The organism is Pseudomonas sp. FeS53a (assembly GCF_000931385.1).
Lineage (GTDB): Bacteria > Pseudomonadota > Gammaproteobacteria > Pseudomonadales > Pseudomonadaceae > Metapseudomonas > Metapseudomonas otitidis.
In genome coordinates, this window is sequence record NZ_JYFT01000041.1 from 1 (window position 1) to 56,880 (window position 56,880).

General features: G+C 67.2%; 49 protein-coding genes (1 of these 49 only partly in view). 15 read left to right on the forward strand and 34 right to left on the reverse strand.

The features are described from left to right. Positions 1 to 59 precede the first annotated feature (59 nt). On the reverse strand, positions 60 to 599 hold the full coding sequence (locus SZ55_RS11895; RefSeq protein WP_044405855.1) for a YaeQ family protein: 540 nt from the start codon (positions 597 to 599) through the stop codon (positions 60 to 62). 200 nt (positions 600 to 799) lie between these two features. Between SZ55_RS11895 and SZ55_RS11900 the strand changes: the two genes are divergently transcribed. Further along, complete coding sequence (locus SZ55_RS11900; RefSeq protein WP_044405857.1) at positions 800 to 2,530, forward strand: hypothetical protein; 1,731 nt, start codon at positions 800 to 802, stop codon at positions 2,528 to 2,530. A gap of 28 nt (positions 2,531 to 2,558) precedes the next feature. On the opposite strand, the gene SZ55_RS11905 is transcribed toward SZ55_RS11900, so the two are convergent. From SZ55_RS11905 to bacA, 8 genes are all read right to left on the reverse strand, one after another. Further along, a complete protein-coding gene (locus SZ55_RS11905) occupies positions 2,559 to 3,737 on the reverse strand; it encodes a GGDEF domain-containing protein (protein WP_044405859.1) in 1,179 nt (392 codons plus the stop codon). 133 nt (positions 3,738 to 3,870) lie between these two features. Then, positions 3,871 to 4,560: a phospholipase D-like domain-containing protein gene (locus tag SZ55_RS11910; protein ID WP_044405861.1), complete on the reverse strand. Its 690-nt coding sequence runs from the start codon at positions 4,558 to 4,560 to the stop codon at positions 3,871 to 3,873. Between the two features lie 13 nt (positions 4,561 to 4,573). Further along, positions 4,574 to 9,817: a DNA repair ATPase gene (locus SZ55_RS11915; RefSeq protein WP_044405863.1), complete on the reverse strand. Its 5,244-nt coding sequence runs from the start codon at positions 9,815 to 9,817 to the stop codon at positions 4,574 to 4,576. Positions 9,818 to 9,900: 83 nt separating this feature from the next. Beyond that, positions 9,901 to 10,140 (reverse strand): hypothetical protein, encoded by a 240-nt coding sequence (locus SZ55_RS11920; RefSeq protein ID WP_044405865.1) that lies wholly within the window; start codon positions 10,138 to 10,140, stop codon positions 9,901 to 9,903. Positions 10,141 to 10,242: 102 nt separating this feature from the next. Next, positions 10,243 to 12,291, reverse strand: coding sequence for a flotillin family protein (locus SZ55_RS11925; RefSeq protein ID WP_044405867.1), 2,049 nt, complete (start codon positions 12,289 to 12,291; stop codon positions 10,243 to 10,245). Between the two features lie 37 nt (positions 12,292 to 12,328). Further along, on the reverse strand, positions 12,329 to 12,970 hold the full coding sequence (locus SZ55_RS11930; protein WP_044405869.1) for an OB-fold-containig protein: 642 nt from the start codon (positions 12,968 to 12,970) through the stop codon (positions 12,329 to 12,331). A gap of 47 nt (positions 12,971 to 13,017) precedes the next feature. Then, positions 13,018 to 13,704, reverse strand: a complete 687-nt coding sequence (locus SZ55_RS11935) for a PspA/IM30 family protein (protein WP_044405871.1) — start codon at positions 13,702 to 13,704, stop codon at positions 13,018 to 13,020. Positions 13,705 to 13,718: 14 nt separating this feature from the next. Then, positions 13,719 to 14,336: a biofilm formation regulator BacA gene (gene bacA, locus SZ55_RS11940; RefSeq protein WP_044405874.1), complete on the reverse strand. Its 618-nt coding sequence runs from the start codon at positions 14,334 to 14,336 to the stop codon at positions 13,719 to 13,721. 226 nt (positions 14,337 to 14,562) lie between these two features. Here bacA and SZ55_RS11945 point away from each other — a divergent pair, with 226 nt between their 5' ends. Together SZ55_RS11945 and SZ55_RS11950 are read left to right on the forward strand one after the other, a co-directional pair. Continuing rightward, positions 14,563 to 15,762, forward strand: coding sequence for a CaiB/BaiF CoA transferase family protein (locus tag SZ55_RS11945; RefSeq protein WP_044405875.1), 1,200 nt, complete (start codon positions 14,563 to 14,565; stop codon positions 15,760 to 15,762). 186 nt (positions 15,763 to 15,948) lie between these two features. Further along, positions 15,949 to 16,509 (forward strand): RNA polymerase sigma factor, encoded by a 561-nt coding sequence (locus tag SZ55_RS11950; protein ID WP_044405876.1) that lies wholly within the window; start codon positions 15,949 to 15,951, stop codon positions 16,507 to 16,509. Between the two features lie 43 nt (positions 16,510 to 16,552). On the opposite strand, the gene SZ55_RS11955 is transcribed toward SZ55_RS11950, so the two are convergent. Continuing rightward, a complete protein-coding gene (locus tag SZ55_RS11955; protein ID WP_044405877.1) occupies positions 16,553 to 17,248 on the reverse strand; it encodes an EndoU domain-containing protein in 696 nt (231 codons plus the stop codon). 188 nt (positions 17,249 to 17,436) lie between these two features. Between SZ55_RS11955 and SZ55_RS11960 the strand changes: the two genes are divergently transcribed. From SZ55_RS11960 to SZ55_RS11970, 3 genes are all read left to right on the forward strand, one after another. After that, on the forward strand, positions 17,437 to 18,060 hold the full coding sequence (locus tag SZ55_RS11960; RefSeq protein WP_044405879.1) for a hypothetical protein: 624 nt from the start codon (positions 17,437 to 17,439) through the stop codon (positions 18,058 to 18,060). Positions 18,061 to 18,259: 199 nt separating this feature from the next. After that, positions 18,260 to 18,598, forward strand: coding sequence for a hypothetical protein (locus SZ55_RS11965; RefSeq protein WP_044405881.1), 339 nt, complete (start codon positions 18,260 to 18,262; stop codon positions 18,596 to 18,598). 172 nt (positions 18,599 to 18,770) lie between these two features. Beyond that, a complete protein-coding gene (locus SZ55_RS11970; RefSeq protein ID WP_044405883.1) occupies positions 18,771 to 19,061 on the forward strand; it encodes a hypothetical protein in 291 nt (96 codons plus the stop codon). 66 nt (positions 19,062 to 19,127) lie between these two features. Here the strand turns inward: SZ55_RS11970 and thrC are convergent, their stop codons facing one another. The 4 genes from thrC to xerD all read right to left on the reverse strand — a co-directional run bounded on the left by thrC (position 19,128) and on the right by xerD (position 24,018). Continuing rightward, a complete protein-coding gene (gene thrC, locus SZ55_RS11975; protein WP_044405886.1) occupies positions 19,128 to 20,537 on the reverse strand; it encodes a threonine synthase in 1,410 nt (469 codons plus the stop codon). Between the two features lie 88 nt (positions 20,538 to 20,625). Next, positions 20,626 to 21,930: a homoserine dehydrogenase gene (locus SZ55_RS11980; RefSeq protein ID WP_044405888.1), complete on the reverse strand. Its 1,305-nt coding sequence runs from the start codon at positions 21,928 to 21,930 to the stop codon at positions 20,626 to 20,628. Between the two features lie 111 nt (positions 21,931 to 22,041). Then, positions 22,042 to 22,773, reverse strand: coding sequence for a DsbC family protein (locus SZ55_RS11985; protein WP_044405891.1), 732 nt, complete (start codon positions 22,771 to 22,773; stop codon positions 22,042 to 22,044). Between the two features lie 348 nt (positions 22,774 to 23,121). Next, on the reverse strand, positions 23,122 to 24,018 hold the full coding sequence (xerD, locus tag SZ55_RS11990; protein ID WP_044405893.1) for a site-specific tyrosine recombinase XerD: 897 nt from the start codon (positions 24,016 to 24,018) through the stop codon (positions 23,122 to 23,124). Between the two features lie 75 nt (positions 24,019 to 24,093). Between xerD and SZ55_RS11995 the strand changes: the two genes are divergently transcribed. Next, positions 24,094 to 25,908 carry a cation:proton antiporter gene (locus SZ55_RS11995; protein WP_044405895.1) on the forward strand — a complete coding sequence of 605 codons (1,815 nt, stop codon included), beginning with the start codon at positions 24,094 to 24,096 and terminating at the stop codon, positions 25,906 to 25,908. Between the two features lie 98 nt (positions 25,909 to 26,006). After that, the gene (locus SZ55_RS12000) at positions 26,007 to 26,684 is read left to right on the forward strand and encodes a hypothetical protein (protein ID WP_044405897.1); all 678 of its coding nucleotides are present in this window, start codon (positions 26,007 to 26,009) and stop codon (positions 26,682 to 26,684) included. Positions 26,685 to 26,699: 15 nt separating this feature from the next. On the opposite strand, the gene SZ55_RS12005 is transcribed toward SZ55_RS12000, so the two are convergent. Continuing rightward, on the reverse strand, positions 26,700 to 27,122 hold the full coding sequence (locus SZ55_RS12005; RefSeq protein WP_044405899.1) for an acyl-CoA thioesterase: 423 nt from the start codon (positions 27,120 to 27,122) through the stop codon (positions 26,700 to 26,702). A gap of 492 nt (positions 27,123 to 27,614) precedes the next feature. Here SZ55_RS12005 and SZ55_RS12010 point away from each other — a divergent pair, with 492 nt between their 5' ends. Then, complete coding sequence (locus SZ55_RS12010) at positions 27,615 to 31,271, forward strand: transporter substrate-binding domain-containing protein (protein ID WP_044405902.1); 3,657 nt, start codon at positions 27,615 to 27,617, stop codon at positions 31,269 to 31,271. A gap of 286 nt (positions 31,272 to 31,557) precedes the next feature. Here SZ55_RS12010 and rplS read toward each other — a convergent pair whose 3' ends face one another. The 5 genes from rplS to ffh form a co-directional block, all read right to left on the reverse strand. Next, positions 31,558 to 31,908 carry a 50S ribosomal protein L19 gene (gene rplS, locus SZ55_RS12015; RefSeq protein ID WP_044405904.1) on the reverse strand — a complete coding sequence of 117 codons (351 nt, stop codon included), beginning with the start codon at positions 31,906 to 31,908 and terminating at the stop codon, positions 31,558 to 31,560. 44 nt (positions 31,909 to 31,952) lie between these two features. Next, positions 31,953 to 32,705, reverse strand: a complete 753-nt coding sequence (gene trmD, locus SZ55_RS12020) for a tRNA (guanosine(37)-N1)-methyltransferase TrmD (RefSeq protein ID WP_044405907.1) — start codon at positions 32,703 to 32,705, stop codon at positions 31,953 to 31,955. A gap of 10 nt (positions 32,706 to 32,715) precedes the next feature. Further along, entirely contained in the window at positions 32,716 to 33,252 is a 537-nt protein-coding gene (gene rimM, locus SZ55_RS12025; protein ID WP_044405908.1) for a ribosome maturation factor RimM, read from the reverse strand. A gap of 9 nt (positions 33,253 to 33,261) precedes the next feature. After that, complete coding sequence (rpsP, locus tag SZ55_RS12030) at positions 33,262 to 33,513, reverse strand: 30S ribosomal protein S16 (RefSeq protein ID WP_044405910.1); 252 nt, start codon at positions 33,511 to 33,513, stop codon at positions 33,262 to 33,264. Between the two features lie 211 nt (positions 33,514 to 33,724). Beyond that, positions 33,725 to 35,098: a signal recognition particle protein gene (gene ffh, locus SZ55_RS12035; RefSeq protein ID WP_044405912.1), complete on the reverse strand. Its 1,374-nt coding sequence runs from the start codon at positions 35,096 to 35,098 to the stop codon at positions 33,725 to 33,727. Between the two features lie 156 nt (positions 35,099 to 35,254). Between ffh and SZ55_RS12040 the strand changes: the two genes are divergently transcribed. From SZ55_RS12040 to SZ55_RS12050, 3 genes are all read left to right on the forward strand, one after another. Continuing rightward, positions 35,255 to 36,055: a cytochrome C assembly family protein gene (locus SZ55_RS12040; RefSeq protein ID WP_044405914.1), complete on the forward strand. Its 801-nt coding sequence runs from the start codon at positions 35,255 to 35,257 to the stop codon at positions 36,053 to 36,055. Position 36,056: 1 nt separating this feature from the next. Next, entirely contained in the window at positions 36,057 to 36,872 is an 816-nt protein-coding gene (locus tag SZ55_RS12045) for a transporter associated domain-containing protein (RefSeq protein WP_044405916.1), read from the forward strand. A gap of 253 nt (positions 36,873 to 37,125) precedes the next feature. Next, positions 37,126 to 38,442 (forward strand): MFS transporter, encoded by a 1,317-nt coding sequence (locus tag SZ55_RS12050; RefSeq protein ID WP_044405918.1) that lies wholly within the window; start codon positions 37,126 to 37,128, stop codon positions 38,440 to 38,442. On the opposite strand, the gene SZ55_RS12055 is transcribed toward SZ55_RS12050, so the two are convergent. The 5 genes from SZ55_RS12055 to SZ55_RS12075 form a co-directional block, all read right to left on the reverse strand. Continuing rightward, positions 38,439 to 39,152 (reverse strand): SGNH/GDSL hydrolase family protein, encoded by a 714-nt coding sequence (locus SZ55_RS12055; protein ID WP_428833057.1) that lies wholly within the window; start codon positions 39,150 to 39,152, stop codon positions 38,439 to 38,441. The two genes, SZ55_RS12050 and SZ55_RS12055, sit on opposite strands and share 4 nt — an antisense overlap. Before the next feature lie 44 nt (positions 39,153 to 39,196). After that, on the reverse strand, positions 39,197 to 40,378 hold the full coding sequence (purT, locus tag SZ55_RS12060; RefSeq protein WP_044405922.1) for a formate-dependent phosphoribosylglycinamide formyltransferase: 1,182 nt from the start codon (positions 40,376 to 40,378) through the stop codon (positions 39,197 to 39,199). 61 nt (positions 40,379 to 40,439) lie between these two features. Next, the gene (locus SZ55_RS12065) at positions 40,440 to 40,631 is read right to left on the reverse strand and encodes a DUF1289 domain-containing protein (RefSeq protein ID WP_170832296.1); all 192 of its coding nucleotides are present in this window, start codon (positions 40,629 to 40,631) and stop codon (positions 40,440 to 40,442) included. Then, complete coding sequence (locus SZ55_RS12070) at positions 40,631 to 41,155, reverse strand: gamma carbonic anhydrase family protein (RefSeq protein WP_044405926.1); 525 nt, start codon at positions 41,153 to 41,155, stop codon at positions 40,631 to 40,633. Before SZ55_RS12070 ends, SZ55_RS12065 begins: the two co-directional genes overlap by 1 nt. Positions 41,156 to 41,177: 22 nt before the next feature. Next, positions 41,178 to 41,780: a CoA pyrophosphatase gene (locus SZ55_RS12075; RefSeq protein WP_044405928.1), complete on the reverse strand. Its 603-nt coding sequence runs from the start codon at positions 41,778 to 41,780 to the stop codon at positions 41,178 to 41,180. 152 nt (positions 41,781 to 41,932) lie between these two features. Here SZ55_RS12075 and SZ55_RS12080 point away from each other — a divergent pair, with 152 nt between their 5' ends. Beyond that, positions 41,933 to 42,487 carry an NUDIX hydrolase gene (locus SZ55_RS12080; RefSeq protein WP_044405930.1) on the forward strand — a complete coding sequence of 185 codons (555 nt, stop codon included), beginning with the start codon at positions 41,933 to 41,935 and terminating at the stop codon, positions 42,485 to 42,487. 34 nt (positions 42,488 to 42,521) lie between these two features. Further along, entirely contained in the window at positions 42,522 to 43,025 is a 504-nt protein-coding gene (locus SZ55_RS12085) for a L,D-transpeptidase family protein (RefSeq protein ID WP_044405932.1), read from the forward strand. Positions 43,026 to 43,084: 59 nt separating this feature from the next. Here SZ55_RS12085 and SZ55_RS12090 read toward each other — a convergent pair whose 3' ends face one another. The 3 genes from SZ55_RS12090 to purL all read right to left on the reverse strand — a co-directional run bounded on the left by SZ55_RS12090 (position 43,085) and on the right by purL (position 47,749). Continuing rightward, a complete protein-coding gene (locus SZ55_RS12090) occupies positions 43,085 to 43,402 on the reverse strand; it encodes a Nif3-like dinuclear metal center hexameric protein (RefSeq protein ID WP_044405934.1) in 318 nt (105 codons plus the stop codon). Between the two features lie 158 nt (positions 43,403 to 43,560). Then, positions 43,561 to 43,917 carry a CDGSH iron-sulfur domain-containing protein gene (locus SZ55_RS27410; protein ID WP_082078219.1) on the reverse strand — a complete coding sequence of 119 codons (357 nt, stop codon included), beginning with the start codon at positions 43,915 to 43,917 and terminating at the stop codon, positions 43,561 to 43,563. Then, complete coding sequence (purL, locus tag SZ55_RS12095) at positions 43,853 to 47,749, reverse strand: phosphoribosylformylglycinamidine synthase (protein WP_044405937.1); 3,897 nt, start codon at positions 47,747 to 47,749, stop codon at positions 43,853 to 43,855. Before purL ends, SZ55_RS27410 begins: the two co-directional genes overlap by 65 nt. A gap of 211 nt (positions 47,750 to 47,960) precedes the next feature. Between purL and mltF the strand changes: the two genes are divergently transcribed. After that, entirely contained in the window at positions 47,961 to 49,421 is a 1,461-nt protein-coding gene (gene mltF / locus SZ55_RS12100; RefSeq protein ID WP_044405939.1) for a membrane-bound lytic murein transglycosylase MltF, read from the forward strand. A gap of 60 nt (positions 49,422 to 49,481) precedes the next feature. Here the strand turns inward: mltF and SZ55_RS12105 are convergent, their stop codons facing one another. The 6 genes from SZ55_RS12105 to guaA form a co-directional block, all read right to left on the reverse strand. Further along, positions 49,482 to 50,738, reverse strand: a complete 1,257-nt coding sequence (locus SZ55_RS12105) for an aromatic amino acid transport family protein (protein ID WP_044405941.1) — start codon at positions 50,736 to 50,738, stop codon at positions 49,482 to 49,484. 240 nt (positions 50,739 to 50,978) lie between these two features. After that, positions 50,979 to 51,470 (reverse strand): tRNA adenosine(34) deaminase TadA, encoded by a 492-nt coding sequence (tadA, locus tag SZ55_RS12110; protein WP_044405943.1) that lies wholly within the window; start codon positions 51,468 to 51,470, stop codon positions 50,979 to 50,981. 2 nt (positions 51,471 to 51,472) lie between these two features. Beyond that, on the reverse strand, positions 51,473 to 52,840 hold the full coding sequence (locus tag SZ55_RS12115; protein WP_044405945.1) for a multicopper oxidase family protein: 1,368 nt from the start codon (positions 52,838 to 52,840) through the stop codon (positions 51,473 to 51,475). 166 nt (positions 52,841 to 53,006) lie between these two features. Further along, on the reverse strand, positions 53,007 to 54,488 hold the full coding sequence (locus tag SZ55_RS12120) for an ABC transporter permease (protein WP_232060875.1): 1,482 nt from the start codon (positions 54,486 to 54,488) through the stop codon (positions 53,007 to 53,009). A gap of 98 nt (positions 54,489 to 54,586) precedes the next feature. Beyond that, on the reverse strand, positions 54,587 to 55,606 hold the full coding sequence (locus SZ55_RS12125; protein WP_044405948.1) for an iron ABC transporter substrate-binding protein: 1,020 nt from the start codon (positions 55,604 to 55,606) through the stop codon (positions 54,587 to 54,589). Between the two features lie 186 nt (positions 55,607 to 55,792). Next, a protein-coding gene (gene guaA / locus SZ55_RS12130) for a glutamine-hydrolyzing GMP synthase (protein WP_044405949.1) crosses the window boundary here: on the reverse strand, positions 55,793 to 56,880 show its 3' portion. It continues 493 nt past the right edge of the window; only the last 1,088 of its 1,581 coding nucleotides appear in the window; its start codon lies beyond the right edge, outside the window — the gene reads right to left on this strand; the stop codon is at positions 55,793 to 55,795.

Sequence of the window (56,880 nt, forward strand, 5' to 3'; positions counted from 1 at the left end):
GCAGGGGGCGGGGCTCGATACGCATGCGACTCGGTCTTCCGGGGCGAAAAGGGGGTGGATCAGCGTTCGCCGACCAGCCATTCCAGCGGCACGTCGTGCTGGCCGCGTTCGTCGGTGATGAACAGCGAGCCGTCGCTGATCATCAGGGTCCAGCTGATGGAACGCGGCAGGTCGCGGGCCAGTTCTTCCAGGGCTTCCTGGCCGACGGCGACGACGTTGATGTTCTTCAGGTTGCGCACGCTGTCCAGCACCTTGGTCTGCCACACCCGCAGGCTGCCGTAGGCCAGCAGGCTGAAGCGCTCGCAGCGGCGCGAGCACCAGGTGATGCGCTCGGCATCGGGCTGGCCGACTTCGATCCAGTGCAGCACGCGGTCGTCCAGGCTCTTCTCCCACAGCGCCGGCTCGTCCACGTCCGACAGGCCACGGCCGAAGGCCAGCTGCTCGTGGTACCAGAGGCCGTAGGCGATCAGGCGGACCGCCAGGCGTTCCTCGGTCTCGGAGGGGTGCCGGGCCACGGTGAAGCGCAGGGTCTCGTAGACACCACGGTCCAGGTCGGTGAGGTTGAGTTCGACTTTGTAAGGCGTCGCTTGGAGGGCCATGAAGGGCGTCCTGGTTGGCGAAAAGGCGGCAAGTCTACCTTGAAAGCGCCCCCCATGCCCGGCCCGTACGGCGGCGCGCGGGGCGGAAATGGGCAATCAGTCCCAGGTATGCGCAGCGCGGGTTGCCAGGCCCGGCGACGGCCTTTATAAGACCGACGCCGCGCCCGGTCGGGCGCATGGAACACAGGAAAGGGAAGCCCATGGAACTACTCATTGCCCTGGTCGTGGTCGTGCTCATCGCGGCGCTGCTGTACGCCGTCAACCGCGACGACGGCAGCCTGGAAGCCTATCTGCAGGAGGCTGGCCAGGTGAACCGCACGGCCCTGCTGAGCCTGTTCGAGCCGCGCCTGGCGCTGGACATGGCCCAGGGCCTGCAAGGCGAGGCCCGCCAGCTGGCGTTGCACCAGGTGGCCCCGGCGCTGCTGCGTGCCGGCGAGGAACAGGCCGCACTCACCGCCCTGGCCGAGCTGCGCGACGGTTACCAGCAGAGCGCCCTGGACAACATGCTGGAGCACTACCTGGAAGCCCAGGACCCGCACGCGGCGCTGTCCCTGCTGGAGCGCCTGGAGCGCCCGCTGCCGGAGTCGCCGCTGCTGCAGATCCCGCTGCTGCTCGCCTGCGGCCAGGACGCCCAGGCCAGTGCCCAGCTCGACACCCTCACCCAGCAACAGGAACAAGGCACCGGCCAGAGCCTGTCCGGCCCGCAGAACCTCATCCTCGCCGGGCTGCAGCGTCGCCTGCAGCAACCCCAGGCGGCCCTGCGCAGCCTGGAGCGGGCCTGGGAGCTGCTGGCCCACCCGGAGCCGGACACCAGCCTGCCCCTCCATGACCTGAAGACGGTGCTCACTGGCCTTGCCGAACTGGGCGAGGTGCCCCGCGCCCTGGCGCTGGCCAGGCAACTGCCGGTGGAGGAACAGGGCCAGGCCGTGCTGGCCTTGATGGAAGGTGGCCAGACCGAGGCCGCCTTCGAACTGCTGGCCGACCTGGGCGAGCAGACCGGCTACTTCACCCACACCGAGCTGATGGACCACGCCCTGGCCACGGCGCAGCCGGACACCGCGCTGCGGGTGGTGGACTGTGCGCCGGTGCATCACTACGACGAGCTGCTGCTGCGCCTGGTGGACTGGCACGCCGAGCAGGGCGACCTGGCCCAGGCCAACGCCCTGCTGGATTCCCGCGCCCACGAGCCGGGCCAGCGCATCTGGCTGCTGCTCACCCTGTGGGAGCGCAACCTCGGCCGGCACCCGTCCTGGGCCGACGAGCTGCGGCGCCAGGCGTTGGCCGAGCTGGAGAGGATCCGTGGCGAGGACAACTGGGGCTGGCTGCGCCTGTTCGCCCTGGAAGGCTGGCTGCGCCAGCAGGCCGCCCTGCCGGCGCACCAGCGCGACGCCTACGGGGTGCGCACGCACTTGGAGGAGATCGAGCAGTTGAATGCCGCCCTGGACCTGGACGGCCGCGTGACCAAGCTGGCCGAGCAGGCCCCGCTGCTGCGCGACCTGGGCGAAGCACCCCGCGCCCGGCGCTGGGTGGAGGCCTGCCTCGTCACCCTGGACGATGCGCAGCAGGCCGAGGCCCTGGAAGACGACGAGAACCTCGGCATTTACCTGGAAGCCATCGGCCTGGCCTACCTGGCCCTGGGCGACACGGCCAGGGCCCAGGCCCTGCAGGCTCGGCTGCAAGCGATGCAAAGCGCCGAACGCAGGCTGGACGAAGCCCTGTTGCTGGACCACATCCGGCACGGCCGCTTCGAAGACGCCATCGCCAGCCTGTCGCTGACCAACGTGATGCGGGAGGAGAACCCCCTCGCCCAGCTGCACCAGGCCATCGACCGCCTGCAGGCGGAAGACCCGCCACGGGCCGCCGCCCTGCGCCAGCAGTTGCTGGAAACGCTGAACAACGGCCTGGTCCAACCCCTTCCCGTGGCGGCCTGAAGGCCGCCCAGCAACGGAGGCCGGCGGCTCAGGCCGCCGACTCGCCGCTGGGCTCGGCCAGGGCCTCGCGGTAGCACTCCACGCGGTTGCGCCCCTGGGCCTTGGCCCGGTACAGGGCTTTGTCCGCCAGGGACAGCAGCCGCGACAGGTCGTACCCCGCCTCGCCACTGCCCGCCACGCCGATGCTGACGCTGAGCGGCCCCGGTGCCTCGGGGCAGCTCTCGGCGAACTCGCGGCGGATGCGCTCGGCCACCAGCACGGCGGTGGCGCCGTCGGCATCGGCCAGCAGGCAGGCGAACTCTTCCCCACCGATGCGCCCGAACACGTCGTGCCGACGCATGCGCGCGGCGACGATACGGGTGAAGTCCACCAGGGCGGCGTCGCCGCTGGCGTGGCCGTAGGAGTCGTTGAGGCGCTTGAAGTTGTCCAGGTCGCAGAGCAGCAGCACCACGCCTTCCCCGCGCCGTGCGCAGCGCTCCAGCAGGGCCTGGCCGGAATCCATGAAGGCACGGCGGTTGCCGACACCGGTCAGCGGGTCGCTGTAGGCGGCGTGCTTGTACTGCAGCTCGGCGCGCTCACGGACCATGGCCAGGGTGACGAAGGCGACGCCGATGGCGTACAGCAGCGTCTCGAACACCAGCATCGCGAAGAAGGGGCTGGCCTGGCCGTTGATTAGCCGCTGGAACGGCTCGCCCCGGTCCAGCGCCAGGCGCACGCCGTAGGTCGCCACGTGCATCAGGTGCAGCGCCATGGCCGGGGCGATGGACACCTGCAGGCTGCGCCGGGCGCGCCACAGCTCGAAGGCCGCGAGGGCGGTGTAGGTGATCATCAGCACGCAGCTGAGCATGATCCGCGCCGGCAGCGAGGCGTAGAACGCCGGCACGGCGCAGAGCGCCAGCCACAGCAGCGGCCCGGCGAGGAAGCCGGCGAGATGAACGGGCCGGCCGGCGAACACCCGCATGGAGGTCCAGCTGGCGGCGCAGCTGAGCTGCAGCAGAACGTTGCCGATGATGATCGGCACCCAGTCCATGCCCAGGCCGCGCAGGCTGCCGAGCACGGTGCAGAAGGCGCCGAGCAGCAGGGTCAGGCTCAGGTAGCCGAGGGTCGGCTCCGGGGTGCCGCGACGCCAGGCCCGCCCGGCGAGGATGCCGAGCAGGGCGAGGATGTAGACGTCCACCAGCACCAGGGTGGGGATGTGAAGGTCCATCTGCACGGTCCAGGGCGGGAAGCTCCCGGCAGCCAGCCTGGGGAAGGCGACGCGCGGGCGGTGGGGTTATCGGCCGTAATGCGAACGGCTTCGCACTTTACTCCCCGACTGTGACAGCGTCACGCACGGCGTTTCAGCGTGGGGCGTAGCGCCCCCAGAGGCTGTCGAACTCCGCCAGGTAGCGCGCCACCAGGTGGGCGTTGTCGATCACCAGGAGGTTCTCCTCGTTGCTGGTGCTGGCGCTGCGGGTCCAGTTGAAACTGCCGTTGAGCAGCAGGCGGCCGTCGAACAGGGCGAATTTGTGGTGCATGTGGAAGGGGCTGTCGTCGATGCGCACATCGACTCCGGCGTGGCGCAGGGCCTGGATGTCGCTGCCCTCGTCGTGCTGTTTCTCGTTGTCGCTGATCACCCGCACGCGCACGCCGCGCCCGTGGCAGGCGAGGATCTCGCTGCTGAGCTGGTCGTCGGAGATGGTGTAGACGCAGATGTCCACGCTGTGCCGGGCCTGGCGGCACAGCTCGCGGATCTTGCGCCGGCACTCCTCGCCGGGGCTGAAGTGGGCGCTGGCCACGGCCGGGGCGACGGCACCGGCGAGGTCGAGGGTGCGCACCACCTGCTCCAGCCACTTGAGCGCCGGTTGCAGGTTGGCCGGGTCGGCCTGGCACAGCTCGCGCACCAGGTCGAAGGCGCGGTTGCGCAGGTAGCGCACCTGGTCCGGGCCCAGCTCGCTGCCCAGTTCGCGCAGCTCGTCGCGCTCCTCGTTGCTCAGCTTCAGGTCCTGCAGGCTGTCGCGCAGCTGCTGGTCGAGTCCTGCGAAATCCATGGCGACCTCCGGGTCAGGTGGGCGTGCCGTCGGTGCCGGGCGTCGGCAGGGCGCCACCCAGTTCGTTGAGGCGATTGGCGATGTCGGTGATGCGGTGGTGGGTGCGCAGGTCGACGTCGATCTTCTTGTCCATGATGCGGATCAGCGGCATGAAGCTGTTCTCCAGGCAGTCGGCCAGGCTCAGCAGCACTTCGCGCACGCCCTCCTGGGCCGGAGCGGTGACGTCCACCTTGAACGCGGCGGGCGGTTGCACCAGCGCTTCCAGGCGTTGCAGCAGGGCCTCCCACGGCACCTCGGCGGCGGCCGGTGCGGGGGCTTCGCTGCGGGCCAGCCCGCGCACGCTCTCCACCAGGTCGTTGAGCTGGGCCACCACGCGGGTGCCGACGTCGCTGTCGCTGCCGCCCATGGATTTGTTGCGCATGAAGTCGCGCTTGATCTGGGTCCAGCGCTCGGCCTGTTCGGCGCTCTGGTTGCCGCGCAGTTCGGCGAGCTTGAGCAGGTTCTCCTCGGCGCCGGTGGTGAGCAGCTGGGATTCGCCCTGGTAGTGGTCGGCCAGCAGTTGCATCAGCTCGGCGTCGTTCATCACGGCGGAGATCTTCTCCGCCATCTTGTTCATGTTGCGGTAGCTGCCCTGCAGCTTGAACGGTGGCTCGGTGCGGTATTGGTCGGCCTGGGCGGCGCTGGCGATGTACTGCTGGTTGACCTTGAGCACCACGTCGCGCACCTGCATGAGGCGTTGCAGGGTGGTGGTGATCTCGTTGATCTCGGCGCCGCTGTAGCTGTGGCCCAGTTCGTTGGCGGAGAAGGGCTTGCCCTCGGCGCGGTCGACGAAGCGGTAGACGTCGGCCATGTCGCGGGTGGCCAGGGGCGCCAGCACCGGGTTGGAGGTCAGGGCGTTCTCGATGTAGCTGAGGGCGAAGGCGTCCTGCATGCCGCCCAGGGTGTCGCCGAGGTTATAAATGTCGGCGCGGTTGGCGAGCATGTCGGGGATGCGGAACACATCGCCGGACTCGGTGTAGGGGTTGCCGGACATGACCACGCAGAACTTCTTGCCACGCATGTCGTAGGTCTTGGTGCGGCCCTTCCACACGCCCTCGATGCGCCGGGTGCCGTCGCAGAGGGAGATGAACTTCTGCAGGAACTCCGGGTGGGTGTGCTGGATGTCGTCGACGTAGAGCATCACGTTGTTGCCCATCTCCAGGGCCAGGTTGAGCTTCTCCAGCTCCTGGCGCGAGGTGGCGTCGGGCGCCTGGGCCGGGTCCAGCGAGCGCACCTCGTGGCCCAGGGCCGGGCCGTTGATCTTCATGAAGATCAGGCCGAGGCGGTGGGCGACGTACTCCATCAGGGTGGTCTTGCCGTAGCCGGGGGGCGAGATGAGCATCAAGAGGCCCATCAGGTCGGTGCGCTTGTTCTCACCGACGGTGCCCATCTGCTTGGCCAGGTTGTCGCCGATGATGCCGAGATAGACGTCGTTGATCAGTTTGTTGCGCACGAAGGAGGTCAGCGGGCGCGGCTTGAACTCGGCCAGGCGCAGGGCCTCGCGCTGGCGGGCGACCAGGGCCTGGCGCAGCGCCTGGTACTGGCGCAGGCCGGGCAGCACCTGCTCGCGGTGCTCGCGCAGGCGGCCGAAGAAGTCGTCCACTGCCAGTGCCAGGCTGTGGTCCTGGATGCGCGGGTGCTCGCCCATCAGGCCGCTGACGCTGAAGCGCAGGTCCACTTCGGTGAAGCGCTGCGGGAAGTCGGCACGCAGTAGGGCCAGGGCCACGGCTTCGGCCCGGTAATCGGCGAGGCCGGCGAAGCCCTCTTCGCCGCAGAGGCCGTCGAGCCAGTGGCCGACCAGCGCCCACTGGGCCGCCGGGCGCCCGTCCAGGCGGCCCACGGCGGCCTGGTAGTCGTCCCACATGCGCGCGCCTTGCAGGCGCAGCTTGAGCCCTTCGTGCAGCTGGCGGGCGTACTTGCTGAAGGTGAATTCGATACGCTCGGCGGCCAGTTCCTGCACCAGGTATTCGGCGGCCTCGGCGACCTGGCCCGGCTGCAGGGGCAGCGGGTGCTCGGCGAGGAAGGCCTGCAGGGCATCGGTCACTTCGGCCTGCAGCGCCAGCAGGCCGTCGGCACGGCCGAACAGCTGCTGGATGTGCCGGCTGGTGCGAGCACGCTCCGGCCAGGCGATGCCGCTCTCGCCCTGCCGGGCGGCGTCCCAGAACAGCGTGGCGAAGGCCCGGGGCACGGCGCCGAAGCGCAGCAGCCCGGCGCTTTCGCGCAGGGGCAGCAGGTGCTGGAGGATGGCGGCGGCGTCGTGGTCGTGGATGCCCTTCTCGTAGCCGTCGCGGTAGCGCGGGGCGGCGAAGTCGCGCACCACCCGGGCCAGTTCCTCGGGCTGCGCCAGCAGGGCCTTGAGGCCGTCCAGGCTGAGGCCTTCGCGCTGGCCGTCGGCGGCGTCGAGGACTTCGCCGGCCAGGTATTCGGCGCGGTAGAGGCGCTCGGACTCGGACTCCAGCGCCACCTGCCAGTACGCCTTGAGGGCGTCCAGCTCGGGGTCGTGCAGGGGTTCGAGGAAGTCGGTGCCGGTGAGGTGCAGGTAGAGCCCGTCGCCACGGGGCAGCAGGGTCAGGTCCAGCTCCTGGGTGTTGACGCTGAAGCGGTGGCGCGGGCCGAGCTTGATGACGTTGCCGCCGGCTTCGAACAGTTCGCTCTTGTCGCGCAGGGCACGCACGGCCTGGTCGCGGGCGCCCTTGAGGCGGGCCTCGACGTCGTCGGCCTTGACGCTGTCGTTGAGCTCGCGCAGGCGCTGGGCCAGTTCGCGCAGCTTGAGGATCAGCGGGTCGGCGGCGAAGAAGGCGTTGAGTTCCTCGGCCTGGGTGAATTTGGCGGTGCGTCGGCCGAGGCTGTCGAGGATGCGCCGGGCGGCGTCCTGCAGGCCCTGGGCCTTGCGCTGGCGCTCGTCGAGCAGGGATTGCTTGTGGGCCTCGAAGGTTTCCAGCAGCTCCTCGCGCTTGCTGAGGATGTCGCCGAGGAACTGCTCGTGGTCGCCGAAGCGGCTCTCCAGTTCCTCCAGCTGCACCAGCAGGCGCGACAGCTGCTCGTCGCAGCGCTCGGGGTCCTGGGCCTGGGCCAGGGCGTTGACGATGCCCTGGCCGAACAGCTTGAACTGGGCGCCGAACTGGGCCACCGATTCGGTGGAGCCGAGGGCCTTGCGGCGCTGCTCGGCGCGGGCCTTGGCCTGGTTGAGGCGGGCGTAGATCTCGGAGATGGACTCGATGATGCGGGTGCGCTGGGTGGCGTCGTCGATCTGCAGCGAGCCCATCAGGTTGGACAGCATGTCCAGGTCGCCGGCCATGGCCTGCAGGGCCTCCAGCGGCGGGGCCAGGAGGGCGACGGTCTCGGCCTTCTGCGCGTCGGCGTCCAGCGTCTCCAGGCGGGTGACGAAGGGCTGCAGGGCCTGGTCGCTGGCGAGGAAGGTGGCGGTGGCGGCAGCGGTGCGCGCCTGGGCCTCCTGCAGCTCGGCTTCCATGGCGTCGATGCGGGCGACGTCGATGTAGCGGTAGTCACGGATGGTCAGCAGCAGGCCGCGCTGGGCGGTGATGCCGTTGAGGGCGTCGACGTAGTCCTGGGCCTGTTCCCAGCCGGCGGCCTGGAGGCGCCCGAGCAGGGCCTTCTGCTGCGCTTCGGCGCCGGCCATGGCCTGGTCGGACTGGCGGCGGATGCTCTCGACCTTCTCGTATTCGTCCAGCACCCGTTCGGCGGTGGCGGCCACTTCCCGCAGCAGCGGGGCGAGCCCGTCGAGCTCGTCGCTGCCGAGCCAGTGGTAGACGTCGAACAGGCGGCGGGTGCCCTGGCACAGCTGGGTGTAGCGCTGCACCGAGACGGAGGGGGTTTCGATCTCGCGGCACAGGCCGTAGAGGTCGGAGACGCCGCGCACCAGCTCGGCGTTGCCGATGCGCCCGAAGAAGCCGCTGCGGGCCGGCTGGCGGGCGGCGTATTCCTCGGTGAAGAACGGGGTCTGCCAGATCTGCATGGGGTGGATGCGGGTCGGCTCGTCGCCCTCGGCGGCGAAGATCACCATGCGCCCGTCTTCCAGGCGCGCGTAGCCGTGGCCGAACAGCGGGTTCTGCAGCTGGCGGCTGATGAGGTTGTAGGTGAGCAGGACCGAACGGCCCTCCTCGGGGTGGTAGAAGATGTACTGCACGTCTTCGCCGTTGGGCGAGCGCACGCTGCGCTTGAAGCGCATGCCGGCCATGGAGGCGTCGAAGGTCTTGTATTCGCCGTTCTGCAGGTAGCAGCCGCCGGGGAAGATGATGCCGTGGTCCTCGGGCAGCTGGACGCAGGCCTGGCCGATGGCGTCGATGCGCTCCACCTGGCGGGTCAGGCTGTTGTAGACCAGGTAGCGCCACTGCTCCTCGCGGTAGGGCAGCACCTTGAGCAGCACCAGGCTGCCGAGGCGGGCGAATTCGATCTGGGCGTCGTCGAGGGACTGGGTCTTGTCCACCACCTCTTCGCGGTAGATGCCGAGGCCGTCCTCGGTGTTGTTCTCCACCTTGATGGTGAGGTCGCCGCCGATGGTCTCGACGAACACGGTGTCGAGGATGTTCAGGTGCGGGTGGCGGCCCTGGACCACCATCTCGCGGGTGGCCTTCTTCCATTCGAAGTCGAAGGGCGACGGCAGGGCGATGTCACGCTCGCCGCGGTTGTCGATGTAGCGCACCTCGCGCCCGTCGCTGGAGAGGGACCAGCGGAACACGCGGATGTCGGTGATGCGCTCGCCGATCTGGAAGCTCGCCAGCAGCTTGCCGTCGCGGATGGCCAGCTGCAGCAGGCGGGTGTTCTTGTAGTAGGTGTAGAGCTCGTTGAAGTCGTTGAGGAAGCCCTGGGCGGCGAGGAAGGTGCCTTCCAGCGGCACCGGCTCGGCCTCATAGCCCTCCTCCCCTTCCACCAGGCGGTAGAGGGAAAAGACGTCGGCGATGCCGGTTTCCTTCCTCAGGCCGATGAAGACGTTGTAGCCGAACAGCAGGCAGTCACCGACCTGGACGATGTCGCGGGCGATGCAGTTGTTCTCGGTGCGGATGCGCACCCGGCCGACCACGTCCATGCGGCTGTCGCCGAAGGCTTCGAGGCGCCGCTGGTTGAGGCTGTCGGTGGTCTGCCGCAGGCGCTGCCCCTGGTCCTGCAGGCGCTTGTGCAGCACCTCGTAGGCGCCGCCTTCGGCGACGGCCTTGTCCAATACATCCTGTGCGGGGGTTGCGGCGGTGACGTCCGACATCGTGTTCTTCCTGAATCTGCTGGGTCTGCGAACAGGGCCCCTCGGGCGGAGGGGCCGGGTACGCGGGGGCGCGGGGCCTGGGCTCAGGCGCCGATCTTGCGGGCGACTTCGGCCATCTGCTCGCGCAGGGCGGGGTCGATTTCCTCGGGCCTGACGTGGGCGAGGATCTTCTTCAGCACGCGCTTCTCGTTGTCGTCGATGACGCCGTCGCGCTCGGCGATGGCCAGCAGGGCGGCCAGTTCGTGCACGTCCAGGCGGCCGTCGTTGGCGAAGCAGTGGATGGAGCGGAAGGACAGCTCCAGGTAGTCACGGGATTCAGCCATGGCGAGGTTCCTCTTGGCGGGTAGGCGGGCCCGGCCCCTTTCGCAAGGCGGGGCGGACCCTGTGCGCGGCGTCGGGCCCCGGGGGTTCCGGGGCCCGCTCGATCAGGCCTCGGCAGCCGGGGCGGCGTCAGCCTTGGGCGCGACGGCCGGGGTGCGGCCGTTGAGCAGGCGGGCGAGCACGTCCTGCACCACGGGGCTCTTGCCCACCACGCCTTCGATGGCCTTGCCGACGGAGAGCGACTTGGCGAAGGAGTTGAAGAAGTCGCCTTCGCCGCCGACGATCTCGATCTTCGCCTTGCCCAGGGCGGTGGCGAGCACTTCGGCCTGGTCCTTGGCGATGTCCTTGTTGGCGGCGATGGCGGCCATGGCTTCTTCGAAGCTCTTCTCCAGCTGCATGCGGAACTCTTCGTGCTGGCGGGCGCTGTCGCTGAGGGCGTCGAGGGCGCTGAACTTCTTGCCCAGGCCTTCGGCCTCGGCGTTGAGGCGCTGCAGGAGGATTTCCGCTTCCGCCGAACCCAGGTCCTTGGTGGCCTTGGCCTTGGCGGCGCCGAGCTGTTCTTCGCCTCGGGCCTGGGCACCGAGCTTCTCTTCCAGCACCTTGGCTTCGGCGAGACCGTCCTTCTCCTTGGCGGCGGCCTGGGCTTCGAGGATGCGGGCTTCGGCGAGGCCCTTCTCCTGCTCGCCACGGGCTTCGGCGATCAGCTGTTCGGCGCGCACGCGGGCGTCGGCGAGGCCGTCCTTCTCCTTCGCGGTGGCGGTCGCTTCCAGCACGCGGGCATCGGCCAGGCCGGGGGCGGCGCGCTCGGCCTCGATGCCTTCGGCCATGCGCTTCTTGGCTTCGGCCTGCTTGGCGGCGGCTTCCAGTTCGGCCTGGGCGAGGTTGTTGATCTCGACGGCCTTGTGCTTGGAGCGGGTCTCGTCGGCTTCGGCCTGCTTGACCTGGCGCACCAGCTCCTGCTCGGCTTCGGCCTGCGCCTGGAGCACGATGACCTGCTTGGCGCGCTCGGCTTCGGAGACTTCACGCACTTCCTTGATGCGCTCTTCTTCCTGGGCGACGGTCTTCTCGACGGCGACGCGCTCGCGGATCACGTTGGCGATGTTCTTGCGCTGTTCTTCCAGCGCCTTTTCCTTCTCGATGCGCTGCAGCTCGACCTCGCGCTCGCGGGCGACCACTTCCAGGTCCTTGGCGCGGGTGACCTTCTCCACTTCGATGACCACGGCGCGCTGGCGGTTCTGCTGGGCCACTTCCACTTCGCGCTGGTGGTTCTCGACGCGGATGTCGATCTCCTGCTGGGCCTGGATGCGGGCCTGCTCGGCCTTGAGGCGTTCCTCTTCCTTGACCTTGGCGGTCTCGGCTTCCTCGCGGGCGCGGATGGTTTCGATCTCGCGCTTCTGCCGGGCCTCGGCGTCGGCCTGCTGGCGTTCGAGGGCCAGGGCGGCTTCGCGGGTCTCGACGTTCTTCTTCTGGATCGCCAGTTCCTGGTTGCGCTCCAGCTCGTTGGTGATGACGTTCTGGTTGGCGGTCAGTTCGGTGATCTTGCGGATGCCTTCGGCGTCGAGGATGTTGCTCGGGTCGAGGGAGTGCTTGGCGGTCTGTTCCAGGTAGTCGATGGCGACGTCTTCCAGCACGTAGCCGTTCAGGTCGTTGCCGATCACTTCGATGATGCGGTCGCGGAAGTCCTGGCGGTTCTCGAACAGTTCGACGAAGTCGAACTGCTTGCCGACGGTCTTCAGCGCTTCGGAGAACTTGGCGTTGAACAGTTCGTTCACCGCGCCCCGGTCGGAGGCGCGGTCGACGCCGATGGCCTTGGCCACCTTGAGCACGTCCTGCTGGGTTTCGTTGACGCGCAGGTAGAAGGCGACGGTGATGTCGGCGCGCATGTTGTCACGGCAGATGAGGCCGTCCTTGCCACGGCGGTCCACTTCCAGGGTGATCAACGAGATGCGCATGAACTCCTTGAGGTGGATGACCGGGTACACCAGGGCGCCGGTGAAGTGCACCTTGGGGGTGGAGGACATGTCGTTGACGATCAGTGCGGTGCCCTGCGGGACCTTGATGTAGAAGGCCTTGAACAGGGCCAGGAGCCCGACGACCACGAGGACGACGAGACCGACGCCGATCAGGATGGGCAGCAGCGAGGCTAGGTTCATTGCAATCATTCTCCTTTGATGCTGAGGCACACCGGGGTCAGAGCCCGCGGAATTCGTCCTCGGTGATGACCCGATAGGCGTGCTGCGCCTCCAGGTATTCCAGTAACACGACACGGTCGCCGCGCTTGAGCCCGAGGGCTTCGTCGGCACGGACCTTGAGGATCAGCCCGGCGCCACCGTCCTCCAGCACGGCTTCGCCCTGCCCGGCGGTGACGCGGCCACTGCGCACCACGGCCGTCTGGCCGATGACGCTGCGGGTGCTGGTGGCCTCGGCCTTGAGGAACAGCGGGCGCAGGGGGCGGCACAGGGTGGAGGCGATGGGCACGGCCAGCACCAGGGCGCCGATCATCACCACCAGGCCAAGCGGGTAGCGCAGCCAGCCCAGGGGCAATTGGCCGAGCAGCCAGAGTTCGACGAAGTAGCTGATGAACCAGCCGAAGAAGAACAGCAGGGTCAGCACCAGGGTGACCGGCACGCCGTTGAGCTTGAGCTTGGACAGCAGGCCGGCGAGGCCTTCGGCGTTGCCGTGGCCTTCGAGCAGGGAGTCGGCCTCGACATCCAGCAGGTCCACCTCCAGCAGGCCGAAGGCGACCACGGTCCAGTAGATGACCGCGATGAGCAGCAGGAAGCTGAACACCACGGTGGGGAACGAGAGGGCGGTGATCAGGAAGAGGTCCATCGTTTCCAGTCCTTGAAACAGGGCGGGCAGGGCCGCGGTCGGGTTTGTCAGCGTTTGTCCCGCAGCCTCGCCAGGACGCTGTCGGCGCTGCTGGGCCCGGTGGCGATGCCGGCGGCCCGCAGGCGCGCTTCCAGGTCATCGCCGCGCTCGGCACTGGCCAGTTCGTCGGCCGCCTCCAGCCGCGCGGCACGCTCGGCCTGCTGGCGCTTGAGGCGCTCCAGCGAGTCCAGGGCGGTGCCCAGGCGGCTGTGGGTATCGCCCTGGCGCTGGGCCACGGCCTGCTGGGCACGCTGCACGCTTTCGGTGGCCTTGACCGTGTCCACCTGTTGCTTGAGGTGGCGGATGTTGGCCTCGGCCTGGGTCACGGCCTTGCGCAGCTGGGCGACCTGCGTGCTGAAGCCTTCGGCCTGGTCGCGCTCGCTTTGGTGCTGCGCTTCCAGCTCGGCGATCTTCTCCGCCACTTCACGGGCCAGGGCCTCGTTGCCGCTTTCCAGGGCCTTGAGGGCATAGCCTTCGTATTCGTCGACCTTGGCCTGGCACTGGGCGGCGCGCTCGTCGGCGAGCTTCTGCCGGGCCATGACGCCGGCCAGGGCTTCGCGGGCCTGGCGCAGGGCCTGGTCAGCGTCGCGGATCTCCTGGTCGAGGATGCGCAGGGCCTGGCTGTCCACCAGGGCGTCGCCGGCTTCGCCGAGGCCACCACGCAGGGCGTCGATCAGCTTGCTCCATACGTTCATGGGTTTCTCCGGGGTCAGGCCTGGGGCGCCAGGTAGCCTTCGTAGGCTTCCGTGGCGCGGATGACGTTGCTGGCCAGGGTCTCGATCTCGAACACCACGTTGGACAGGATCGAACGGGCGCTCAAGGCGCCGAACATGATGTAGCAACGCTCGCCGCCGGGACGCGTCTCCAGGCCGATGCTGGAGAGCGGAAAGAGCTGGCGGCTGAGCAGGATTTCTTCGTTGAAGCGCGCCACGTCGCGGACTTCGGACTGGGGCCAGAGCAGTGCCTCGACGAGGATCTGCTCGCCGTGCACGGCGAGGAACAGGGGCAGGTCGCCGAACTCGCGCATGGTCACCAGCAGGCTCGGCTCGGCGCCTTCGATCAGTTCCACCTGGGCCTCGCCCTGGCGGAACAGCTCGGTGGCGGCCAGGGCGTCGCACAGCGCGCGGGCGTTCCAGATCTGCGGCATCTCCATCGCATTCTCCTGTTCCAGGTGAACCGGCCCCGGCTGGGGCTGGCGCAGCGTCCGCTCCACCGCGAGCAGCGCGCGGGCGTTCTCGGGGAGGATCCAGACCTCTTTCTTGACCAGCCCCTGGTCACGCAGGCGCTGGCGGAAGAGTCGCTGGTAGTGGGCGGATGATTTCTGCATGGGGTCGGAGCCTAGACCATCACATGTGAGTCCGCAATAGCTCACATGTAATAGTCGCGCACCGATTCACACCACCGATTCCCGAGCCGATTAGACCTGCCGATGCCCGCCAGGGACAGCACGGATGTCCAGGTGCGCGACGGGGTTCGCGTTACGCCGGTGGCTGCCAGGGGCGAAGGGATCGTCTAGGCTAGCGCGACCTTTTCCACTGCCCTCCCGGACGACCATGGACACCTCCCGCAAGCCCCTCGCCGGCCTGAAAGTGATCGAACTCGGCACGCTGATCGCCGGCCCCTTCGCCTCCCGCCTGTGCGCCGAGTTCGGCGCCGAGGTGATCAAGGTGGAGTCGCCCGACGGCGGCGACCCGCTGCGCAAGTGGCGCAAGCTCTACGAAGGCACTTCGCTGTGGTGGTTCGTGCAGGCGCGCAACAAGAAATCCATCACCCTCAACCTCAAGCACGCCGAGGGCCTGGAGGTGCTCAAGCGCCTGCTGGCGGAGGCGGACATCCTCATCGAGAACTTCCGCCCCGGCGTGCTGGAGAAGCTGGGGCTGAGCTGGGAGGTGATCCACGCGCTGAACCCGAAGCTGGTGATGGTGCGCCTGTCCGGCTTCGGCCAGACCGGGCCGATGAAGGACCAGCCGGGCTTCGGCGCGGTGGGCGAGTCCATGGGCGGGCTGCGCTACATCACCGGCTTCGAGGACCGCCCGCCGGTGCGCACCGGCATCTCCATCGGCGACTCCATCGCCGCGCTGTGGGCGGTGATCGGCGCGCTGATGGCCCTGCGGCACCGAGAGGTGAACGGCGGGCTCGGCCAGGTGGTGGACGTGGCGCTCTACGAGGCGGTGTTCGCGATGATGGAGTCGATGGTCCCGGAGTTCGACGTGTTCGGCTTCATCCGCGAACGCACCGGCAACATCATGCCCGGCATCACCCCCTCCTCCATCCACACCAGCGCGGACGGCCGGCACGTGCAGATCGGCGCCAACGGCGATGCCATCTTCAAGCGCTTCATGCTCGCCATCGGCCGCGAGGACCTGGCCAACGACCCGCAACTGGCCAGCAATGACGGTCGCGATGCGCGCCGCGACGAGCTCTACGGGGTGATCGACCGCTGGGTGGCAGCGCTGCCGCTGGAGCAGGTGCTGGAGACGCTGAACCGCGCCGAGGTGCCGGCCAGCCGCATCTACTCCGCCGAGGACATGTTCAGCGACCCGCAGTTCCTCGCCCGGGAGATGCTGCTGCAGGCCCGCCTGCCGGACGGCCAGCCGTTCCGCATGCCGGGCATCGTGCCCAAGCTCTCGGACACCCCCGGCTCGGCGGACTGGATCGGCCCGGAGCTGGGCCAGCACAACGCCGAGGTGCTCGGCGAGCTGGGCTACGACACGGCCCGCATCGACGCCCTGCGCGCCGCCGGGGCGATCTGACGCCCCTGCCCTTCCCCTAGCGCTCTCTCCGCGCGCCCTGCCCAACGGGGCGCCATCCACCCCCTCGTACGTCCCCTTCGTCCCCTTCACAAACCCGGGAAACCTTTCGTCCTGCTTGCTCCAGCCGGCCTGGCAAGGGCTGCCCCTGCAGTACCGCCACCGGCACCAACAAGGAAAGGTACGAGCATGGCGAGCAACCCGGACGCGAGCCTCGAGACAGGCACGCCGCATCACGTGTGGAAACTGCTGATCGAACATGAACCCGTGCTGCGCAGACGCTGCCAGCAACTCACCGCCAACCGCCAGGATGCCGAGGACGCCCTCAGCGAACTGCGCCTGCGGCTCTTCACCCTGCTGCTGCGCGAGCCCCAGCGCCTGGAGCGCATCGAGAACCTGCCGGCGTGGTTGCGACGGGTGGCCAGCAACCACTGCATCGACCGGCTGCGCAGCGCCCCGAGCACCTGCAGCCTCGACTGGCTGGACCTGCACCCGGCCGACAGCGCCGGCAACGAACCCGAACGCCAGGCCTGCCTGCGGGAGGCGATGGAGACCCTCGGCAAGGCGCTCCACCAACTGCCGCCCAACCTCGGCGATGCACTCTGGCAGCACTGCGTGGACGGCATGGCCTACGGCGAGCTGGCGCGCCACCTGCAGATCAAGGAGCCCAACCTGCGCAAGCGGGTGCAACTGGCCCGCGATCAGCTGAGGCAACAGGTCGGCGGGTTGTGCCAGGGGCTGCAGCCCTGAGGGGCGCCGGAGAGCCCACCTCGCACGCGAGGTGGGCCCAGGTTCAGAAGCTGGCGATGGGGTAGACCGTGCTCAGCGTCCAGAGCCCCGCGACCTGCTTGATGTAGCCCCCGACAGTAAAGGGATTGCCCCCTTCACCGGTGCAGTAGCCCACGGCGCCGATCGAGGGAGCCGACGGGCCGGCAAAGAAGTTGGCATACGGGGGACGTGCAGGGCCACCAGGCGGCGGCGGAGGAACGAATGGGCCGACATCCTTGAAGGGATGGGTATAGGCGTAGCGGATCGAGGCGATCACCTGTACCTGGCTGCAGCTGTCCGGAAAGAAGGTGGACGGAGCAGCCTTGGGCACCATCACACCAGCGGCATTGGCCACCTGAATCCCTCTGCCCAGGTAGCGATAGGGGCCGGGGTGGTTGATGCCAGGCTGGACGATGTAATGCACCCCGGCGGTGATCCGGGCGGCGAAGGGCGCGCCAGGCGCTGCCCCCAACAGTGGATCATGGCTGTTGGGCCGCGAGTGGAAGCCCGTCGCGACCCCGGCAGCATTGACCTCGCCGCAGAAGACGTGGCGTTGGTTGATCTGCGGGTTCAGACGACTGTTGGCCAAGCCCGCGCCGACCTGCACCGGCACCGGGTTGACCCCGGGGGCACCGGCCGTGCAGTCGATCTGGGCGAGCACTGGGAGGCTGCAGCAGGCGGCCAGCAGGCCGAGCGGCAGTGCGTTAACGAAGCGATCCATGGCATTTCTCCTTGACTGGACTGGGCGGAAGGTGCCCAGCAGGCAAGACGCAACGCGGCTGCATCCGTGAAGGCCGCACCGACACCCAGCACGCGACGGCACGGCACTTCACAGCCGCCCCTGCCGGCCGTCAGGGAGACAGACCCGGGCATTCGCCAGGGTCACAACGGAACCAAGGAGAAAAGGACATGACGACTTTCAACGTGAACTTCAATGTGGACGACATGGAAGGCAAGACCGTGCTGGTCTTCCTCAAGCCGCAGAACCCGCAGCGCGACTACCGCGTCCACGCCTGGCAGGTGCTGACCGGCTCGGCCGGTGCCACGGAGTCCTTCGACTACGAGGCGGTGATCGAGACCGACGTGAGCAGCCTCGGCGAGAAGGCCGGCAACCAGATCATCTCCGGGCGCCGCCCCATCCTGCCCGGCCAGCTGCTGCAGGCGGTCAGCCCGAGCGGCCTGTCGCCGCAACTGGAGCCGGCCTCCACGTCGCTGGCGCTGGAGAAACTGACGCCCCAGCAGTGCGGGGTGATCAACAAGACCAACCCCTACACCCAGTTCGACAGCAACTGGTACGTCAACGGCCGCCCGGTGGTGACCATGCCCAAGGTGGACTCGCGCATGACCGTGAGCTTCGAGTACGAGCCCAACTTCTACTTCATGGTCGCCACCCCGCCCATGATCGGGCAGACCTACATCGTGCAGAACTTCTCGGACATGACCCGCTACGTGGCGCCCATCACCGCCACCGAAGTGGACGTGACCCTGACCCGCCCGAGTGGCCTGTGGACCTTCGACTTCATCGCCCGCTGAAGCCCTGGCGCACCGCATGAAGAAGCCCCCGGCGAGTGATCGCCGGGGGCTTCTTCGCATCTGGCACGCTGCGGCATTCACCCGGCATACCGTGGGATGACTCGGAACAGCAGGGGCGTGGCGCCGAAGCCCGCAGCACCTGGGGTAGGATCGGGCCCGACGTCAGCACTGCGCCACCAGGCGCCAGGAGAGGTGAAAAATGGAACGTTTTACCGAGGATCTGGCCCGACTGGATCACTTCGTACTGCGCGCACTGCGCTTCCAGGCCATGGCCCTGGTCTTTCTGATGCTGGGTCTGCTGCCGGGGATCGCAGGCTTCTACCTGCTGGATGGCCTTGGCTGGCACGAGGCCACGCTGAACGCACTGTCCATGCTGGGCTCGGTGGGCCTTGCACACCCGCCGAGCAGCCTGGCTGGCAAATACTTCGCCGCGCTGTATGGGTTGTTCCTGGACAGCGTCTTCCTGGTGGCGCTCGGTGTAGTGGTCACCCCGTTCGCCCACCGCCTGCTGCACCGCTGGAACCTGGCCAACGACTGAGCCTGCCATCAACCGTTTCCCGTACCTGGACAAGGCCGGCACCCTGAGGGGAGCCGGCTTTGTCCAGGTTGCATCTGTGAACAGCCATCAACCGGCAAAGGGGTGGGGACTGGCCCATGATCGGTGTCTGCCCCATTGCGTCCGGGGCCTGACGGAGACAGGGAGAAAGGACATGAAATATGAAATCAAGGTCATCAATCAGAGCCAGCAGGGCAGCGACCGGGTGATTTTCCAGCAACCGCCCCAGCTGCCGAACACCCCTCGGCCCATAGCCTGGCAGGTGATACGCGACATCAAGGCGCCGGACATGAAGATCGACTTCAAGCTCGACTATGGCGTCTATGTGCCCGGACAGCGCGCCGTCTCCACGCCGGTGGACATGACGAACTGGGGAGCGCTGGAGCTGGAAAGCAGCGCACCTGCAGCAGAACAGGACGCGCAGGGGAAAGAGAGCACGGACTGATCCGCCCCGAAACAACAAAAAGCCCCTGGCGATCGCTCGCCAGGGGCTTTTTCATGGCCGTTCAGCTCAGAGCGGCTTGCCGCGGTTGCCGTGGGCAGCAACGAAGGCCTGGACCTGCTTGAGGTCGTTGGCCAGCACGGTGCAACGCTCTTCGCGCTGGAACAGGTCGGACAGGTGCGCCGGCAGCGCCGGGGCCTGGCCAACGCCGGCCTTTTCCACCGCTTCGGGGAACTTGACCGGGTGCGCGGTGCCCAGGGTGACCATGGGGGTGGACAGGCTGCGGCGGCATTCGCGGGCGGCGCGTACGCCGATGGCGGTGTGCGGGTCCAGCAGCTCGCCGCACTCCTTGTAGACCTCGGCGATGGTCTCGCAGGTCTGCTCGTCGGTGACGGCGAGGGAGTCGAACAGCTTGCGGGCTTCGGTCCAGCGGTCCTGCTCGACGCTGAAGCCGCCACCTTGCTTGAAGGTGTCCATCAACTGGGCGATGGCGGCGCCGTTGCGGCCGTGCAGGTCGAACAGCAGGCGCTCGAAGTTGGACGAGACCATGATGTCCATGGACGGCGACAGGGTCGGGTGCAGGGTTTCCTTGACGTACTGATTGCCGCTCATGAAGCGGTGCAGGATGTCGTTGCGGTTGGTGGCGACGATCAGCTGGCTGATCGGCAGGCCCATGTTGCGCGCCAGGTAGCCAGCGAAGATGTCGCCGAAGTTGCCGGTGGGCACCGAGAAGGCCACGGAACGCGCCGGGCCGCCCAGCTGCAGGGCAGCGTGGAAGTAGTAGACGATCTGGGCCATGATCCGCGCCCAGTTGATCGAGTTCACGGCCACCAGGCGGGTGCCCTTGAGGAAGCCCTGGTCGGCGAAGCTGGCCTTCACCATCTCCTGGCAGTCGTCGAAGTTGCCTTCGATGGCGATGTTGTGGATGTTCTCGCCGAGGATGGTGGTCATCTGCCGGCGCTGCACCTCGGACACGCGGTTGTGCGGGTGCATGATGAAGATGTCGACATTGTCGCAGCGGCGGCAGCCTTCGATGGCGGCCGAGCCGGTGTCGCCGGAGGTGGCGCCCATGATCACCACGCGCTCGCCGCGCTTGGCCAGGACGTGGTCCAGCAGGCGGCCGAGCAGTTGCAGGGCGAAGTCCTTGAAGGCCAGGGTCGGACCGTGGAACAGCTCCAGCACCCACTCGTTGCCGTTGAGCTGGCGCAGCGGCGCGACGGCGTTGTGGGCGAAGACGCCGTAGGTTTCCTCGAGGATCTTCTTGAAGTCGGCGTCCGGGATGCTGCCGGTCACGAAGGGGCGCATCACCTGGAAGGCCAGTTCGTGGTAGGGCAGGCCGGCCCAGGAGGCGATTTCCTCCTGGGTGAAGCGCGGCAGGTTTTCCGGGACGTAGAGGCCGCCGTCGCTGGCGAGGCCGGCCAGCAGGACGTCTTCGAAGTTCAGGGCCGGGGCCTGGCCGCGGGTGCTGATATAGCGCATTTCTTCAAACCTTCGGTTCGAGCCGCCGGCAGCGCGGCGCCAGGCGGCGTCTGTGCACCGGGCGGGCCTGCGCGCGGGCGGCTCCGAGTTAATTGAGCTGTTCGACGCGGATGCGGACTACGCTGCCCACCACGTCGTCGAGGGCTTCCAGTGCGGCGATGGCGTCGTTAACGCGCGCTTCGACGACCCGGTGGGTAACCAGAATCATCGGCACCAGGCCATCCTGCTCTTCGACTTCCTTCTGCATGATGGATTCGATGTTGATGCCACGTTCGGACAGGATGGTGGCCACCTGGGCCAGTACGCCCGGGTGGTCCTTGGCCTGGATGCGCAGGTAGTAGGCGCTCTCGCAGGCTTCGATCGGCAGGATCGGGTGATCGGACAGCGCATCCGGCTGGAAGGCCAGGTGCGGTACGTGGTTCTCCGGGTCGGCGGTCAGGGCGCGGACCACGTCCACCACGTCGGCGACCACGGCAGAGGCGGTGGCCTCCATGCCGGCGCCGGCGCCGTAGTAGAGGGTGCTGCCGGCGGCGTCGCCGTTGACCATCACGGCGTTCATCACGCCGTTGACGTTGGCGATCAGGCGGTCGGCCGGGATCAGGGTCGGGTGCACGCGCAGCTCGATGCCGCTGCTGGTGCGGCGGGCCACGCCCAGGTGCTTGATGCGGTAGCCCAGGGCTTCGGCGTAGTTGACGTCGGCGCTGGTGAGTTTGGAGATGCCCTCGGTGTAGGCCTTGTCGAACTGCAGCGGGATGCCGAAGGCGATGGACGCGAGGATGGTCAGCTTGTGGGCGGCGTCGATGCCTTCCACGTCGAAGGTCGGGTCGGCTTCGGCATAGCCCAGGGCCTGGGCTTCCTTGAGGACGTCCTCGAAGGCACGGCCCTTCTCGCGCATCTCGGTGAGGATGAAGTTGCCGGTGCCGTTGATGATGCCGGCCAACCAGTTGATGCGGTTGGCGGCCAGGCCCTCGCGGATCGCCTTGATCACCGGGATGCCACCGGCGACGGCGGCTTCGAAGGCGACGATGACGCCCTTCTCGCGGGCCTTGGCGAAGATCTCGTTGCCGTGGACGGCGATCAGCGCCTTGTTGGCGGTGACCACGTGCTTGCCGTTCTCGATGGCCTTGAGCACCAGGTCGCGGGCCAGGGTGTAGCCCCCGATCAGCTCGATGACGATGTCGATCTCAGGGTTGTTGGCCACGTCGAAGATGTCGGCGGTGATGGGGGTGGCACCGGTTTCGCACTTCGGGTTGGGGCGACGGGCAGCGATCTGGGCAACCTCGATTCCACGCCCGGCACGGCGGGCAATCTCCTCGGCGTTGCGTTTGAGTACGTTGAAAGTGCCGCCACCGACGGTCCCCAGGCCACAGATGCCTACTTTTACCGGCTTCACGCTGAACTCCCCATTTCACTGCGAAAAACGGCCGGCGAATCGCCGGCCGTATAAAAGAACCGCACTTTACGAAGCGCCCGATTGTTGGTCAATCGAGCTGGCGCCCTCGCCTCACTTGGCGTCGAGCGCGAGCTTGGCCAGTTGCGGGGCGGGCTGGTAGCCCGGAATCAGCTGGCCGTTGCCGAGAACAATGGCGGGGGTGCCGTTCACACCGATCATCTGGCCCAGTTCGAACTGCTTGGCCACCGGGTTATCACACTTGGCGGCGGGCACCTCGAGGCGGGACTTGGCCTGGTTCATGGCGGCCTGCCGGTCCTTGCTGCACCAGACGCTGACCAGGGTGTTGTAGCCGTGGCTGCCGATGCCCTGGCGCGGGAAGGCGACGTAGCGCACTTCGATGCCGCGACGGTTCAGCTCGGGCACTTCGCTGTGCAATTTCTGGCAGTAGCCGCAATCGGTGTCGGTGAAGACGGTGATGTGGGCCTTGGCCGGCTGGTCCTTGGGTGCGAAGACCACCATCTCACTGGCGGGGATCGCGTTGATCTCCTTGGCAATGGAGCGGCTTTCGGACTGCTCGGTGAGGTTCACCGGCTTGCCGTTCTGCACGTGGTACAGGTAGCCCTGCATCAGGTACTGGCCGTCGGCGCTGGTGTAGAGCATGCGGCCGCCCTTGAGCTGGACCTGGTAGATGCCGTCCAGCGGGCTTTCGCCGATGGATTCGACGGGCAGGCCGAGGTCAAGGCTGGCGAGGGTCTTGCGGATGGCCTGGTCCGGATCGTCGGCAAGGCTGATGGAGCTGACCAGGCCGAGGGCCATGGCCGCGAAAAGGCGGGTCACGCGCATGGTTACTCCTGTGGAGCGGCGACTGTCGGATAGGTGCGAAAGCCTAACACAGAAGGCCTGCCGGGCCGTGCAGAGGAGCCGAACGGTGGCTCGCCGGGGACGGCTGGGCGGTGCTGTGAGGGCTGCGCGGAGGTTGGAGCCGGTGTGGGCGGCCAGGTTCCCTGAAGCAGCCCTCGGAGGATGCAGGAGGCGGCCTTGGGGGGTGTAGGCAAAAAGCGGGGCGACGCGGAGCGAAGTAAAGCGTCGGGCAAGACGTCCCTGTCGGGGCCGCATCGCTCAGTTGAACCCCGGCCCGGCCATCCATGGCCGGTCGTTCGCCGGGGCGACGCATGCGTCGCCTATTCCGGCTCACCCCCTCGGGTGGTGGCGGGCGTGGAGGTCCTTGAGGCGGGCCTGGGCGATGTGGGTGTAGATCTGGGTGGTGGACAGGTCGGCATGGCCAAGCAGCATCTGCACAACCCGCAGGTCGGCACCGTGGTTGAGCAGGTGGGTGGCGAAGGCGTGCCGCAGGGTGTGGGGTGACAGGGGCTTGAGGATGCCGGCCACCTTCGCCTGGTGCTTGATGCGGTGCCAGAAGGTCTGGCGGGTCATCTGCTCGCCACGCAGGCTGGGGAAGAGTACGTCGCTGGGCTTGCCATCCAGCAGGAAGGGCCGCGCTTCGCGGACGTAGCGCTCGATCCAGGCGATGGCTTCCTCGCCCAGCGGCACCAGGCGCTCCTTGCTGCCCTTGCCGAAGACCTTGACCACGCCCTGGCGCAGGTTCACCTGCTCCAGGGTCAGCCCCACCAGTTCGCTGACCCGCAGGCCGCAGGCGTAGAGCACCTCCAGCATGGCGCGGTCACGCAGGCCGATGGGGTCCTCCAGGTCCGGCGCCTCCAGCAGGGCCTCCACATCGGCTTCGGACAGCGACTTGGGCAGCGGCCGGCCCAGCAGCGGCATCTCCACCTGCAGGGTCGGGTCCTCGGCGATCTCGCCCTCGGCCAGCAGGAAGCGGTAGAAGCCTCGCGCGCCGGACAGGAAGCGCGCCGTGGAGCGGGCCTTGTAGCCCTGCTCCAGGCGCCAGGCGAGGTGGTCCAGCAATACGTCGCGCCCGGCCTCCGCCAGGTTGCAGCCGCGCTCGTGCAGCCAGCCGTTGAAATGCGCCAGGTCGCTGCGGTAGGCGGAGCGGGTGTGGGGCGAAAGGCCTTTCTCCAGCCAGAGGGCATCGAGAAAGCGGTCGATCAGGGGGTGGTCGAGTGCAGGCATGGGGAACGCTGGTGGGATGAACGGCGTCTAGTCTTCCACAAGGTTCCCGCCCCTCACCAGCGACAAGGAGTCCTGATGGACGAAACCCGCATCCTCCTGGCACTCGGCGGCATCGGCCTGGCCGCGCTGTGCAGCCAGTGGCTGGCCTGGCGCCTGCGCCTGCCGGCGATCCTCTTCCTGTTGCTGTCGGGCATCCTCGCCGGGCCGGTGCTCGGCGTGCTGGACCCGGGCGCGCTGTTCGGCCCCCTGCTCTTCCCGCTGACGTCCCTGGCAGTGGCGCTGATTCTCTTCGAGGGCAGCCTGACGCTGCATCTGTCGGAATGGCGCGAAATCGGCTCGGTGGTCCGCCGCATGGTGACCCTGGGGGCACTGGCGACCTGGGTGGTGATCGCCGTGGCCACGCACCTGCTGCTGGGCTTCTCGTGGGAGCTGGCGGTGCTGTTCGGCTCGCTGACGCTGGTGACCGGGCCGACGGTGATCGTGCCGATGCTGCGGGTGGTGCGGCCCCGGGCCTCGGTGGCGAACATCCTGCGCTGGGAAGGCATCGTCATCGACCCCATCGGCGCCCTGGCGGCGGTGGTGACCTTCAGCTTCATCGTCAGCCGCGACCAGGGCGGCTGGAGCCAGAGCCTGGCGACCTTCGCCGGGGTGATCGGCTGCGGCACGCTGCTCGGCGTGCTGGGCGGCTGGGCACTCGGCGTGGTGCTGCGCCGCCACTGGCTGCCGGAGTACCTGCACAACCTGGCGGCGCTGGCGGCGGTGCTGGGCGTATTCATCGCCTCCAACCTGCTGGTGCACGAGTCGGGCCTGCTGGCAGTGACGCTGATGGGGATGTGGCTGGCGAACATGCGTGGGGTCGATGTGAAGCCGATCCTGCACTTCAAGGAAAACCTCAGCGTGCTGCTGATCTCGGGGCTGTTCATCCTGCTGGCAGCGCGGCTCGACCTGAAGGCGCTGCTGGCCCTGGGGCCGGCCACCCTGGCGTTGCTGGCGGTGATCCAGTTCATCGCACGACCGCTGAACATCGGCCTGAGCACCCTGGGCTCGGCTCTGGGCTGGCGCGAGCGGGCGCTGCTGGCGTGGATCGCTCCCCGAGGCATCGTGGCAGCGGCGGTGTCCGCCATCTTCGCCCTGCGCCTGCAGGAGCACGGCGACCCGAATGCCCAGTTGCTGGTGCCGCTGACCTTCCTGGTGATCATCGGCACGGTGGTGCTGCAGAGCGCCACCGCCCGCCCCCTCGCGCGCCTGCTGGGGGTAGCCGAGCCCGCACCGGCAGGCTTCCTGATCATCGGTGCCAACCCGGTGGCGCGGGCGCTGGGCAAGGCGCTGAACCAGCTCGGCAGCCGGGTGCTGCTCACCGACTCCAGCTGGGAGAACATCCGCGCGGCGCGCATGGACGGCTTGCCCACCTACTTCGGCAACCCTACCTCCCAACATGCCGACGCCCACCTGGACCTGGTGGGGCTCGGGCACCTGCTGGCGCTGTCACCCTCCAGCGAGATGAACGCCCTGGCCTGCATGCGCTTTCGCCACGATTTCGCCGAGCCTCGCCGCTTCACCCTGCCCAGCGGGGCGGACAGCCGGCGCAGCGACAAGCACCGCAGCAGCGAGCAGGTTCGCGGCCGTGAGCTGGGCCTGCCGGCACTCACCTATCCACAGTTCGCCAGCCGCCTCGGCCGTGGGGCGGAGATCCGCATCACCACGCTGACGGAGGCCTTCGACTGGGCGGCCTACCAGGCGTTCCACGGGAACCGTGCGACCTTGCTGCTGGCCCGTGACACCCGGGGCTGGGTGCACATCGCCGGGCCTTCGCAGGCGCTGGAACCCCAGCCGGGCTGGAGCCTGGTGGCCCTGGTGGATGCCGACACTGTCAGCGACGCGGAGTCATAGACCGATGGCGATGTAAGCCTATCCTTCGTTGGGTGACAGCCTCTTCCCACAAGAGGATGATTCTACCTTGCCACTATCCCTGCCCTGGTCCCGCCCTCATGTCCAACCATCAGAACTCGCGTCTTGGCCAGATCCTGGTCAACAAGGGACTGATCACCACCCAGCAGCTGGATGCTGCCATCAAGGTTCAGCTCACCAGCGACAAACGCCTGGGTGAGGTGCTCATCGAGCAGGGCCTGCTCAGCAAGCGGCAACTGGAGAAGGCGCTCAAGCGCCAGAGCAACCTGCGACTGGCGGCGACACTGGTGGCGGCGCTGCTGAGCCCGTTCCAGATGATCAGCGCCCAGGCCCAGCAACTGCCCAGCGCCATGAGCCAGGACTACGTGCCGCCCGGCATGCAGCCGCTGAGCGAGGCGGAGATGAGCAGCGTCAGCGCCCAGGGCCTGGACGATGTGCTGCAGGGGCTGTTCGTGCAGGCGGAGGCAGGCGACGGCATCGCCACGGTGCAAAGCCTGGCGCGCCTGGTGATGCCGGTGCTGAACAGCCTGGAGGCGGAAACCTCGATGAAGGGCGTGGTCTACGACACCTCGCGACTGACCTCGACGATGAACGCCGACGGTTCCATCAATGTGCGCCTACCCAGCTCCATCGGCGAGCTGCGCTTCGACAATATCCGCGTGGCCGGCAGCGGCCCGAACGCCGGGAGCTTCGGCAGCCTGACGCTGCACGACATCGACCTCTCCCAGGCGTCCCTGAAGATCGCCATGCGCCCCTGAAGGCAGCCCGCCGACTCAGTCGGCGGGGATTACCGCTTCCGGCAGCACCGGCACCGGACGCTTGTCATCGTCGATGGCGACGAAGCTGAACGCGCCGCTGATGGCACGCTCGCGCCCGGCCTCGTACATCCCTTCGACGAACACCTCGACCTCCACCTTGAGGCTGGTGTTGCCCACCTTCACCACACGCCCGATCAGCTCGACGATGGAGCCGGCCGGTATCGGGTGCTTGAAGTCGATGCGGTCGGTGGAAACCGTCACCAGCGGCAGCCGGCAGAAGCGGGTGGCGCAGATGAAGGACACCTCGTCCATCCAGGCCAGCGCGGTGCCGCCGAACAGGGTGTTGTGGTGGTTGGTGGTCGGCGGGAACACCGCCTTGGTCACTCGGCTCTCGGACAAGGCGATGCGCCGCTCTATCTCTCGTTCTCTCGGGGTCATGCCACGACTACCTCGGTGAATCCCACTGTGGCGGCCACGTTTCGGTGACGGCTGGGCTTGCAGGTGCACCCTGCGATATACGCAGGGCCTCCGCGTTCCCGTCGATGATCGGCAGGAGCGCTCTCCCCGCGGCCAGACCGCGGGGCGCGGATTATTCCACAGCCACTGCCGCCACGATGGGGTGAGGAGCCAACGGCGGAATACCCCTCTCTGGAGAAGGTCCGGTTCCGGCAACTGACAACGACCTTTCTCGAAATCCGGCCCTGTATCAGCCGGGTCTCTCGCCCCTTGCAGCCACTTGCGCCGGACATGCTCGGAATAACCAGAATTTCCGACTTCAGGTAAGTAACGTCCGATCAAAAAGCGGGAAAAACCTGAAACACGCTCATAACCCCTCCCCCCACATAGGCCCGACCGGGGCACTGGGATATTTTCTCTGCGCGGCGCCCAGGGTCTGCAATCCAGACCGTCCGCCACCATTAGGAAACGACCATGTGCCTCCGTCTGCTCAAGCCCCTCGTGCTCCTCGCACTCACCGTGCCCCTGCTGGCGCAAGCCGCTTCCCAGTCGATTCCCCTCGGTGCCCGTCCCCTCGCACTGGAAGAGGACATCACCCTGGAGCCCGAGGAACGGGCCTGGCTTGCCCAACGCGGTGAGCTGCGGCTGGCGATTGCCGACGACCTCCCCCCCTTCGACATCACGTCCAGCGGCCGCGACTTCGAAGGCATCACCGCGGACGTCGTCGGCCTGCTGTCGCGCCAGTTGCAGGTGCCCATCCGCGTCGAGCGCTACCCCAGTCGGAGCGCAGCCTTGCGCGCAGTGAGCAGTGGCGAGGCCGACCTGCTCAGTGCGTCCAACGACTTCGAAGGCCGCGAACAGGCACTGGCCTTGAGCCTTCCCTATGCGCCCGACCAGCCCAGCCTGGTCGCCCGGCAGCAGGACAAGCGCGACTGGCCCCGGGATCTGGACAGCCTGCGCATCGCCATCGTCGGCAACTACCTGCCCCTGGACATGGTGCAAAACCGCTATCCGGACGCCATCCTGACGCTCTACCCCTCCACCAGCGCGGCCCTCAACTCGGTGGTCGACGGCGACAACGACCTGTACCTGGGGGATCTGGTCAGTGCGAACTACCAGATCAACCAGGTCTATGACGACCACCTGCACATCGTCCGCCTGGCCGACCTGAAGGCCAGCGGCATCAGCTTCGCCAGCGCACGCGGCAACACCCGCCTGCTGGCGCTGGTGAACAAGGTCCTGCAGCGCTTGCCCACGGGCAACCGCACGCCGCTGATCAAGCGCTGGAGCGGCGGCGCCAGCCCGAGCCTGCTGGACCCGGAACTGCCGTTCACCGAAGAGGAGCGCGCGTGGCTGGCGGCGCATCCGGTCATACGCGTCGCCACCTACGGCAACTACGCGCCGGTGTCGTTCTTCGACAATGAGGGCAACTACCACGGCATCACGGCGGACATCCTCGACCAGATCCGCATCCGCACCGGCCTGCGCTTCGAGATCGTCCGCACCCCGCAGCCCGAAGACATGATGAATGCCGTGCTGAACGGCGAAGCCGACATCGTCGGCGCTGACGGCCTAGCCCGCATCCGCCAGCGCGACATGGCCTACTCGCGACCCTACATGCACGTGCCGTTCGCCACCATCACCCTCAACGACGCGAAGTCCCCGTCCCGACTCAGCGAGTTGCACGGCCAGCGCCTGGCGGTGATCCGCGGCTACTTCCTCAACGACTACATCCGCAGCCGCTACCCCGGTATTCGCCTGGTGGAGACCAGCTCGCTGCTGGACTGCCTGGTGGCAGTCGCCAACGGCGAGGCGGAGGGCGCCGTGATGTCCACCATCGTCGCCGAGTACTACATCCGCCGGATGTTCCCGGAGCAGCTGCGCATCTCCGAACTCATCGACGTGCCCCAGGAAAGCATCGCCTTCGCCATGCGCAAGGAAGACACCCTGCTGCAGTCGATCCTCGACAAGGCAACCGCTGCCATCCCGCCGGATGAGCTGGCGGTGCTGGTCAAGCAACGATGGCGTTCGAACGTCGAGATCAGTGGTACGCGCACCACGGTGAACCGTGAGCTGATCATGCAGATCCTCTCCATTTCGGGGCTCCTGCTGCTGGTGTCGCTGGGCTGGATCCTCTACCTCAGGCGCCAGATCGGCCGGCGGAAGAAAGCCGAGCAAGCCCTCAACGACCAGTTCCACCTGATGGAGGCACTGGTCAACGGTACGCCGCACCCGATCTACGTTCGCGATCGCGACGGTCACCTGCTGATGTGCAATGACAACTACCTGCAGGCCCTGGCCCTCCGGCGCGAGGACGTGATCGGGCAACCGCCGCCCGCCGCCAAGCTGGGCAGCGAGGGGCAGCGCCAGACGCTGCTGGACGACTACCGCAAGGTGACCGAGTCCGGCGTGCCGCTGCGCTGCGACCGGGAGCTGTACAGCCAGGCCGGCCCCCTCAGCATCTATCACTGGATCGAGCCGTACCGGGATTTCCGTGGCGAGATCAAGGGCGTGGTCAGCGGCTGGATCGACATCAGCGAGCGCCTGCAACTGGTGGAGGACCTGCAGGCCGCCAAGGAGCGGGCCGATGACGCCAACCGGGCCAAGAGCACTTTCCTGGCCACCATGAGCCACGAGATCCGCACGCCGATGAACGCCGTGATCGGCATGCTGGAACTGGCCCTCGAACGGGCCGACCAGGGCCAGTGGGACCGCGCCGCCATCGAGATCGCCCACGGCTCCGCGCGGGACCTCCTGGAACTCATCGGCAACATCCTCGACATCGCCCGCATCGAGTCGGGGCGTCTCAGCCTGTCACCGGTGCGCAGCAACCTGCGGGAGCAGGCGGAAGCGGTGATCCGGGTGTTCGACGGCCTGGCCCGGCAGAAGAACCTGCGCCTGACCCTGGAGTTCGACCACCGCGCAGGTGGCGACGTACTGGTCGACCCGGTGCGCTTCCGCCAGATCCTCACCAACCTGGTGGGCAACGCCATCAAGTTCACCGACGTCGGCGGGGTCTCCATCGACATCCAGGCACAACCGCGCCCGGACAAGCGCCTGGGCATCCTGCTCAAGGTCGAGGACAGTGGCCGCGGCATCTCCGACGAGGACCAGGCCCAGCTGTTCCAGGCCTTCAGCCAGGGCAGCGTCGGCGCCGACGAGGCACGCCGGGGCACCGGCCTGGGCCTGGTGATCTGTCGCGTGCTCTGCGAAATGATGGGCGGCACCATTCGCCTCGAAAGCGAACTGGGCCGGGGCACCTGCATCTGGGTGGAGCTGGACCTGCTGGAGCTGGACCCGCTCCCCCGCCACGCCCGCCAGGAGGAAGAAGACGCCCCCGTGGCACGGCAGGTGCCGCTGGACGTACTGGTGGTGGACGACAACCCCGCGAACCGCGAACTGCTCAAGCAGCAGCTGACCTTCCTCGGCCACCGCGTCACCGAGGCGGTGGACGGCCGCGATGGGCTGGACCACTGGAGCAAGGGCCACTTCGACCTGGTGATCAGCGACTGCAACATGCCGGTGATGAACGGCTACGCCCTGGCCCGCGCCGTGCGGGAGGAAGAAGCCCGCCGGGAAAGCGGACGGGTGCACTTCATCGGCTACACCGCCAACGCCCAGAGCGAGGAACACGAGCGCTGCCGCAAGGCGGGCATGGACGCCTGCCTGTTCAAACCCATCAGCCTGCGTCAACTGGCCCGGCAGCTGGCCACCCTGCAGCCCTCACAGGCGCTGGAGCCCATTGAAATGCCGGAGCTTCCGGCACTGCCGGCGATGCACCCGGAGGGCCTCTTCGGCATGAAGGAATTCCTGCAACTGGCCGGCAGTGACCCGGCACTGCGCCAGCGCCTGCTGGACACCCTGCTGACTGCCAATCGCGAGGACCTCGATCAGTTGCATCGCAGCCTGGGTGAGAAAGACTGGGAGGAAGTCGCCGCAGCTGCCCACAAGATCAAAGGCGCCGCGCGGATCGTCCATGCACAGCCCCTGGTCAGCTGTTGCGAGGCCCTGGAAGAAGCCTGGGAAGGTCGGCAGCCCGAGGACGTGATGGAGCAGCTCGCCCACGACGTCACCCAGGAAGTCGAACGCCTGGAGCAGGCACTGCTGGAGTTCTGCGCCGAGCCGGTATGAGCCCCGCCCCAACGGCGAGCCGATGGCCGCCTCGGGGATGGCTCCCTACCAACCCGGCCCGCCGGCGTGACGAGCGCCGGCGGTCAACCGCCTACAACCATGCAAACAACGCCAGATGACGATAAGGCTCATTCGCTACGACAAGAGCCAACCCCCGACTCCCACTGCCGCTTCCTCAAAAGCTCGAACACCCTGCCCCCCCAAGTGCCTGCATATCGCTTTCTGCAAGGCAACAAAAAGCCCGCCGCGGTTTCCAGGGGCGGGCTTTTTGTTGTGGAAGCGGGTCTTAGACCAGCTTCTCCTTGATGCGAGCAGCCTTGCCGGACAGGTCGCGGAGGTAGTACAGCTTGGCCTTGCGCACGTCGCCGCGGCGCTTGACGGTCAGGCTGTCCACCAGGGGGGAGTAGGTCTGGAAGGTACGCTCGACGCCAACGCCGTTGGAGATCTTGCGTACGGTGAAGGCGCTGTTCAGGCCGCGGTTACGCTTGCCGATGACCACACCTTCGAAGGCCTGCAGACGGGAACGCTCGCCTTCCTTCACCTTCACTTGCACGATCACGGTGTCGCCAGGGGCGAACGCCGGGATCTCTTTGTTCATTTGTTCAGCTTCGATCTGCTGAATGATCTTGTTGGTCATCGCTGTGCTCCTAAGACAGGCCTTTCGGGCGTGCCATCGATACGTTAACTATCGTCCCGCTGGCGGATGTACTCCTCCAGCAGCTTTTTCTCTTCTCCAGAAAGCGAGCGGCAATCCAGAAGATCGGCCCGACGTTCCCAGGTGCGCCCAAGCGCCTGCTGCAAACGCCATCGCCGGATGTGTTCGTGGTTGCCGCTGAGCAGCACTTCAGGAACACGCTTATCCGCGTACACCTCAGGTCGGGTGTAGTGAGGACAATCGAGCAGGCCGTCCGTGAACGAGTCCTCCTCGGCGGAGTCCGCGTGGCCCAGCGCGCCGGGCAGCAATCGCGTTACCGCGTCGATCAGCACCATGGCCGGCAGCTCACCGCCGGACAGGACGTAATCGCCAATCGACCATTCCTCGTCGACATGCGTCTCGATGAAACGCTCGTCAATGCCTTCGTAGCGACCGGCGATGAGGATGAGGGCTTCCTCCTGCGCCAGTTCGCGCACGGCCGCCTGCTTCAGCTGGCGCCCCTGCGGCGAAAGGTAGATCACCTTCGCCCGATCTCCCGCTGCGGCCTTGGCGGCTGCCAGTGCCCGTTCCAGCGGTTCGATCTTCATCACCATCCCGGGACCACCACCGAAAGGCCGATCATCCACCGTCTGGTGGCGATCCTCGGTGAAGCTCCGTGGGTTCCAGCAATTGAGCTTCAGGAGCCCCTGCTTGACCGCGCGGCTGGTGATGCCGTACTCGCTGATGGCGGCGAACATCTCCGGGAAGATGCTGATGACTTCGACCTGCATGCTTTTCATGTCATGCGGCTCAGAAGTCGGCGTCCCAGTCCACCCTCATTTCACCCGCATCCAGATCGATCGCTTGCACGCATTGCTCCGTGTAGGGCAACAGGCGTTCGCGGTCATCCAGGCTGCCGGTGCAGGGCTTGACCACCATCACATCGTTGGCGCCGGTCTCCAGCAGATGATCGACCTTGCCGAGCAGCTGCCCGTCCTGGTTGATCACGGAGAGACCTTCCAACTGGTGCCAGTAGAACTCGTCTTCCTCAAGTTCAGGCAGCTCGCTTTCGGGAACACGGATTTCAAAACCCGCGTAGGTCCTGGCGACATCGCGGTCGTCCAGCCCTTTCAGCTTCACTACCAGGAACTTGCCTTGGACACGTCCGCTGGCAACTTCGACTTGCTTGACCTCGCCGTCACGCGTGAGCGTCCAGCGGGGGTAATCGAGCACGTTATCCAGTGGGTCCGTGAAGGAATACACCTTCACCTCGCCACGTACGCCGTGCACCGAGAAAATCTTGCCGAGAACGATCAGTTCATCGGCGGCGGCCGGCGTCGCGCTCATGGGAGTTGCTTAGGCAGCAGCCTTGGCAGCTTCCTTCAGCAGCTGAGCAACGCGCTCAGACGGCTGGGCGCCTTGGCTCAGCCAGTAGCTGACGCGCTCCTGATTGACGGACAGCTTGACTTCGGAACCCTGGGCAACCGGGTTGAAGAAACCGATGCGCTCAACAAAGCGGCCATCGCGCGCGTTGCGGCTGTTGGTCACGGTCAGGTGGTAGAAGGGGCGCTTCTTGGAGCCGCCACGGGCAAGACGGATGGTTACCATTGAACTTCGTTCCTGTAGGTCGGTGCTTTTCAAGCGTGTGTGCACACATGGGCCATGGGCCCGAAAGGCCGCATATTCTAAGGATTATCCGGCCGAATGCAAATCTGTTTGTACGCGCCACCTGTCGGTGGCCCCGAAAGCCGCGCCCCGGGCGGGGCCTGGAGGCGCTGGCGCCTCACCACGGCTGACGGAGAGGACCGCTGGCGCGGTCTTACATCTTCGGCATGCCGCCGGGGAACATGCCGCCCATGCCACGCATCATGCGCGACAGGCCGCCCTTGGCGGTGACCTTCTTCATCATCTTCTGCATCTGCTTGTGCTGCTTGATGAGTCGACCGACGTCCTGCACCTGGGTGCCGGAGCCGAGGGCAATGCGGCGCTTGCGCGAGCCGCTGATCATCTCGGGATCACGGCGCTCGGCGGGCGTCATGGAGTTGATGATGGCTTCCATCTGCTTGAACTGCTTCTCGGCGGCATTCTGCGCCCCCCCCATCTGGGAGAGGTTGACGCCACCGAGCATGGGCAGCTTGTCCATGAGGCTGCCGAGGCCGCCCATGTTCTTCATCTGTTGCAGCTGGTCACGGAAGTCTTCGAGGTCGAAGCCCTTGCCCTTCTTGATCTTCTTGGCGAGCTTCTCGGCCTTCTCGCGGTCGAGGCCCTGCTCGGCCTGTTCGATCAGGCTGAGCACGTCGCCCATGCCGAGGATGCGCGACGCCACGCGATCGGGGTGGAACGGATCGAGCGCTTCGCTCTTCTCGCCCATGCCGAGGAACTTGATCGGCTTGCCGGTGATGGCACGGACCGAAAGAGCGGCACCGCCACGGGCGTCACCGTCGACCTTGGTCAGCACCACGCCGGTCAGCGGCAGTGCATCGTTGAAGGCCTTGGCGGTGTTGGCCGCGTCCTGGCCGGTCATGGCGTCAACCACGAACAGGGTCTCCACCGGCTTGATCGCCGCGTGGACCTGCTTGATCTCCTCCATCATCTCGCCGTCGACGTGCAGGCGACCGGCGGTGTCGACGATGACCACGTCGATGAACTTCAGCTTGGCTTCGCGGATCGCCGCCTGGGCGATGTCCACCGGCTTCTGGCTGGTGTCGGAGGGGAAAAAGGTCACCTCCAGGTCATTGGCCAGGGTTTCCAGCTGCTTGATCGCCGCCGGGCGGTAGACGTCGGCGGACACCACCAGGACCGACTTCTTCTTGCGCTCCTTGAGGAAGCGCGCGAGCTTGCCGACGGTGGTGGTCTTGCCCGCGCCCTGTAGGCCGGCCATGAGGATGACCGCCGGTGGTGCGGCATTCAGCGCCAGGTCTTCGTTGGCGGCGCCCATCAGGTCGACCAGTTCGGCCTGGACGATCTTCACGAAGGCCTGGCCCGGGGTCAGGCTCTTGGAGACCTCGGTCCCGACCGCGCGTTCCTTGACCTTGTTGACGAAGTCCTTGACGACGGGCAGCGCCACGTCGGCTTCGAGCAGCGCCATGCGCACTTCGCGCAGGGTGTCCTTGATGTTGTCCTCGGTCAGCTTGGCCTTGCCGGTGACGTGGCGCAGCGTCTGCGAGAGGCGGTCTGTGAGATTTTCGAACATGCGCGATCCTTTCAGGCCCTGGAGGCCCCGGGTGAGCTTGCGGCAGGCGGCGGAGTATAGCGAAGAGCGGGCGGCGCCGACACCGCCAGCGGTCTTTCGTGAGCACGCCGTTCTGTGCCACACTCAGCGCCTTTCGGGCTTGCCTTACAAGGACTTATGCACCCTCTGCTGCCCAGCCTCCTGGCTGCCTTCCTCTATGTAGGCGGCGCCATCCACCAGGGCCTTCGTCTGCGCGAGCGCAAGACGCCGGACAAGCACATGCTCGCCGTGCTCGGCCTGCTGGCCCTGATCAGCCACGCCACCGCGCTGTTCTTCCAGCTCATCGCCCCGGCCGGCCTGACCCTCGACTTCTTCAATGCCGCGAGCCTCATCGCCGCCGCCGTGATCGGCCTCACACTCTTGGCCTGCAGCCGCATGCCGGTGGAGAACCTGCTCCTGCTGTTGTATCCGCTCGGCGCGCTCACGGTACTGCTGGCGATCTTCGTGCCCTCGGGCACGGTGCAGCCGATCGACGAGGAGCCGGGCATCCTCGCCCACATCCTGCTGTCGATCCTGGCCTACGGCATGCTGACCATCGCCGTGTTCCAGTCCCTGCTGCTGCTGCTCCAGGACCACCAGCTCAAGCACAAGCACCCGTCCGGGCTGATCCGCAACTTCCCCGCCCTGCAAACCATGGAAAGCCTGCTGTTCGGCTTCCTCTGGGCCGGCTGGGGCCTGCTGTCGCTGTCACTGATCTCGGGCTGGCTGTTCGTCGAGAACCTCTTCGCCCAGCACCTGGCGCACAAGACCATCCTCTCCTGCTTCGCCTGGGTGGTTTTCGCCGTGCTGCTCTGGGGCCGCCACCAGCTGGGTTGGCGTGGCCACAAGGCGATCCGCTGGACCCTGGCGGGCTTCTGCCTGCTGATGCTGGCCTACTTCGGCAGCAAGCTGGTCCGCGAATTCATCCTGCACATCTGAGATGCCCGCCCCCGGCCTCCTCCTTGGCCTGATCCTCGGCCTGCTGATCGCCTCGGCAGGCGCCTGGGTGCTGGCGCGCCGCAAGCCGGCTCCCGAGCGCATCCAGGAAGACGAGAGCCCCCAGCAACACCTGCCCCACGAGCTAACCCGCGCCCTGCAGCGGGTCACCATCAGCGAGATCATGGTTCCGCGCAGCGAGATCCAGGGCATCGACATCGCCCAGTCGCCGGAGCGCATCCTGGAACAACTGCGGGCCACCACCCACACCCGCCTGCCGGTGTACCGCGAGGACATCAACCAGGTGGAAGGCATGCTGCACATGCGCCAGGTGGCGCGGCTGCTGCCCAAGACCGGGATCACCGCCGACGAGTTGCTCGGCGTGTGCCGCGAAACCTACTTCATCCCCGAGAGCACGCCCTTGCTGACCCAGCTGGTGAACTTCCAGAAGGAACAGCGCCGCGTCGCCATCGTGGTCGACGAATACGGCGACGTGATCGGGCTGGTGAGCCTGGAGGACATCTTCCAGGAGCTGATCGGCGAGTTCGGCAGCCTGGAGGACTTCGCCCCCACCCGCACCATCACCCCGGCCGAGGACGGCAGCTACGAACTCGATGGCAGCCTGCACCTGCGCGAGCTCAACCGCCTGCTCGGCTGGCACCTGCCGTGCGACGGCCCCAAGACCCTCAATGGTCTGATCACCGAAGCCCTGGAACAACTGCCCGATGCCAGCGCCTGCCTGAAGATCGGCCGCTACCGCCTGGAAATCCTCGAATCCGCCGAGAACCGGATCCAGCGTGTGCGCGCCTGGCGAACCTGACCGCCTTGCCGGCTTTTTCCCGGCCTTCCTATAATCGCCCTCGGCTCATCCAGCCCCTCTCGCGCACCGGCTACCCGCCCCCGCCACGGCCAGACCCGGCCACCTGAGACCGCCCTGCCCTGTCGCCACCCGCCGCAACGGAGCAGTCGCAAGGCCCTGAAGCCGGCTATCCGCCGACCTCGCCCCAGCCCCTCAGTCCACACGCCAATACCAGGGGCGTCGCCCGTGCCGACGCCCGCCAGGGGACAACCGCATGACTTCCACTGCCTGCACCGAGACTCCGGCCACCACGCCTCCCGCGAACTCACCCGCCCGCGTCGCCACGGCCAGCTTCATCGGCACGGCCATCGAGTTCTACGACTTCTATATCTACGCCACCGCCGCCGCCCTGGTAATCGGCCCGGTGTTCTTCCCCCAGGGCTCGCCGACGGCGCAGATGCTTTCGGCCTTCCTCACCTTCGGCATCGCCTTCCTCGCGCGGCCGCTGGGCTCGGCCCTGTTCGGGCACTTCGGCGACCGTATCGGACGCAAGTCGACCCTGGTGGCCTCCCTGCTGCTGATGGGTGTGTCCACCACCCTGATCGGTGTGCTGCCCGGCTACGACAGCATCGGCGCCTGGGCACCGATCCTGCTGTGCCTGCTGCGCTTCGGCCAGGGCCTGGGGCTGGGGGGCGAATGGGGCGGTGCGGCGCTGCTGGCCACCGAGAACGCGCCACCGGGCAAGCGCGCCTGGTTCGGCATGTTCCCGCAACTCGGCCCCTCCATCGGTTTCCTCGCCGCCAACGGCCTGTTCCTCTCCCTGGCTCTACTGCTCAGTGACGAGCAGTTCCGGGCCTGGGGCTGGCGCATTCCCTTCCTGCTCAGTGCCGTGCTGGTGATGGTCGGTCTCTATGTGCGCCTGAAGCTGGAGGAAACCCCGGTCTTCGCCCAGGCCCTGGCCCAGCATCGCCAGGTGAAGCTGCCGGTGGTGGAAGCCTTTGCCGGCCACTGGCGCCCTATCCTGCTGGGCGCCCTGGCGATGGTGGTGTGCTACGCGCTGTTCTACATCTCCACGGTGTTTTCCCTCAGCCACGGCGTGGCGAGCCTCGGCTACAGCCGCGAGAGCTTCCTCGGCATGCTGTGCTTCGCGGTGCTGTTCATGGCGGCGGCCACCCCGCTCTCGGCCTGGCTCAGCGACCGCTTCGGGCGCAAGCCGGTGCTGATCGGCGGCTGTGTGCTGGCGATCCTCTCCGGTTTCACCATGGAGCCACTGCTGACCCAGGGGTCCACCCTTTCGGTGACCCTGTTCCTCAGCCTGGAGCTGTTCCTGATGGGGGTGACCTTTGCCCCCATGGGCGCGCTGCTGCCCGAGCTGTTTCCCACCCCGGTGCGCTACACCGGCGCGTCGGCGGCCTACAACCTAGGGGGCATCGTGGGCGCTTCGGTGGCGCCGTTCTTCGCCCAGAAGCTGGTCAGCCTCGGCGGCCTGTCATGGGTGGGGGGCTATGTATCGGCAGCGGCGCTGCTCAGCCTGCTGGCCGTGCTGTGCCTGAAGGAGACTCGCGACCGGGACCTGTCCGACCCCCGTTAACCGGCTGCCGCAGCCAAGGGCGGTTGCGGCACCATCTCGAGCCACAGGCGGTCGGCCAGCAGGCCGGCCCAGACCTCGCAGCCCAGCTCGGACGGGTGGTAGCCATCGATCGCCAGGTAGTCGGGGCGCATCGCCAGGGTGGCGGTGCAATGAAGGGCGCCCATGGGGCTGGCCGTCTCCGCCAGCACCCGGTCCATCAAGCGCGCACGCCAGCCCAGCAGCAGGCGCAGCGGCCAGGGCAAGGCACGGAAGTGACCGAGCGGCGGCACGGCGGAAAAGGCCACGCAAGCGCCACGCTTGAGGAAGGGCCTGCCCAGCCCTTCCAGCGCCTGGCGCCAACGGGATCGCGAAGTGAAATGGGTGGTGTCGTTGACGCCGAAGGCCATCACCACCAGGTCGGGTGCCTCGTCGACCACCTGCGGCAACAGGCGCTCGCAGGCCTCCACGGCGGTGATGCCGTTCTCCCCACAGGCCCGCCAGGCTACCGGGCGCTCCAGGCGGCGCGACAGCGCATTGGCCAGTTGCCCCGGAAGTGCCCGTTCGAGCAGGTCGACTCCGACACCCGCGACGGTGGACTCGCCGATCACCAGCAGCCGCATCGGCTCACCGGCGAACCCCGCGCCCGCCACCCCCTGCTCGGGGCCTGCTGCCGGCGGCAGGCGCAGGGCGGTGCGCCGGGTATGCAGGGCGAGGGGCAGCATGAGGGGCATCAGCGTGACCGCCGATGCCCACCAGAGTGCCCCGGCCCAGCGGCTCACAGCTTGACGTCGACCGCCTGGGCGGAACGGGTCGCCTTGGCGCGGGCCAGGTCGGTGGACTCGTCACGCGCCAGGGCTACGCCCATGCGGCGCTGGCCATCGACTTCCGGCTTGCCGAACAGGCGCAACGCGGTGTCCGGCTCGTTCAGTGCGGCGGCGAGGTTGCCGAAGCTGACTTCGCCGGATTTGCCTTCCACCAGGATGACGGCGGAAGCCGACGGCCCCTGCTGGCGGATGGCCGGGATCGGCAGGCCGAGGATGGCGCGCGCGTGCAGGGCGAACTCGGAGAGGTCCTGGGAGATCAGGGTCACCAGGCCGGTGTCATGGGGGCGCGGCGAGACTTCGCTGAACCACACCTGGTCGCCCTTGACGAACAGTTCGACGCCGAACAGGCCACGACCGCCCAGTGCCTCGGTCACGGCCTTGGCCACGCGCTCGGACTCGGCCAGTGCCTTCGGGCTCATGGCCTGGGGCTGCCAGGACTCGTGGTAGTCGCCCTTCACCTGGCGGTGGCCGATGGGCGCGCAGAAGGTGGTGCCGCCGATGTGGCGCACGGTGAGCAGGGTGATCTCGTAGTCGAAGTCGATGAAGCCCTCGACGATGACCCGGCCCTTGCCGGCCCGGCCGCCTTCCTGGGCGTAGTCCCAGGCGGTCTGCAGGTCGGCGTCGCTCTTCAGCACGGACTGGCCCTTGCCGGAGGAGCTCATGATCGGCTTGACCACGCAGGGGTAGCCGACGCTGGCCACGGCGGCGCGGTAGTCCTCGAAGGTGTCGGCGAAGTGGTAGGGCGAGGTGGGCAGGCCCAGCTCCTCGGCCGCCAGCCGGCGGATGCCCTCGCGGTTCATGGTCAGCTGCGCGGCGCGGGCAGTGGGAATGACGGTGTAGCCCTCGGCCTCCAGATCCACCAGGGTGGCGGTGGCGATGGCTTCGATCTCCGGCACGATGTAGTGCGGCTTTTCCAGCTCGATGACACGGCGCAGGGCCTCGCCGTCCAGCATGCTGATGACGTGGCTGCGGTGGGCGACCTGCATGGCCGGTGCGTTCTCGTAGCGGTCCACGGCGATGACTTCAACGCCCAGGCGTTGCAGTTCGATCACCACTTCCTTGCCCAGCTCGCCAGAGCCGCAGAGCAATACACGGGTCGCGCTCGGCGACAGCGGGGTTCCAATACGGGGCATCGGTGTTTCCTCGAAGGATGAAGAGTCGGTGAGGCGCCGGCGCGACCGGCGCCTGGAAGGGTCAGGCCATCAACTGGCCCTTGTCGCGCGCGCGCTCCAGGCAACGGGCCAGGACCTCGCGGCGCTCGGTGTTGTCCATGCGCCCCCAGCGGCTGATTTCATCAATGCTGCGCTGGCACCCGAGGCAGGTATCGTCATCGTCCAGCGCACAGACGTGTACGCAAGGGGACGGTACGGGGCGTTCGATTTCCATCAGTCTTCCTGTTCGACCAGCTCGCGGGCGTAGCGCTGGGCGTTGTGTACGTAGTGGGCGGCACTGGCTTCGAGCATTTTCTTCTGTGGCTCGGTCAGCTCGCGGACGATTTTACCGGGAGAGCCCATCACCAGCGAGCCATCGGGTATTTCCTTGCCCTCGGCGATCAGCGCGTTGGCGCCGATGATGCAGTACTTGCCGATCTTCGCCCCGTTGAGGATCACCGCATTGATGCCGACCAGGCTGTAGTCGCCGACCGTGCAGCCGTGGAGCATGGCGTTGTGACCGACGGTGACCCCCTTGCCGAGGGTCAGCGGGTAGCCCATGTCGGTGTGCATCACCGCACCGTCCTGCACATTGCTGTGCTCGCCGATGTGGATCAGCTCGTTGTCGCCGCGCAGCACGGCACCGAACCAGACGCTGGCGCCCGCCTCCAGGCGCACCTTGCCGATCACCGAGGCGTCGGGGGCGATCCAGCTGTCGGGATGGGTTTCGACACGGGCGTTACCCAGGCGGTATTTCATCAGGCGCTCCTGTATGCGGGACTCAGGTGAGTTTGACGAAGGATTCCGGCGGCTCGCGCAGCTCGATGCCGGCATCGAAGATGAGGTTGACCAGCTCCACCACCATGATGGCGGTGAGGCCCCAGATCTTGTACCCGTCGTAGTGATAGCTGGGCACGTACCAGCTCTGCCCGAGGTAGTCGATGCGGTGGGTGACCTCGCGGGGGTCATCGCGGAAGAACGACAGCGGCACGCTGAACACCGAGTCGATCTCGCCCCGGTTGGCGTGGTACTCGACGTAATCGGGCACCAGCCCGACATAGGGCGTGACCTTGATGCCGTGGCGGGACACCAGGGTGCTCAAGGGCCCGACCACTTCCACCAGGCCTGGCGGCAGGCCGATCTCCTCTTCCGCCTCGCGCAGGGCGGTGTGGATCAGGTCGCGGTCCTCGGGGTCACGTCGTCCGCCGGGAAAGGCCACCTCGCCGCCATGGGTAGACAAGCCACTGGCGCGCAGGGTCAGGATCAGTTCGGGGTCGTCGCTGCGGGTCACCGGCACCAGCACCGCTGCTTCGGGAAAGCTGCGCTCGATGGGCAGGTCGGTGGGGGAATGGCTCCGCACCCGGCGGAGAAGCTCATCCAGCATGGAAGGTCTCGGTCTCTTGTTGTGCCGGGCATCATGGCACGAACCGCCAGGGGCCCCCAAGCCCCGTTCCGCCCTTCGATCCAGCCACCCGCCCCGCTTGCCGAGCCCCTGGCCGGCGCGCCAAGATGACGACCTCCAACCGAGGGCCCCCGATGAAGTTCTGCAGCCAGTGCGGCACCCCCGTGGTGCAACGCATCCCCCAGGGCGACAACCGCCTGCGTCACGTCTGCGATGCCTGCGACACGGTGCACTACCAGAACCCGCGCATCGTCTCCGGCTGCCTGCCGGTCTGGGGCCAGCAGGTGCTGCTGTGCCGCCGGGCCATCGAGCCCCGCCGTGGCTACTGGACGCTGCCGGCCGGCTTCATGGAGAACGGCGAGACCATGGAACAGGCCGCCGCCCGGGAAACCGCCGAAGAGGCCTGCGCCCGGGTCCACAACCTGCGCCTGTATACGCTGTTCGACCTGCCCCACATCAGCCAGGTCTACACCCTGTTCCTCGCCGACCTCACCGACCTGGACTTCGCCGCTGGCGAGGAAAGCCTCGAGGTGCGGCTGTTCCACGAGCACGAGATCCCTTGGTCCGAGCTGGCTTTTCCCACTGTGGGCCGTACCTTAGAATGCTTCTTCGCCGACCGGGTGCAGCAGGTCTACCCGGTGCGCAACGAACCGCTGGCCCCTCTGGTGGCCCATGACAAGAAAGCCTGATCGCTGCCAACACGTGTTCCCGGGGATGCTGTAGATGCGCTGGATGCTCCTAGCCTTTGTTTTCCTGTTCACCACCCTTTCCCACGCCAGCGCTGCACCCGCCCTGGGCGGCAAGCCCATCGACAAGGTGCTGGTGGTGAAGTCCGAGCGCAAGCTGCTGCTCATGAATCGCGGCGACATCCTCAAGAGCTACCGCATCTCCCTGGGCAAGCAGCCCAACGGGCCGAAGCTGCGCGAGGGCGACCAGCGCACCCCCGAGGGCTTCTACTGGATCGACTGGCGCAAGACCAGCGACAAGTACAACCTGGCCATGCACATCTCCTACCCCAACGCCCGCGACGCCAAACTGGCCCGCGAAAAGGGCGTGCCCCCGGGCGGCATGATCATGATCCACGGCACCCCGTTGGACGAGGAGTACCCCGAGTGGTACTTCCACACCCTCGACTGGACCGAAGGCTGCATCGCCATGAAGAACGCCGACATGCGCGAGATCTGGAGCCTGGTGAAGGACGGCACGCTGATCGAGATCCGCCCCTGAGCCCAGCCCCAATAGAAAAGGCGCCTTGAAGGCGCCTTTTTCATGCCTGGTCGATCAGCTCAGAACACCAGGTCCGACAACCGCCACACCTCGAAGGCCGGGGTCTCGTAGGGATGGGCCTTCTTCAGGGCCCGCACCGCATCGTGGATCAGCTCGTCGGCCACCACCATCTCCACCTTCCACTCGGGCAGGTGCTCGACCTGCCCCACCTGGCCGATGAACGGATCGGCGCCATCGAGGGGCCTGAACTGCCCCTGACCCAGGGCCTGCCAGGAGCAGCTGTCATAGGCGCCGATGCGCCCTCCACCCGCTGCGAAGACCGCCTGCTTGACGGGTTCGACATGGGACTCCGGCACATAGAAGCACAGCTTGTACATCAATAACTCCGTCAGGAAATTACAGGCTGGACAGTGATGGCACGATGATGCCACTTAATCGAGACCGTCCGCCAAGATTTTATGAATCCGTGGAATCGACCCGCCATTCGACTAACGGGAAGGTGTCGCGTTCAGCCGGGTCCGGAAAAAACGACGGTTCACCGTCCGGCCCAGAAGCGCTGCCATCGCGCCTTGAAACCGACGGCTTCGGGCGCATGGCTGCCATCGCACCAGGGCAGGCGACGGGATCGACCACAACGACAGAGCAGGAGGATACGCGGGCGTTCGGCCTGGAAGGCGAGCCCTTGTCGACAATCGAGGGGACAGTCGGGAAGCCGGGGCGAATGCCCACAGCTGCAGAGCAGGAGGCGCACGCCAGGCTCGACCTGGCGCACTTCGGGCAGCCTGCCCTCCTCCCCCGGCGCCGGGAGAGGAGGACCAGCAGGGTCGTCAGTCGACCCAGACACGCGCGTTGCGGAACATGCGCATCCAGCCGGCGTCTTCCTGCCACTCATCCGGGCGCCAGGAGTTCTGCACGGCGCGGAACACGCGCTCCGGGTGCGGCATCATGATGGTCACGCGGCCGTCGCGGCTGGTGAGACCGGTGATGCCACGGGGCGAGCCGTTGGGGTTGGCCGGGTAGCTCTCGGTGACCTTGCCGTGGTTGTCGACGAAGCGCAGGGACACGCAACCGGACAGGTCCGCTTCCAGCAGGGCTTCCTCGCTCTCGAACTCGGCATGGCCTTCACCGTGGGCGATGGCGATGGGCATGCGCGAACCGGCCATGCCACGCAGGAAGATCGACGCCGACTCCTGCACCTGCACCATGGCGACGCGCGCCTCGAACTGCTCCGAGCGGTTGCGCACGAAGTGCGGCCAGAACTCGGTGCCGGGGATCAGCTCGTGCAGGTTGGACATCATCTGGCAACCGTTGCACACGCCCAGGGCGAAGCTGTCCTTGCGCTCGAAGAAGGCCTGGAAGCCATCGCGGGCACGGGCGTTGAAGAGGATGGACTTGGCCCAGCCCTCGCCGGCGCCGAGCACGTCGCCGTAGGAGAAGCCACCGCAGGCCACCAGGCCCTTGAAGTCTTCGAGGCTGATGCGACCGGCGAGGATGTCGCTCATGTGCACGTCGATGGCCGAGAAGCCGGCGCGGTCGAACGCCGCCGCCATCTCCACCTGGCCGTTGACGCCCTGCTCACGCAGGATCGCCACCTGGGGACGCACACCCTTCTTGATGTAGGGCGCGGCGATGTCCTGGTTGACGTCGAAGGACAGCTTGGCGCTCAGGCCGGGGTTCTCTTCGTCGAGGAGAACGTCGAACTCCTGGTCGGCACACACGGCGTTGTCGCGCAGGCGCTGGATCTGGTAGCTGGTCTCGGCCCACTGGCGCTGCAGCATGCGGCGCTCGCCGGTGAAGACCGCCTCGCCATTGAAGGCGATGGCGACGCTGGCACTGTTGAGCGGACGGCCGATCACCGCCACGCAATCGCCCAGGCCGGCAGCGCTGAACTGGGCCAGCACCTCGGCGGTGGCGCCCTGCTGGACCTGGATGACGGCACCCAGCTCCTCGTTGAACAGCACGGCCGGCAGCTCGGCGGCGGCATCGGCCAGGGCGTCCAGTTGCAGGTCCAGACCACAGTGGCCGGCGAAGGCCATTTCCAGCACGGTGGTCATCAGGCCACCGTCGGAACGGTCGTGGTAGGCCAGCAGCAGGCCGTCCTGGTTCAGGCCCTGGATCACCGCGAAGAAGGCCTTCAGGTCCTCGGCATCATCCACGTCCGGCGCGGCCTGGCCGAGCTTGGCGTAGGTCTGGGCGAGGATCGAGCCGCCCATGCGGTTCTGGCCACGGCCCAGGTCAATGAGGATCAGGTCGGTGTCACCCTTGTCCAGGCGCAGCTGCGGGGTCAGGGTGCGGCGCACGTCCTGCACCGGGGCGAAGCCGGAGATGACCAGGGACAGCGGCGAGGTGACGGACTTGTCCACACCCTCGTCCTGCCAGCGGGTCTTCATGGACATGGAGTCCTTGCCCACCGGGATGGTGATGCCCAGCGCCGGGCACAGCTCCATGCCCACGGCCTTGACCGTGTCGTACAGGCGGGCGTCTTCGCCGGGGTGGCCGGCAGCGGCCATCCAGTTGGCGGACAGCTTGATGTCGGAAAGCTTCTCGATGCGTGCCGCCGCCAGGTTGGTGATGGCCTCGCCGACGGCCATGCGGCCGGACGCCGGGGCATCCAGCAGGGCCAGCGGGGTGCGCTCGCCCATGGCCATGGCTTCGCCGGTGTAGACGTCGAAGCTGGTGGCGGTCACGGCGCAGTCGGCCACCGGTACCTGCCAGGGGCCGACCATCTGGTCGCGGGCCACCAGGCCGGTGATGGTGCGGTCGCCGATGGTGATCAGGAAGCTCTTGCTGGCCACGGCCGGGTGGCGCAGCACGCGGGATACGGCGTCTTCCAGCGCAACGGTGTTGGCGTCGAAGTCATCGCCCTGCTCGGCTTCACGGGTAACGCTGCGGTGCATGCGCGGCGGCTTGCCCAGCAGCACGTTGAGCGGCATGTCCACCGGCTTGTTGCCGAAGTGGCTGTCGGCCACGGTGAGGTGCGGCTCCTCGATGGCCTCGCCGACCACCGCGAAGGGGCAGCGCTCGCGTTCGCAGATGGCCTTGAAGCGCTCGAAGTCAGCGGCGTCGACCGAGAGCACATAGCGCTCCTGGGACTCGTTGCACCAGATCTCCAGCGGGCTCATGCCCGGCTCGTCGTTGGGCACGGCGCGCAGTTCGAAGCGACCACCGCGGCCGCCGTCGTTGATCAGCTCCGGCAGGGCGTTGGAGATGCCGCCGGCACCCACGTCGTGGATGAACTTGATGGGGTTCTCGGCGCCCAGCTGCCAGCAACGGTCGATCACTTCCTGGCAGCGACGCTCCATCTCGGGGTTGTCACGCTGCACGGAGGCGAAGTCCAGGTCGGCGGAGCTGGCACCCGTGGCCATGGAGGACGCGGCGCCACCACCCAGGCCGATGAGCATGGCCGGGCCACCGAGGACGATCAGCTTGGCGCCGATGGAGATCTCGGCCTTCTGCACGTGGTCCGCACGGATGTTGCCCATGCCGCCAGCCAGCATGATCGGCTTGTGGTAGCCACGCACTTCTTCGCCACGGGGCGACTGGACCGCCTGCTCGAAGGTGCGGAAGTAGCCGTTCAGCGCAGGACGGCCGAACTCGTTGTTGAACGCAGCGCCGCCCAGCGGGCCCTCGATCATGATGTCCAGCGCGGTGACGATGCGCTCGGGCTTGCCGTAGGGCTTCTCCCAGGGCTGTTCGAAGCCGGGGATCTGCAGGTTGGAAACGGTGAAGCCGGTCAGGCCGGCCTTCGGCTTGGCGCCGCGACCGGTGGCGCCCTCGTCACGGATCTCGCCGCCGGAGCCGGTGGAGGCGCCGGGGAACGGGGCGATGGCGGTCGGGTGGTTGTGGGTCTCCACCTTCATCAGGATGTGCACGGGCTCTTCGGTCGCGCCGTACTGGCGGGTGGCAGGGTCGGGGAAGAAGCGGCCGGCGGTGAAGCCCTCGATGACCGACGCGTTGTCCTTGTAGGCGGACAGCACGCCTTCGCGGTTCATCTCGTAGGTGTTCTTGATCATGCCGAACAGGCTCTTCTCCTGCGCCTGGCCGTCGATGTCCCAGCTGGCGTTGAAGATCTTGTGGCGGCAGTGCTCGGAGTTGGCCTGGGCGAACATCATCAGCTCGACGTCATGGGGGTTGCGCCCCATCTCGTTGAAGCTCTTCACCAGGTAATCGATCTCGTCATCGGCCAGGGCCAGGCCCAGCTCGACGTTGGCCTTCTCCAGGGCGGCGCGACCGCCACCCAGGACGTCCACCACGGTGAGCGGCTTGGGCTCGGCATGGCTGAACAGGGCGGACGCGGCTTCCAGCTCGCCCAGCACCAGCTGGGTCATGCGGTCGTGCAGGACGCTGGCGATCAGTTGTGCATCGGCGTCCGACAACTGGCCGGCGACGTAATAGGCGATGCCGCGCTCGATGCGCTGGATCTTCGCCAGGCCGCAGTTGCGGGCGATGTCGGTGGCCTTGCTGGACCAGGGCGAGATGGTGCCGAAACGCGGGACCACCAGGAACAGGCGCCCTGCGGGCTCCTGCACCGGTACGCTCGGCCCGTACTGGAGCAGCCGTGCCAGCACCTTCTCCTCAGCGGCGTCGAGCACGCCGGTGACTTCGGCAAAGTGGGCGAACTCGGCGTACAGACCGGAGACGGCGGGTACCTTCTGGGTCAGTTGCTCGAGCAGTTTGCCGTGACGGAAGGCGGAAAGGGCGGGGGCACCGCGCAGGATCAACATCGTCGGGACAGCCTCTGGGAAGGGGTGTACTTGGAGGCCGTGCATTCTAGCCTAAAGGACCTCTTTTCGGCACCTTCGACAAGGCGGGACGACAGCAGGCTCTTAGGACGCTGTATTCCCCGTCCCACGGCGCCTCAAGCCGTTTCGGTTAGCAGAGAAGAATCTCGCTGTCGAGATATGGCAAGAAACGGCGTTTGCGTATACTGCGCCGATGTTCACCCCACCCGTGTTCCGCACGCGCCGTGCCCTGTGGCTGATGGCGACCGGAATCCTCCTGCTGCTCGGCGGCTGCAAACAGCCCAATACCCTCGAGCGCATCCAGGAGGAGGGCGTCCTACGCGTGGTCACCCGCAACAGCCCGGCCACCTACTTCCAGGACCGCAACGGCGAAACCGGTTTCGAGTACGAACTGGTCAAGCGCTTCGCCGACGACCTGGGCGTGCGCCTGGAAATCGAGACCGCCGACAACATCGACGACCTCTTCGGCCGCCTCGGCCAGGCCAAGGGCCCGGTGCTGGCCGCCGCCGGCCTGGTGGCCAGCGATGCCCGCCAGCGCCAGGTGCGCTTTTCCCACCCGTACCTGGAGGTCACCCCCCAGGTCATCTACCGCAACGGCGAACGCCGCCCTACCCGCCCGGAAGACCTGGTGGGCCAGCGCATCCTCGTGCTCAAGGGCAGCAGCCATGCCGAGCAGCTCGCCGCCCTCAAAGCCCAGTACCCGGAGCTGAACTACGAGGAATCCGACGAAGTCGAGATCGTCGACCTGCTGCGCATGGTGGATGAAGGCCAGATCGACCTGACCCTGGTGGACTCCAACGAACTGGCCATGAACCAGGTCTACTTCCCCAACGTGCGCGTCGCCTTCGACCTGGGCGACGCCAGCAACCTGGCCTGGGCCGTCGCCCCCGGCGAAGACAACAGCCTGCTCGACCAGGTCAACGGCTTCCTCGACAAGGCCAAGCAGAACGGCACCCTGCAGCGTCTGAAGGATCGCTACTACGGCCATGTCGACGTCCTTGGCTACGTCGGCGCCTACACCTTCGCCAAGCACCTGCAGCAACGCTTGCCCAAGTACGAACAGCACTTCCGCCAGGCCTCCCAGAGCAACCAGGTGGACTGGCGCCTGCTGGCCGCCATCGGCTACCAGGAGTCGCTCTGGCAGCCCACCGCCACCTCCAAGACCGGCGTGCGCGGCCTGATGATGCTGACCCAGGACACCGCCAAGGCCATGGGCGTGTCCAACCGGCTGGACGCCCGCCAGAGCATCGGCGGCGGCAGCAAGTACTTCGCCATGATCAAGGAAGGCCTCTCGGACGACCTCAAGGAGCCGGATCGCACCTGGTTCGCCCTGGCCGCCTACAACATCGGCATCGCCCACCTGGGCGACGCCCGCAAGCTGGCGGAAGCCGAAGGCCTGAACCCCAACAAGTGGCTCGATGTGAAGCAGATGCTGCCGCGTCTCTCGCAGAAGCAGTGGTACCGCAAGACCCGCTACGGCTATGCACGGGGCGGCGAGACGGTGCAGTTCGTGCAGAACATCCGCCGCTACTACGACATCCTCACCTGGGTGACCCAGCCGCAGATGGAAGGCACCGAAGTGGCCGAGGGCAGCCTCCACGTGCCGGGCATCGACAAGACGCCGCCGGCGGACGGTGCCAACGAGAAGCTCTGAAGCTCGAACCGCCCCCACAAAAAAGCCCGGCAGATGCCGGGCTTTCTCGTACCTGGGGTCTTACCAACCCGAAGGCAGCAGGTTCAGCGCGCTGCAGATCGCATAGGCCGCGCTGGCCAGGTAGATCATCACGATCACCACCTGGATGGCCGGGTGGGCGATCCAGCCACAGGACCACGCCGGCTGCAGGTCACCCTGGCGGCGGGCCGAGCGAAGCATGAGGATCGGCATGATGGAGAGGATCACGCCACTGAAGGCACCGGCGAAGTACAGGGCGTTCACGAAGCCGACCATGCCGCTGTACGCGAGCACGAAGGGCGGCACGCAGACGATGCCCAGCACCACCAGGCGGGTCTTGGGCTGGGACTCGGAGCCGAGGGCATGGAATTTGTCGAAGATGTTGGTCAGGAAGCTGCCGCCCAGGCCCCAGTAGGAGGTGAGCATGGCGCACAGGGCGAAGGTGTTGGCGGTGTAGAACGCCCACTGGCCCAGCGCCTCGCCCCAGGCCAGGGTGGCCACCTCGGTCTGGCCGTCCAGGCCGGTCAGGGCGATCACCGACATCGGCACGATGGCCAGCAGGCAGAAGGTCAGCACCATGCCGGTGATCACCGCCTTGGGCAGTTGCTCCGGCGCGTGGCTGAAGCCACGGGCCATCTCCGGGACGATGTACTGCGCGGAGAAGCAGAACACGGCGATGTTGAACACCGGCACCATGTAGATCCAGTCACCTTCCAGCAGGCGCGCCACGTCGGTGTGCTCGTTGAGCAGGGTCGCCACCACCAGCAGCACGATCATGCTGACCATGCCGATGCTGATGAACTTCTCGCCCTTGCCGATGGCACCCAGGCCCAGGTAGAGCACCAGCGCAGCCGGAATGAAGAACACCAGGCTGCCCACCGCCGGGCTGATGCCGAGGAAGGCCGCGAGGATCTTGCCGCTGCCGCTCATGTAGGCGATCAGTGCACCGATGCTGTTGACCGCCACCGACAGGAAGATCGCCCAGGAGCCGAACGAGCCCACGTAGCGCTGGGCCAGGCCGCTCAACTGGGAGTGGGTGCGGGTGCGCAGGGCCGTCTCGGAGACGTAGAGCATGGAAATGGTGGTGAACACACCGGCCACCGCCAGCCACAGCAACAGCGGCATGAAGCCGGCCTTGCGGCTGGCGTAGGCCATGGACAGCACGCCGGCGCCGATGTTGGTGCCCACGATCATGGCCACCGCTTCGAGGAAGGTCAGTCGCTTGACCTCCAGCCCGGACGCATCGACCGCGCCCTCTTCCGCCGCCCCGAGGTGGGACCGCACTTGCGTTTCACTCATCACAGCACCCTCGACAACATTCAACGGATCAGGAGGGCCACGCCGAACTGCCACGGCCTTGCGTCATCGTCGAAAACGGGCACTGCGGGACAACGGTACTGCGGGCGCCTCCTGGCAATGCAACCTCCCAGCTCGATTCACCAAAGAACCGCTCTAGGACGCCACTTCTGGCGGCCGCGCACCTTACCACAGCATTTCTGTAGGACAAGGCTGACAGCCTGCGACCTTGGTCGCAGGCCCTCAGCTCTCCCGACGGGCGGCGCGACGGGCCTGGAAGAAACCGGACAGCAGTTCGCTGCAGGCCTCCCCCAGCACCCCGCCTTCCACCAGCACCCGGTGATTGAGGAAGGCCTGCTCGAAGAACTGGCCACGACTGATCGCCACCCCGGCCTTCGGCTCGGTGGCACCGTAGACCACCCGGGCGATGCGCGAGTGGACGATGAGCCCGGCGCACATGCTGCAGGGCTCCAGTGTGACGTAGAGGGTGGCCCCCACCAGCCGGTAGTTCTCCAGCGCCTGGGCCGCCTCGCGGATCGCCACCATCTCGGCATGGGCGCTGGGGTCGTGGCGGGAAATGGGGCAGTTGAAGCCGCGCCCCACCACCTGCCCGTCGTGCACCACCACCGCGCCCACGGGCACCTCGCCCAGGGCCGCACCCTCGGCGGCCAGGGCCAGCGCTTCCTGCATGAAGCGCTCGTCCTGGCTGCGGTCGATGAACATCGGCTGGCGCACGGTCAGGCCACCTCGATGGCGGCCATCAGGCCGGTTTCCATGTGGTCGATCACGTGGCAGTGGAACATCCACACACCGGGGTTATCCGCCACCAGCGCGATGCGCGCGGTCTCGTTCTTGCCCAGCAGGTAGGTGTCGGTGAAGTACGGGATGATCGACTTGCGGTCCGAATCCAGCACCTTGAACGACATGCCGTGCAGGTGGATGGGGTGCAGGTACTGGGCCATGTTGCGCAGCTCGAAGATGTAGTGCCCCCCCTTCTTCAAGGTCGCGATGGGCCGGTCGGCACAGGTCTTGTCGTTGATGTCCCAGGCCTTGCCGTTGATCTGCCAGTAGTTGCTGGGCTTGCCAGCGGCGCTGACCAGGGTGGCGGCCCACTCGAAGCGGAAGCTCAGCGTCTCGGCCTTGGCCAGGTCGGGCTCGGGAATCGGGTTCGGCGGCAGTGCAGCCGGCCAGTCACCGGCCGGCTCGTTGCTCGGCACGCTGCGCAGGGTGGCCAGGCGCAGCGGCCCGTTGCGCATGGACAGCTCCTGCCCCGCCTCCGGCACCTTGATGCCCAGCTCGATACGCATGCCCGGGCCCAGCCAGTATTCCTTGCCCAGCGGGCGCGGCTCGATGGGGTGGCCGTCCAGGGCGTAGATGCGGACATCGGCGCCCGGCAGGTTGAGCCGGTAGGTGATGGTGCTATCCAGGTTCAGCAGGCGCAGGCGAACCACCTGCCCGGCCGGCAGGTCGAGGGTCGGCGTGGGCTTGCCGTTGATGGTGGTGAGCCGGCCCCGGGTGCCTTCGCGCGCGGCCTCGCGGGGCACGCTGAAGGCGGTGAAAGCGCCTTCCTGATCCACGTGCCAGGTCTTCAGCGAGAGCACCTGCTCATGACGGAAGCCGGACGGCTCGCGCTCCTCGACGATCAGCGGCCCGACCAGCCCGCGCCCGAGCTGCACCGCACTGGACTCGTGGGGGTGGTACCAGAAGCTGCCGGCATCGTCGGTGCGGAAGCGGTAGTCGAAGTATTCGCCCGGCAACACCGGCAACTGCGACACATAGGGCACGCCGTCCATCTCCAGCGGCAGGCGGATGCCATGCCAGTGGACAGTGGTGGGTTCGTCCAGCTTGTTGATGAAGCGCACCCGCAGCCAGTCGCCCTGGCGCGAGCGCAGTTCCACGCCCGGCGCCTGGCCGCCATAGCCCCAGGCGGGGGTGGTGTGGCCGGGGACCAGTTCGAGGTCGAAGGGGGCGGCGATCAGTTCGTAATCGTGGGTCTTGGCATCGAGGGAACGGCCCAGCCAGTAGCGGGCGGCGCCACCGGCACCAAGGCCGACCACACCGAGGCCGACGAGGCCACCGAGAATCTGTCTGCGGGTGAATGACACGGGTGCAGGCTCCTGTGAGTAAGGCATCGGGCCCATCAGGCGTTACGCGGCCACTCTGTTGGCGGCCTCATCATCGCGGCCCGGGGGCCGCTCGCAGGTCGCGCATTTTCGCACAGCCCTCCCCTTGCGGGGCGGCCGCCCGCCGTGGCGCGATGCCACAGCGGGATCAGCCACGGCGCCCAAGGTAGGCGCGCGTGGTGAGCAGGTACACCGGCAGGCCGGACACCAGCACGATCAGCGCCGCATAGGGCGCCGCCGCGGCGTATTCCAGATTGGCCGTGTGCGACCACACGGCGGTCGCCAGGGTGTCCAGCCCGGTGGGGCCGAGGATCAGGGTGGCGGTCAGCTCCTTCATGCAATCGAGGAACACCAGCACGAAGCCGGCACCAATGGCCGGGAAGATGATCGGCAGGGTCACCCGCAGGAAGGCCAGGAACGGCGTCTGACCCAGGGTCCGGGCGGCTTCCTCCAGTTGTGGCGAGGCCTTCTCCAGGGCCACCCGCAACGGCGACTGGGCCATGGGCATGAACAGCAGGGCGTAGGCCACCAGCAACAACAGGGTGGTCTGGTACAGCGACGGCGCATAGCCCAGTGCGAAGAACACCAGGGACAGCGCGATGACCAGCCCCGGCAGCGCGTGCAGCAGGTACGGCAGGCGATCGGCCAGACGCGCCAGGCGTCCGTGGTAGCGCACCACCACCAGGCACACCGGCAGGGCCAGCAGGCAGCTGATCAGCGCCCCGCCGAAGGAAAGATAGAGGGACGAGCCGAGGGTGCGGAGGATGTCGCCGAGCGGGAAGGCGGCGGAGCTGCCTTCGTGAATCCAGAAGCCCAGGGTCACCAGCGGCACCAGCGAACCCACTACCACCAGGGCCACCAGTACCCCCTGCACCAGCCAGTCCCAGTGCCCCAGGCGCACCGGCGCGATGCGCCGCGCCACGCCCTGCCCGGTGCGTGCATGGCCACGGCCACGCAGGCGCAGCTCCAGGCCCATCAGCAGCATGCACAAGGCCAGCAGCAGGGCGGAGAGCATCGCCGCGTTGGCGTTGCTGAACTCCAGTTCGAACTGTTGATAGATGGCGGTGGTGAAGGTCTGGTAGCGCATGATCGATGGCGCGCCGAACTCCACCAGCATGTGCAGCGCCACCAGCAGGCTGGTGCCCATCAGCACCGGGCGCAGCAGCGGCAGGGTCACCCGCCAGAACACCTGGCGCCGGGTGTAGCCGAGCATGCGCGCGGACTCTTCCAGGGCCGGGTCGAGGTTGCGCAGGGTGGCCATCACCGGCAGGTACACCAGCGGGTACTTGGACAGCACCATCACCAGCACCGTGCCCCACAGCCCCTCGAACAGCGGGCTGAGGGAAATCCAGCTGAAGCCGGCGACGAAGGCCGGGATGGCGAACGGCAGGCAAAGCAGCACGTTCCATTGCCGGCGACCGCGCAGGTCGCTGCGCTCCACGCACCAGGCCAGCGCCAGGCCGAGCAGCGCGCAGCCGGCGGTGACCGCCACCATCAGCTTCAGGGTGTTGCCCAGCAGGTGGAACACGAAGGGCCGCCACAGCAACTGCCAGGCGGTGTGCCAGCCGGACTCCCAGCTGCGCACCGCCACGTAGAACAGCGGCAGGGCCGCTACCAGCAGCAGCGCCATGACCGGCACCTGCAGCCAGATCGGCGGCGTGCGTCGCCGGCGGCTGGGCACCAGCGAAGGTGTGTCCGGCAGCGCCGGGTCGACGGCTTCGGCGTGCATCAGTTCAGCCCGACCTCGCGTTCGAGTTCCAGGGCGTCCTCGGCCAGGCCGATGTCGGAGGCGCTGAGTTTCGGCGGGCGCAGCTGGTCGTAGGGCTTGAGCAGCGGATCAGCCGGCACCTTCGGGTTCACCGGGTATTCGGCCGACTGGCTGAGGATGGCCTTCTGGCCTTCTTCGCTGAGCATGAAGGCCACGAACTGCTGGGCCTCCTTCGGGTGCTTGCTGGCCTTCACCACGGCCACGCCGGAAACGCTGGCCAGGCCGCCGGCATCGCCATCGGCGAAGTAGTGCAGCTTGCTGTTCAGCTCGCCCTTCTCCTTCTTCAGCGCCATCCAGTAGTAGCTGTTGATCAGGGCGGCGGCGACTTCGCCGTTCTCCACCGCCTTCATGGCGATGACGTTGTTGGTGTAGGTGGAGCCGAAGGCCTTCAGGCCGGTCAGCCACTCCTCGGCCTTCTCGCGGCCCTGCAGCTTGATGATCGCGGCCACCTGGCCGAGGAACTCACCGCTGCTGGGTACGAAGGCGATCTTGCCGCTCCACTCCGGATCGGCGACGTCGAGCACGCTCTGCGGCAGGGGCTGGTCGCCCAGCTCCTTGGGGTTGTAGGCCAGCACGCGGACCCGGGAGGTGACGCCGATCCAGTGGCCGGCAGGGTCGGCGTACTGCGGCTCGACCTGCTTGAGCAGCGCGTCGTCCACCTTGGCCAGCAGGCCCTGATTGGCCAGCTTGATCAGCGGCGGCGCTTCCTCGGTGTAGATGATGTCGGCGGGCGAGCGCTCGCCTTCCTCGGCGATCTGGTTGGCCAACTGGCCGCCACCGCCCTTGCGGATGCGCACCTGGATGCCAGTGGCCTTGGTGAAGGCTTCGGCCACGGCCTTGCCGGTGGCTTCGTGCTGCCCGTTGTAGAGGGTCAGGGTCACTGCGTCATCAGCGCGGGCCGCCAGCGGCAGCAGCAGGCCAAGGGACAGCAGGCCGGCGCCACAGGCGCGGGCCAACGCAGTTGCGAGACGTACCGACATGTAACCACTCCTCTGAACTCAGCAATGATCTGTAATGATTATACGGATCAACTGCTGCTCATTCTCAAGAAATGTCTGCGACACAAGGCATCAGGCGAGGGACGGTCGCAGGGCCACCACACGAAAAAGGCGCGGATCGCCTGAGCGGTCCGCGCCTTCGTTCATCCAGCGATCAGGGGAGCTGGATCACTCCCACTCGATGGTCGCCGGCGGCTTGCTCGACACGTCGTAGGTAACGCGGGAGATGCCTTCGATCTCGTTGATGATGCGGTTGGAAACCTTCTCCAGCAGCTCGTAGGGCAGGTGCGCCCAGCGTGCGGTCATGAAGTCGATGGTTTCCACGGCGCGCAGGGCGACGACCCAGGCGTAGCGACGGCCGTCACCGACCACGCCCACGGATTTCACCGGCTGGAACACCACGAAGGCCTGGCTGGTCTTGTGGTACCAGTCGAAGGCACGCAGTTCCTCGATGAAGATGTGGTCCGCGCGACGCAGCAGGTCGGCGTACTCCTTCTTCACCTCGCCGAGGATGCGCACGCCCAGGCCCGGGCCCGGGAACGGGTGGCGGTAGACCATGTCGTAGGGCAGGCCCAGTTCAAGGCCGATCTTGCGCACCTCGTCCTTGAACAGCTCGCGCAGCGGCTCGACCAGTTCGAACTGCATGTCTTCCGGCAGGCCGCCGACGTTGTGGTGGGACTTGATAACGTGGGCCTTGCCGGTCTTGGCGCCAGCCGACTCGATCACGTCCGGGTAGATGGTGCCCTGGGCGAGGAACTTAACGTCCTGCAGCTTGGTGGCTTCCTCATCGAAGACTTCGATGAAGGTGCGGCCGATGATCTTGCGCTTCTCTTCCGGGTCGGCAACGCCGGCCAGGCGGCCAAGGAACTTGTCCTCGGCATTGGCGCGGATGACCTTCACGCCCATGTTCTCGGCGAACATGGCCATCACCTGGTCACCTTCGTGCAGGCGCAGCAGGCCGTTGTCGACGAAGACGCAGGTCAGCTGGTCGCCGATGGCCTTGTGCAGCAGGGCCGCGACCACGGAGGAGTCGACGCCGCCGGACAGGCCCAGCAGCACCTTGTTGCTGCCCACCTGGGCGCGCACGGTGGCGATGGCGTCTTCGACGATGTTCGACGGGGTCCACAGCGCGGCGCAGCCACAGATGTCCAGCACGAAGCGGGAGAGGATGCGACCGCCCTGCTTGGTGTGGGTCACTTCCGGGTGGAACTGCACGCCGTAGTAGGCGCGGGCGTCATCGGCCATGGCGGCGATGG

Bases quoted from the DNA above. Each gene is read 5' to 3' on its own strand.
- SZ55_RS12105 (WP_044405941.1), bottom strand. From the start codon at position 50,738: ATGAGTGAAACGCAAGTGCGGTCCCACCTCGGGGCGGCGGAAGAGGGC.
- SZ55_RS11950 (WP_044405876.1), top strand. From the start codon at position 15,949: ATGGCGAGCAACCCGGACGCGAGCCTCGAGACAGGCACGCCGCATCAC.
- SZ55_RS11900 (WP_044405857.1), top strand. From the start codon at position 800: ATGGAACTACTCATTGCCCTGGTCGTGGTCGTGCTCATCGCGGCGCTG.
- SZ55_RS11920 (WP_044405865.1), bottom strand. From the start codon at position 10,140: ATGGCTGAATCCCGTGACTACCTGGAGCTGTCCTTCCGCTCCATCCAC.
- SZ55_RS11935 (WP_044405871.1), bottom strand. From the start codon at position 13,704: ATGAACGTATGGAGCAAGCTGATCGACGCCCTGCGTGGTGGCCTCGGC.
- trmD (WP_044405907.1), bottom strand. From the start codon at position 32,705: ATGAAAAGCATGCAGGTCGAAGTCATCAGCATCTTCCCGGAGATGTTC.
- SZ55_RS12000 (WP_044405897.1), top strand. From the start codon at position 26,007: ATGTCCAACCATCAGAACTCGCGTCTTGGCCAGATCCTGGTCAACAAG.
- SZ55_RS11930 (WP_044405869.1), bottom strand. From the start codon at position 12,970: ATGGACCTCTTCCTGATCACCGCCCTCTCGTTCCCCACCGTGGTGTTC.
- SZ55_RS12070 (WP_044405926.1), bottom strand. From the start codon at position 41,155: ATGAAATACCGCCTGGGTAACGCCCGTGTCGAAACCCATCCCGACAGC.
- SZ55_RS12040 (WP_044405914.1), top strand. From the start codon at position 35,255: ATGCACCCTCTGCTGCCCAGCCTCCTGGCTGCCTTCCTCTATGTAGGC.
- SZ55_RS11995 (WP_044405895.1), top strand. From the start codon at position 24,094: ATGGACGAAACCCGCATCCTCCTGGCACTCGGCGGCATCGGCCTGGCC.
- SZ55_RS12085 (WP_044405932.1), top strand. From the start codon at position 42,522: ATGCGCTGGATGCTCCTAGCCTTTGTTTTCCTGTTCACCACCCTTTCC.
- thrC (WP_044405886.1), bottom strand. From the start codon at position 20,537: ATGCGCTATATCAGCACCCGCGGCCAGGCCCCGGCCCTGAACTTCGAA.
- purT (WP_044405922.1), bottom strand. From the start codon at position 40,378: ATGCCCCGTATTGGAACCCCGCTGTCGCCGAGCGCGACCCGTGTATTG.
- SZ55_RS12050 (WP_044405918.1), top strand. From the start codon at position 37,126: ATGACTTCCACTGCCTGCACCGAGACTCCGGCCACCACGCCTCCCGCG.
- SZ55_RS12075 (WP_044405928.1), bottom strand. From the start codon at position 41,780: ATGCTGGATGAGCTTCTCCGCCGGGTGCGGAGCCATTCCCCCACCGAC.
- SZ55_RS11955 (WP_044405877.1), bottom strand. From the start codon at position 17,248: ATGGATCGCTTCGTTAACGCACTGCCGCTCGGCCTGCTGGCCGCCTGC.
- SZ55_RS12045 (WP_044405916.1), top strand. From the start codon at position 36,057: ATGCCCGCCCCCGGCCTCCTCCTTGGCCTGATCCTCGGCCTGCTGATC.
- SZ55_RS12125 (WP_044405948.1), bottom strand. From the start codon at position 55,606: ATGTCGGTACGTCTCGCAACTGCGTTGGCCCGCGCCTGTGGCGCCGGC.
- rpsP (WP_044405910.1), bottom strand. From the start codon at position 33,513: ATGGTAACCATCCGTCTTGCCCGTGGCGGCTCCAAGAAGCGCCCCTTC.
- SZ55_RS12090 (WP_044405934.1), bottom strand. From the start codon at position 43,402: ATGTACAAGCTGTGCTTCTATGTGCCGGAGTCCCATGTCGAACCCGTC.
- SZ55_RS12005 (WP_044405899.1), bottom strand. From the start codon at position 27,122: ATGACCCCGAGAGAACGAGAGATAGAGCGGCGCATCGCCTTGTCCGAG.
- SZ55_RS12080 (WP_044405930.1), top strand. From the start codon at position 41,933: ATGAAGTTCTGCAGCCAGTGCGGCACCCCCGTGGTGCAACGCATCCCC.
- rplS (WP_044405904.1), bottom strand. From the start codon at position 31,908: ATGACCAACAAGATCATTCAGCAGATCGAAGCTGAACAAATGAACAAA.
- bacA (WP_044405874.1), bottom strand. From the start codon at position 14,336: ATGCAGAAATCATCCGCCCACTACCAGCGACTCTTCCGCCAGCGCCTG.
- SZ55_RS11905 (WP_044405859.1), bottom strand. From the start codon at position 3,737: ATGGACCTTCACATCCCCACCCTGGTGCTGGTGGACGTCTACATCCTC.
- SZ55_RS12010 (WP_044405902.1), top strand. From the start codon at position 27,615: ATGTGCCTCCGTCTGCTCAAGCCCCTCGTGCTCCTCGCACTCACCGTG.
- SZ55_RS27410 (WP_082078219.1), bottom strand. From the start codon at position 43,917: ATGAGTGGCAGGAAGACGCCGGCTGGATGCGCATGTTCCGCAACGCGC.
- SZ55_RS11970 (WP_044405883.1), top strand. From the start codon at position 18,771: ATGAAATATGAAATCAAGGTCATCAATCAGAGCCAGCAGGGCAGCGAC.
- SZ55_RS12120 (WP_232060875.1), bottom strand. From the start codon at position 54,488: ATGGCGCTGCTGCTGGTAGCGGCCCTGCCGCTGTTCTACGTGGCGGTG.
- SZ55_RS11965 (WP_044405881.1), top strand. From the start codon at position 18,260: ATGGAACGTTTTACCGAGGATCTGGCCCGACTGGATCACTTCGTACTG.
- SZ55_RS12065 (WP_170832296.1), bottom strand. From the start codon at position 40,631: ATGGAAATCGAACGCCCCGTACCGTCCCCTTGCGTACACGTCTGTGCG.
- SZ55_RS12055 (WP_428833057.1), bottom strand. From the start codon at position 39,152: ATGCCCCTCATGCTGCCCCTCGCCCTGCATACCCGGCGCACCGCCCTG.
- rimM (WP_044405908.1), bottom strand. From the start codon at position 33,252: ATGAGCGCGACGCCGGCCGCCGCCGATGAACTGATCGTTCTCGGCAAG.
- purL (WP_044405937.1), bottom strand. From the start codon at position 47,749: ATGTTGATCCTGCGCGGTGCCCCCGCCCTTTCCGCCTTCCGTCACGGC.
- mltF (WP_044405939.1), top strand. From the start codon at position 47,961: ATGTTCACCCCACCCGTGTTCCGCACGCGCCGTGCCCTGTGGCTGATG.
- xerD (WP_044405893.1), bottom strand. From the start codon at position 24,018: ATGCCTGCACTCGACCACCCCCTGATCGACCGCTTTCTCGATGCCCTC.
- SZ55_RS11960 (WP_044405879.1), top strand. From the start codon at position 17,437: ATGACGACTTTCAACGTGAACTTCAATGTGGACGACATGGAAGGCAAG.
- SZ55_RS11985 (WP_044405891.1), bottom strand. From the start codon at position 22,773: ATGCGCGTGACCCGCCTTTTCGCGGCCATGGCCCTCGGCCTGGTCAGC.
- SZ55_RS11895 (WP_044405855.1), bottom strand. From the start codon at position 599: ATGGCCCTCCAAGCGACGCCTTACAAAGTCGAACTCAACCTCACCGAC.
- SZ55_RS11910 (WP_044405861.1), bottom strand. From the start codon at position 4,560: ATGGATTTCGCAGGACTCGACCAGCAGCTGCGCGACAGCCTGCAGGAC.
- SZ55_RS11925 (WP_044405867.1), bottom strand. From the start codon at position 12,291: ATGAACCTAGCCTCGCTGCTGCCCATCCTGATCGGCGTCGGTCTCGTC.
- SZ55_RS11945 (WP_044405875.1), top strand. From the start codon at position 14,563: ATGGACACCTCCCGCAAGCCCCTCGCCGGCCTGAAAGTGATCGAACTC.
- ffh (WP_044405912.1), bottom strand. From the start codon at position 35,098: ATGTTCGAAAATCTCACAGACCGCCTCTCGCAGACGCTGCGCCACGTC.
- SZ55_RS11915 (WP_044405863.1), bottom strand. From the start codon at position 9,817: ATGTCGGACGTCACCGCCGCAACCCCCGCACAGGATGTATTGGACAAG.